61 protein-coding genes and 1 tRNA gene (1 of these 62 cut by a window edge) are annotated in these 56,410 nt (G+C 50.5%); 21 read left to right on the forward strand and 41 right to left on the reverse strand.

Going from position 1 to position 56,410, the window contains the following annotated elements:
- Positions 1–179: 179 nt before the first annotated feature.
- From ABJU74_RS12530 to ABJU74_RS12605, 16 genes are all read right to left on the reverse strand, one after another.
- On the reverse strand, positions 180–458 hold the full coding sequence (locus ABJU74_RS12530) for a hypothetical protein (protein ID WP_348384604.1): 279 nt from the start codon (positions 456–458) through the stop codon (positions 180–182).
- On the reverse strand, positions 451–618 hold the full coding sequence (locus tag ABJU74_RS12535) for a hypothetical protein (RefSeq protein WP_348384605.1): 168 nt from the start codon (positions 616–618) through the stop codon (positions 451–453). Before ABJU74_RS12535 ends, ABJU74_RS12530 begins: the two co-directional genes overlap by 8 nt.
- Positions 611–865 carry a hypothetical protein gene (locus tag ABJU74_RS12540; RefSeq protein ID WP_348384606.1) on the reverse strand — a complete coding sequence of 85 codons (255 nt, stop codon included), beginning with the start codon at positions 863–865 and terminating at the stop codon, positions 611–613. Before ABJU74_RS12540 ends, ABJU74_RS12535 begins: the two co-directional genes overlap by 8 nt.
- Positions 862–1,302, reverse strand: coding sequence for a DUF5681 domain-containing protein (locus ABJU74_RS12545; protein ID WP_348384607.1), 441 nt, complete (start codon positions 1,300–1,302; stop codon positions 862–864). Before ABJU74_RS12545 ends, ABJU74_RS12540 begins: the two co-directional genes overlap by 4 nt.
- A gap of 93 nt (positions 1,303–1,395) precedes the next feature.
- The gene (locus ABJU74_RS12550; RefSeq protein WP_348384608.1) at positions 1,396–2,010 is read right to left on the reverse strand and encodes a hypothetical protein; all 615 of its coding nucleotides are present in this window, start codon (positions 2,008–2,010) and stop codon (positions 1,396–1,398) included.
- A 55-nt stretch (positions 2,011–2,065) separates the two neighbouring features.
- Positions 2,066–2,548 carry a hypothetical protein gene (locus ABJU74_RS12555; RefSeq protein WP_348384609.1) on the reverse strand — a complete coding sequence of 161 codons (483 nt, stop codon included), beginning with the start codon at positions 2,546–2,548 and terminating at the stop codon, positions 2,066–2,068.
- 175 nt (positions 2,549–2,723) lie between these two features.
- The gene (locus tag ABJU74_RS12560) at positions 2,724–3,476 is read right to left on the reverse strand and encodes a hypothetical protein (protein ID WP_348384610.1); all 753 of its coding nucleotides are present in this window, start codon (positions 3,474–3,476) and stop codon (positions 2,724–2,726) included.
- 893 nt (positions 3,477–4,369) lie between these two features.
- Positions 4,370–5,119 carry a type I restriction enzyme HsdR N-terminal domain-containing protein gene (locus ABJU74_RS12565; RefSeq protein WP_348384611.1) on the reverse strand — a complete coding sequence of 250 codons (750 nt, stop codon included), beginning with the start codon at positions 5,117–5,119 and terminating at the stop codon, positions 4,370–4,372.
- 278 nt (positions 5,120–5,397) lie between these two features.
- Complete coding sequence (locus ABJU74_RS12570; protein ID WP_348384612.1) at positions 5,398–7,356, reverse strand: AAA family ATPase; 1,959 nt, start codon at positions 7,354–7,356, stop codon at positions 5,398–5,400.
- Entirely contained in the window at positions 7,356–7,751 is a 396-nt protein-coding gene (locus ABJU74_RS12575) for a hypothetical protein (protein ID WP_348384613.1), read from the reverse strand. Before ABJU74_RS12575 ends, ABJU74_RS12570 begins: the two co-directional genes overlap by 1 nt.
- Positions 7,748–7,933 carry a helix-turn-helix domain-containing protein gene (locus ABJU74_RS12580; RefSeq protein ID WP_348384614.1) on the reverse strand — a complete coding sequence of 62 codons (186 nt, stop codon included), beginning with the start codon at positions 7,931–7,933 and terminating at the stop codon, positions 7,748–7,750. The genes ABJU74_RS12575 and ABJU74_RS12580 overlap by 4 nt, the downstream gene beginning before the upstream one ends.
- A complete protein-coding gene (locus ABJU74_RS12585; RefSeq protein ID WP_348384615.1) occupies positions 7,930–8,121 on the reverse strand; it encodes a helix-turn-helix domain-containing protein in 192 nt (63 codons plus the stop codon). The genes ABJU74_RS12580 and ABJU74_RS12585 overlap by 4 nt, the downstream gene beginning before the upstream one ends.
- Positions 8,122–8,156: 35 nt before the next feature.
- Positions 8,157–8,816 carry a hypothetical protein gene (locus ABJU74_RS12590; RefSeq protein WP_348384616.1) on the reverse strand — a complete coding sequence of 220 codons (660 nt, stop codon included), beginning with the start codon at positions 8,814–8,816 and terminating at the stop codon, positions 8,157–8,159.
- 10 nt (positions 8,817–8,826) lie between these two features.
- Complete coding sequence (locus tag ABJU74_RS12595) at positions 8,827–9,108, reverse strand: hypothetical protein (protein WP_348384617.1); 282 nt, start codon at positions 9,106–9,108, stop codon at positions 8,827–8,829.
- A gap of 72 nt (positions 9,109–9,180) precedes the next feature.
- The gene (locus ABJU74_RS12600; protein WP_348384618.1) at positions 9,181–10,443 is read right to left on the reverse strand and encodes an integrase arm-type DNA-binding domain-containing protein; all 1,263 of its coding nucleotides are present in this window, start codon (positions 10,441–10,443) and stop codon (positions 9,181–9,183) included.
- 151 nt (positions 10,444–10,594) lie between these two features.
- Positions 10,595–10,684, reverse strand: a tRNA-Ser gene (locus ABJU74_RS12605).
- A gap of 157 nt (positions 10,685–10,841) precedes the next feature.
- On the opposite strand from ABJU74_RS12605, the gene hspQ reads away from it, so the two are divergent.
- Positions 10,842–11,222 (forward strand): heat shock protein HspQ, encoded by a 381-nt coding sequence (gene hspQ, locus ABJU74_RS12610; protein WP_348384619.1) that lies wholly within the window; start codon positions 10,842–10,844, stop codon positions 11,220–11,222.
- A 27-nt stretch (positions 11,223–11,249) separates the two neighbouring features.
- Here the strand turns inward: hspQ and ABJU74_RS12615 are convergent, their stop codons facing one another.
- Positions 11,250–12,107, reverse strand: coding sequence for an ABC transporter permease (locus ABJU74_RS12615; RefSeq protein WP_348384620.1), 858 nt, complete (start codon positions 12,105–12,107; stop codon positions 11,250–11,252).
- Between the two features lie 123 nt (positions 12,108–12,230).
- On the opposite strand from ABJU74_RS12615, the gene ABJU74_RS12620 reads away from it, so the two are divergent.
- From ABJU74_RS12620 to ABJU74_RS12630, 3 genes are all read left to right on the forward strand, one after another.
- Positions 12,231–12,905: a GcrA family cell cycle regulator gene (locus ABJU74_RS12620; protein WP_348384621.1), complete on the forward strand. Its 675-nt coding sequence runs from the start codon at positions 12,231–12,233 to the stop codon at positions 12,903–12,905.
- 92 nt (positions 12,906–12,997) lie between these two features.
- Positions 12,998–14,986 (forward strand): DNA topoisomerase IV subunit B, encoded by a 1,989-nt coding sequence (parE, locus tag ABJU74_RS12625; protein WP_348384622.1) that lies wholly within the window; start codon positions 12,998–13,000, stop codon positions 14,984–14,986.
- Positions 14,979–16,295, forward strand: coding sequence for a serine hydrolase (locus ABJU74_RS12630; protein ID WP_348384623.1), 1,317 nt, complete (start codon positions 14,979–14,981; stop codon positions 16,293–16,295). The genes parE and ABJU74_RS12630 overlap by 8 nt, the downstream gene beginning before the upstream one ends.
- Before the next feature lie 15 nt (positions 16,296–16,310).
- On the opposite strand, the gene ABJU74_RS12635 is transcribed toward ABJU74_RS12630, so the two are convergent.
- The 15 genes from ABJU74_RS12635 to ABJU74_RS12705 all read right to left on the reverse strand — a co-directional run bounded on the left by ABJU74_RS12635 (position 16,311) and on the right by ABJU74_RS12705 (position 29,500).
- On the reverse strand, positions 16,311–17,105 hold the full coding sequence (locus ABJU74_RS12635) for a LysR family transcriptional regulator (protein WP_348384624.1): 795 nt from the start codon (positions 17,103–17,105) through the stop codon (positions 16,311–16,313).
- Positions 17,102–17,500, reverse strand: coding sequence for a Co2+/Mg2+ efflux protein ApaG (apaG, locus tag ABJU74_RS12640; RefSeq protein WP_348384924.1), 399 nt, complete (start codon positions 17,498–17,500; stop codon positions 17,102–17,104). Before apaG ends, ABJU74_RS12635 begins: the two co-directional genes overlap by 4 nt.
- An 18-nt stretch (positions 17,501–17,518) precedes the next feature.
- Positions 17,519–18,727 (reverse strand): aminotransferase class I/II-fold pyridoxal phosphate-dependent enzyme, encoded by a 1,209-nt coding sequence (locus ABJU74_RS12645; protein ID WP_348384625.1) that lies wholly within the window; start codon positions 18,725–18,727, stop codon positions 17,519–17,521.
- Between the two features lie 24 nt (positions 18,728–18,751).
- Positions 18,752–19,801 carry a 3-isopropylmalate dehydrogenase gene (leuB, locus tag ABJU74_RS12650; protein WP_348384626.1) on the reverse strand — a complete coding sequence of 350 codons (1,050 nt, stop codon included), beginning with the start codon at positions 19,799–19,801 and terminating at the stop codon, positions 18,752–18,754.
- A gap of 58 nt (positions 19,802–19,859) precedes the next feature.
- A complete protein-coding gene (recO, locus tag ABJU74_RS12655) occupies positions 19,860–20,594 on the reverse strand; it encodes a DNA repair protein RecO (RefSeq protein WP_348384627.1) in 735 nt (244 codons plus the stop codon).
- An 84-nt stretch (positions 20,595–20,678) separates the two neighbouring features.
- Entirely contained in the window at positions 20,679–20,825 is a 147-nt protein-coding gene (locus tag ABJU74_RS12660) for a hypothetical protein (protein WP_348384628.1), read from the reverse strand.
- An 82-nt stretch (positions 20,826–20,907) separates the two neighbouring features.
- Complete coding sequence (gene uvrC / locus ABJU74_RS12665; protein ID WP_348384629.1) at positions 20,908–22,824, reverse strand: excinuclease ABC subunit UvrC; 1,917 nt, start codon at positions 22,822–22,824, stop codon at positions 20,908–20,910.
- Between the two features lie 64 nt (positions 22,825–22,888).
- Positions 22,889–23,467, reverse strand: coding sequence for a F0F1 ATP synthase subunit B (locus ABJU74_RS12670; RefSeq protein ID WP_348384630.1), 579 nt, complete (start codon positions 23,465–23,467; stop codon positions 22,889–22,891).
- Positions 23,460–23,954, reverse strand: coding sequence for an ATPase (locus ABJU74_RS12675; protein WP_348384631.1), 495 nt, complete (start codon positions 23,952–23,954; stop codon positions 23,460–23,462). The genes ABJU74_RS12670 and ABJU74_RS12675 overlap by 8 nt, the downstream gene beginning before the upstream one ends.
- 72 nt (positions 23,955–24,026) lie before the next feature.
- Positions 24,027–24,254: a F0F1 ATP synthase subunit C gene (locus ABJU74_RS12680; RefSeq protein ID WP_108809819.1), complete on the reverse strand. Its 228-nt coding sequence runs from the start codon at positions 24,252–24,254 to the stop codon at positions 24,027–24,029.
- 51 nt (positions 24,255–24,305) lie between these two features.
- Positions 24,306–25,088 (reverse strand): F0F1 ATP synthase subunit A, encoded by a 783-nt coding sequence (locus tag ABJU74_RS12685; protein ID WP_348384632.1) that lies wholly within the window; start codon positions 25,086–25,088, stop codon positions 24,306–24,308.
- 36 nt (positions 25,089–25,124) lie between these two features.
- Entirely contained in the window at positions 25,125–25,439 is a 315-nt protein-coding gene (locus ABJU74_RS12690; protein WP_348384633.1) for an AtpZ/AtpI family protein, read from the reverse strand.
- Positions 25,440–25,675: 236 nt separating this feature from the next.
- Positions 25,676–26,071: a YdbL family protein gene (locus tag ABJU74_RS12695; RefSeq protein WP_348384634.1), complete on the reverse strand. Its 396-nt coding sequence runs from the start codon at positions 26,069–26,071 to the stop codon at positions 25,676–25,678.
- Positions 26,071–26,268: a YnbE family lipoprotein gene (locus ABJU74_RS12700; protein WP_348384926.1), complete on the reverse strand. Its 198-nt coding sequence runs from the start codon at positions 26,266–26,268 to the stop codon at positions 26,071–26,073. The genes ABJU74_RS12695 and ABJU74_RS12700 overlap by 1 nt, the downstream gene beginning before the upstream one ends.
- A 46-nt stretch (positions 26,269–26,314) precedes the next feature.
- Positions 26,315–29,500: a YdbH domain-containing protein gene (locus tag ABJU74_RS12705; RefSeq protein WP_348384635.1), complete on the reverse strand. Its 3,186-nt coding sequence runs from the start codon at positions 29,498–29,500 to the stop codon at positions 26,315–26,317.
- A 42-nt stretch (positions 29,501–29,542) separates the two neighbouring features.
- Here ABJU74_RS12705 and radC point away from each other — a divergent pair, with 42 nt between their 5' ends.
- The gene (gene radC, locus ABJU74_RS12710) at positions 29,543–30,376 is read left to right on the forward strand and encodes a DNA repair protein RadC (RefSeq protein ID WP_348384636.1); all 834 of its coding nucleotides are present in this window, start codon (positions 29,543–29,545) and stop codon (positions 30,374–30,376) included.
- 8 nt (positions 30,377–30,384) lie between these two features.
- Here the strand turns inward: radC and ABJU74_RS12715 are convergent, their stop codons facing one another.
- On the reverse strand, positions 30,385–32,547 hold the full coding sequence (locus tag ABJU74_RS12715) for an FAD-dependent oxidoreductase (RefSeq protein WP_348384637.1): 2,163 nt from the start codon (positions 32,545–32,547) through the stop codon (positions 30,385–30,387).
- A 61-nt stretch (positions 32,548–32,608) separates the two neighbouring features.
- Entirely contained in the window at positions 32,609–33,709 is a 1,101-nt protein-coding gene (locus ABJU74_RS12720) for an ATP-dependent 6-phosphofructokinase (protein WP_348384638.1), read from the reverse strand.
- 138 nt (positions 33,710–33,847) lie between these two features.
- On the opposite strand from ABJU74_RS12720, the gene purB reads away from it, so the two are divergent.
- The 8 genes from purB (at position 33,848) to ABJU74_RS12760 (ending at position 41,450) form a co-directional block, all read left to right on the forward strand.
- The gene (gene purB, locus ABJU74_RS12725) at positions 33,848–35,149 is read left to right on the forward strand and encodes an adenylosuccinate lyase (RefSeq protein ID WP_348384639.1); all 1,302 of its coding nucleotides are present in this window, start codon (positions 33,848–33,850) and stop codon (positions 35,147–35,149) included.
- A gap of 90 nt (positions 35,150–35,239) precedes the next feature.
- Positions 35,240–35,641, forward strand: a complete 402-nt coding sequence (locus ABJU74_RS12730) for a hypothetical protein (protein WP_348384640.1) — start codon at positions 35,240–35,242, stop codon at positions 35,639–35,641.
- Entirely contained in the window at positions 35,638–36,312 is a 675-nt protein-coding gene (gene pyrF / locus ABJU74_RS12735) for an orotidine-5'-phosphate decarboxylase (protein WP_348384641.1), read from the forward strand. Before ABJU74_RS12730 ends, pyrF begins: the two co-directional genes overlap by 4 nt.
- 3 nt (positions 36,313–36,315) lie before the next feature.
- Positions 36,316–36,963 (forward strand): phosphoribosylanthranilate isomerase, encoded by a 648-nt coding sequence (locus ABJU74_RS12740; RefSeq protein ID WP_348384642.1) that lies wholly within the window; start codon positions 36,316–36,318, stop codon positions 36,961–36,963.
- Positions 36,947–38,188 (forward strand): tryptophan synthase subunit beta, encoded by a 1,242-nt coding sequence (gene trpB / locus ABJU74_RS12745; protein ID WP_348384643.1) that lies wholly within the window; start codon positions 36,947–36,949, stop codon positions 38,186–38,188. The genes ABJU74_RS12740 and trpB overlap by 17 nt, the downstream gene beginning before the upstream one ends.
- A 259-nt stretch (positions 38,189–38,447) precedes the next feature.
- On the forward strand, positions 38,448–39,236 hold the full coding sequence (trpA, locus tag ABJU74_RS12750; protein ID WP_348384644.1) for a tryptophan synthase subunit alpha: 789 nt from the start codon (positions 38,448–38,450) through the stop codon (positions 39,234–39,236).
- Between the two features lie 20 nt (positions 39,237–39,256).
- The gene (gene accD, locus ABJU74_RS12755) at positions 39,257–40,111 is read left to right on the forward strand and encodes an acetyl-CoA carboxylase, carboxyltransferase subunit beta (protein WP_348384645.1); all 855 of its coding nucleotides are present in this window, start codon (positions 39,257–39,259) and stop codon (positions 40,109–40,111) included.
- Between the two features lie 16 nt (positions 40,112–40,127).
- Complete coding sequence (locus tag ABJU74_RS12760) at positions 40,128–41,450, forward strand: folylpolyglutamate synthase/dihydrofolate synthase family protein (protein WP_348384646.1); 1,323 nt, start codon at positions 40,128–40,130, stop codon at positions 41,448–41,450.
- Between the two features lie 106 nt (positions 41,451–41,556).
- On the opposite strand, the gene ABJU74_RS12765 is transcribed toward ABJU74_RS12760, so the two are convergent.
- The gene (locus tag ABJU74_RS12765) at positions 41,557–42,867 is read right to left on the reverse strand and encodes an MFS transporter (RefSeq protein ID WP_348384927.1); all 1,311 of its coding nucleotides are present in this window, start codon (positions 42,865–42,867) and stop codon (positions 41,557–41,559) included.
- 96 nt (positions 42,868–42,963) lie between these two features.
- Entirely contained in the window at positions 42,964–43,749 is a 786-nt protein-coding gene (locus ABJU74_RS12770; RefSeq protein ID WP_348384647.1) for a DUF1223 domain-containing protein, read from the reverse strand.
- 99 nt (positions 43,750–43,848) lie between these two features.
- On the opposite strand from ABJU74_RS12770, the gene ABJU74_RS12775 reads away from it, so the two are divergent.
- From ABJU74_RS12775 to ABJU74_RS12790, 4 genes are all read left to right on the forward strand, one after another.
- Positions 43,849–44,664, forward strand: coding sequence for a pseudouridine synthase (locus tag ABJU74_RS12775; RefSeq protein ID WP_348384648.1), 816 nt, complete (start codon positions 43,849–43,851; stop codon positions 44,662–44,664).
- Positions 44,664–45,203, forward strand: a complete 540-nt coding sequence (rsmD, locus tag ABJU74_RS12780; protein WP_348384649.1) for a 16S rRNA (guanine(966)-N(2))-methyltransferase RsmD — start codon at positions 44,664–44,666, stop codon at positions 45,201–45,203. Before ABJU74_RS12775 ends, rsmD begins: the two co-directional genes overlap by 1 nt.
- 273 nt (positions 45,204–45,476) lie before the next feature.
- Positions 45,477–47,780 (forward strand): UvrD-helicase domain-containing protein, encoded by a 2,304-nt coding sequence (locus tag ABJU74_RS12785; RefSeq protein ID WP_348384928.1) that lies wholly within the window; start codon positions 45,477–45,479, stop codon positions 47,778–47,780.
- A gap of 35 nt (positions 47,781–47,815) precedes the next feature.
- Positions 47,816–48,754, forward strand: coding sequence for an FAD-dependent oxidoreductase (locus ABJU74_RS12790; RefSeq protein WP_348384650.1), 939 nt, complete (start codon positions 47,816–47,818; stop codon positions 48,752–48,754).
- An 8-nt stretch (positions 48,755–48,762) separates the two neighbouring features.
- Here the strand turns inward: ABJU74_RS12790 and ABJU74_RS12795 are convergent, their stop codons facing one another.
- The 3 genes from ABJU74_RS12795 to ABJU74_RS12805 all read right to left on the reverse strand — a co-directional run bounded on the left by ABJU74_RS12795 (position 48,763) and on the right by ABJU74_RS12805 (position 50,790).
- Positions 48,763–49,311 carry a pseudouridine synthase gene (locus ABJU74_RS12795; protein WP_348384651.1) on the reverse strand — a complete coding sequence of 183 codons (549 nt, stop codon included), beginning with the start codon at positions 49,309–49,311 and terminating at the stop codon, positions 48,763–48,765.
- Between the two features lie 63 nt (positions 49,312–49,374).
- Positions 49,375–50,037, reverse strand: coding sequence for an MBL fold metallo-hydrolase (locus tag ABJU74_RS12800; RefSeq protein WP_348384652.1), 663 nt, complete (start codon positions 50,035–50,037; stop codon positions 49,375–49,377).
- 75 nt (positions 50,038–50,112) lie between these two features.
- Positions 50,113–50,790, reverse strand: coding sequence for a S24 family peptidase (locus ABJU74_RS12805; RefSeq protein WP_348384653.1), 678 nt, complete (start codon positions 50,788–50,790; stop codon positions 50,113–50,115).
- A gap of 164 nt (positions 50,791–50,954) precedes the next feature.
- Here ABJU74_RS12805 and ABJU74_RS12810 point away from each other — a divergent pair, with 164 nt between their 5' ends.
- Together ABJU74_RS12810 and ABJU74_RS12815 are read left to right on the forward strand one after the other, a co-directional pair.
- Complete coding sequence (locus tag ABJU74_RS12810) at positions 50,955–51,143, forward strand: hypothetical protein (RefSeq protein ID WP_348384654.1); 189 nt, start codon at positions 50,955–50,957, stop codon at positions 51,141–51,143.
- A complete protein-coding gene (locus ABJU74_RS12815) occupies positions 51,130–51,474 on the forward strand; it encodes a hypothetical protein (protein ID WP_348384655.1) in 345 nt (114 codons plus the stop codon). The genes ABJU74_RS12810 and ABJU74_RS12815 overlap by 14 nt, the downstream gene beginning before the upstream one ends.
- Before the next feature lie 36 nt (positions 51,475–51,510).
- Here the strand turns inward: ABJU74_RS12815 and ABJU74_RS12820 are convergent, their stop codons facing one another.
- Positions 51,511–52,581, reverse strand: coding sequence for a hypothetical protein (locus ABJU74_RS12820; protein WP_348422595.1), 1,071 nt, complete (start codon positions 52,579–52,581; stop codon positions 51,511–51,513).
- 1 nt (position 52,582) lies between these two features.
- Positions 52,583–53,815: a TIGR04063 family PEP-CTERM/XrtA system glycosyltransferase gene (locus tag ABJU74_RS12825; protein ID WP_348384657.1), complete on the reverse strand. Its 1,233-nt coding sequence runs from the start codon at positions 53,813–53,815 to the stop codon at positions 52,583–52,585.
- A 277-nt stretch (positions 53,816–54,092) separates the two neighbouring features.
- Between ABJU74_RS12825 and ABJU74_RS12830 the strand changes: the two genes are divergently transcribed.
- Together ABJU74_RS12830 and dgcA are read left to right on the forward strand one after the other, a co-directional pair.
- On the forward strand, positions 54,093–55,481 hold the full coding sequence (locus ABJU74_RS12830) for a putative O-glycosylation ligase, exosortase A system-associated (protein WP_348384658.1): 1,389 nt from the start codon (positions 54,093–54,095) through the stop codon (positions 55,479–55,481).
- Positions 55,482–55,543: 62 nt separating this feature from the next.
- A protein-coding gene (gene dgcA, locus ABJU74_RS12835; protein WP_348384659.1) for an N-acetyl-D-Glu racemase DgcA crosses the window boundary here: on the forward strand, positions 55,544–56,410 show its 5' portion. Its footprint extends 120 nt past the window's final position; the window shows 867 of its 987 coding nt (coding positions 1–867); the start codon lies at positions 55,544–55,546; its stop codon lies off the right edge, out of view.

The raw sequence follows: 56,410 nt of genomic DNA on the forward strand, positions 1-56,410 counted from the left end.
ATGAAAATCCAATATTGTTCTTTGATCACGACTTTGGGACAACCGAGACCATCTCTGCTTCGTTTTCTGAATGGTTGGCTGCCTATTGCAATTTGGTGGCTCAATAGATTGTCACTAAATTCATGTCCGCTTTTGCGCCCAAAGCGGACTCAATTCGTTTGACAGGCTTCATTGCGCTATTACGAATTGACCAAATTTGACCTAATTTTAAACAAAGACAACCTTTCCCGGCCAGCATCATGCACGGGATCTGGAGCGGGCCTCGCGTCTTTAGCGTCTATCACTTCATGGATAATCACACCGTCATCAAGCCCAATCCGTTCACGCCCATATTCATCCAGCATATCGTCAAAATCTTGGCCAACTTCCCAAACAAGTTGATGCCAAACATTGGGGTTATTGTCCGAAGATTTTAGGCCACGCTCCAGATTATCAAGCCGCTTTGACAAATTAGACATCAGCAGCCTCCAGAACGTCCGCATTCGCCCTAAGAAGCCCTGCAATGGCCTTTCCGGCATTAGGACCGTCAACGACTTGCGATAATTTCCACGCGGTAACAATCAGCGTTCCTGCGGTATCGGCGCGAAGCTCAAGGATAATAGGATCAATTTCAGGCATCGGCTAAACCCATTTTGAAAGGATAAAGCGCCGGGTTCTTATCGCAGGCAGCAATCAATTCGTATCGTGTGCGTTTGTCAATTTCTGCAATGGCTTCACTGCCGTGCTTTGCGATTTTCGGGAATATTTCTTCAATAAGACTAAGCTCACGATCAGTTAGAGCCGAGAGGTCAATCGGTTCACGCGTTTGCGACCTATCCAAATGTTGTTTAATCCTTCCAATTCGGCGGCCAAGATTGCTGCTCATCTCTTATCTCCGTTCACCATTTCTTCGATTTGATCCAAACGCTGTGCAAGCTCGCCAGTTTCAATGGTGCGTCGCTGTGTTTCCAACATGCCAGAAAGCGCGGAGCCCTCGGCTGGGGTTACTTCTCCCTCGCTAACCGCCTTTGTAATTGCACCAATAACAGCAGTTAGATCGCTGGCTTTTTTGACATCGGGCAAATCAATCTCAACCGGCCTATCTTTGCGGGGCGGCAATAGGCGTTCCATACAGAGCCGTAAGGCCACGGGATCGCCCGTTTTAGCAAGCTCAATTGTTTTCTTAATGATTTCGTCCGCATCATCATCAATCAGGCCCTGAGCCATTACGGTTGAACGATTGCGCGAACCCTTGGGCCGCCCGTTGGGATTAGCTGATTTTCCAGCCGCAAATTGTCCGTTTTCTGTTCTTGCAATGGTCATATTCTAACCTTTATTTTCTAGTGGGGCGGAATGCTGCCAAAACCATTTCCCGCCCCACTAACCAACGGTGACCGCGCTGGAATTTTTGAACGTTCAACGATACCCGGAAACACTCTGGGCAGGAGGCCATGCACACAAGCTGAGATAATCCCAATCTGGAATGCGCATCTTCTCAATATAATAGTAATTCCCGCCAGTTCGTTTGCCCTCTTGGCCCAAATCACGGGCAACCCATTCAGCGCTATCTAATGGAGGGCTTTCGCCGGGACGGTCTTTATTAACCCGGTAAATCGCTTCTGTGTTTTCTTTCATCCGTTGCAAAATATCTAGCAGCTTCGGCATTTCATTTGCCCAAAACTCTTTAAGGTCTTTCGCTACGGCTTCGCGGTCGTCCTTAGCTTTATTGTATCGCTCAAGCTGTTCTTGCGCCTTTTGGGAATTGATGCGCTCATCCCGCAATTCTTGGAGCTGTGAAAGGGCGTATTCAAGCCGTTTTACTCCTCTCGCCAACTTTGGCTCAAGCAAGATAGCATCCTCTTGATCAGCCTCTTGCAAGGCCATGTTGAGAGAGTCGCTTTCGGCCTGTTGTCGCCGTTGCTCTAACAGTTCAATTTCATTGGGGAGTTCATCAATCAACTCGGATATGGTGGCGACACGGCTGGTCGGCTTTAGAGCCGCTTCGATGCGGCCTTTGATTGGCTTTGCCATTATTCTAACCTTTCTGCGCCGGATTCAGGCGCTTGGCTGTGATTTAGGAATTGTACTAGAAGTTTGGAGCGGAGTTTTTCAGCGTTCGTGAAAGGCCAATTTTTGTTTCAAAATGCTTGTCAAAAATTTCGTTCACACGATTGAATAAGCCGTCAAAATGTCCGTCATTGATGACTTTCGAGACGCTTGCAGCGCCAACTTGAGCGGTTAAGATTTTAACGGCTGTCTGCCGAACCAACTCATCAACTTGCCGAGCATCCATTGTCAGCAATTGCGCTATGGCATTAAGTTGTTTGGGTTTTCCTAATACCTCTAAGTGAGTGCGGAAGGCATCTTCGATTGAAGTCTCGCTGATCTTATCCAATAGATAAACGTTGCTGTCTGAGGTTTTGATAGGTGTGGAGTCAATTAGCGCAACATCAAAGCTTAAGCTGTCGCCTTCATCCAGCATTTGCTTAAAACCTGCGCGGAGTTTTCCGTCGATGGTGGCAGTGTGAGCGCTAACAGGTGCGCCATCGGTATCCAGATAACTGGGCATTTTTTATTCTCCTGACTATTCGCGGGATCAGCGAAAGGATTGATGCAGGAGTTGTATGTTGACTTGGATTGCCGAGTTACCGCCGCTAGTGTCCGTTAAGGGCGCAAAAGCGGTCGTGTTGGTTCTGCCCATATCTTGAGAAGTGAACTGAACGTTGAGTAAACGAATTTTTCTTTTATTGGCTGGTGGATGATGGATCGTTATTCCAATCCCTTCGCATGATCAGATCTCCATCCCGCCTTTCTTTTACTAACGTGTCCGTCACATCCCAGTATCCTCCATTGGGTAATTCAGGGTGATCAGTAACTTTTGTAAATTCAAGGCGGGTTGCTGTAACAAATTTCCCATTTCTGCAGTTAATTTGCGCACTAAATTCCCATTCTTTTGCAGATGATGGAATTGAAACGATTCCAGGAATAGGGACTCCACCTTCAAATAACCTCGTATCTGGATCGTACGGATGCAACCGAGTGGCTGGTATAAGTCGGGTTCCCCTAGCAATTTCAAGTTCATCTATCTGTTGTTGGGAATAAGTAATTTGCCCCTGGGCGTTTGCCTTCCCATTCTTGTTGAAGCGCTCCAAAGCAGAGGTATATCGGGTGTGATTTTCCTCTCGTCCTCCAAGACAGTCTACCGGATTATCCCCATTCAAAAAAATATATGCTTGTAGTTGTATCGGCTCATCTGGGCCTGCAGTCCGGTTAATGTGAATATAGATAACAAATGGGTAGCTATCACCTCCTTGGATTGCGTCAAATACCTGCTTGCTCAGGGCCGCATTTTCTTTCGCCAATATAGCAATTTCATCATTCTTTCTATTCAGCTCTCGTTGTTGTTGGTCTTGTTGAGTTGCGGCCCAATATGCGCCGCAGACCGCAATAAAGCCTCCTATGAAAATTACTAAGGACGGACCTAAAAATGATTGCATATCTACCGCAAAGTTGTTCGTGACTAACCGAACAAATGGTTATCATTGCTCATACAATCAAGTGGCACGCTTCTGCCGTCATCTATCACAATAATCGATGGCATGATGATCAGTTCGTGTTCAGGTTGTGTTATGTAGCTAATAGTTTTCAACTGCGGTAAAGTGTTTTTGCAATGTCCACTTTCGGGATAAAGCAGCCACAGCTTAACCGGACGGCTCTCAACTTATTCGCTCCCTGCTGGTTGAACATTTTTGAAACAATCTCACTGATTTCCAAACAAGCCAACCACATTCAAATTGTGGACCAAAATGTGGCCTATAGTTACAATGATCACCGTAACTCTTTGAGGTAATGATACAAAAAGGCGGACATAGTATCCGCCCTACTTACTAAACCCATTCAGGATTTAAGGGCTCACAGTCCCAATATGCTGCCATCTGGGCCTTGAGCCTATGACGCTCCGGATTGCGCCTCATATTGACTCTCCGTGCCAATAAGGCGGGTTTGTCGGCCTCATTTACCCATCGGCTAACCAGCCGCGATGAGCATTTGAAATACCATGACGTTTCTCGCCAACCCAAAATAATGAAAGCCCGTTCAAAATGTTTAGGCTTGGCTCGGCGATTAATGCCGGGGCCGGGTTTTTGTTCTTGCCATCCTCTCAACAAGGTAGGGGTTACTTTGGCTGGGCGGTTAGGCGGCCATTTGCGTCCGTTCAAAGTAGAGGTGATATATTCAGGTGCTTTGGCTTGCTTTGTCTTTTTCATGCCCAAGCGGATAAACTGGGCTGGGTTTGAAACTACGGCCCCATGTGCGCGCGCGTATTGAGCGTGTTGTTAACAGGTGAACACAGTCCTTGCAAAGTAACAGCGAATCTCGTTTAAATTAAAAGTTATTCCTGTTTTCGTGCATATGAATTCATTGCTTTGCGGACGGCTGCTTTGGCCTTTTTTGGATCATCGCCTTCTTGCACGTCGCGTTTCAGCACTCCATCACAGATAACAATCCGAAGTTCTTCCTCAGAAACTTTGATGTTGTTGAATATCCGACGCATTGAACGCCTAACAGTTCGTAATACTTCATCTGATTGAATTAATTCCGCGACAACAAAGCGGTTCACAATCTGAGCCTGCTTGTGATACTCGGCCAATGCATCGGTAGTTATGCTTTCGCGGCAAAGAATATGGAGCTGACTTAAGTCATCTTGTGACTTTGGGTTTAAGTCGCAAAAACTGAAAGACATAACTTCAGTATATTCCACCGGCTTCACAAACCGCAATTTATAGATTTTCCATTCGATGCCATTGGTCAGGATAACCCATTCAATTCCTTCATGCATTCCATAGTTCACCGCCTGCTTGAGGTGCTTGCTGTTCAAGTTAACACCGGCAGCTTTAACTTCGATAAGATAATGGATCTTGCTTTCAACCTTGACTGCTAAATCACAGAACGTCCCTCTAATTTGCTGTTCACTGGTCAGTTCAGTGTATTTTTCGAAACCAAAAATATCAGCAAATATGTCCTTTATCACCGTAACTGTATCGGCCTCAGAAACGTCTCGTGAACGAAGCTTTTTAACGATAGGCTGATAAGTCTTTAGCCCTTTTACTAGCCGGTTTTGTATTCTTTTTGGAATTGCCATAATACCCCCCTTGTAAACCATAAACTTATCTCGTTGATTTATTATCAAAATCTAGTTTAGTTTTATAGAGAATGCAAACGACACATAAAATCGAATTAATGCTCTAATAGAAGCGAGGACAGACTGATATCCTAATTCTTTTTATAGAACTCTGATATTGGTTTGGGACAGCGGACAGTTGGACACGGTCCTTAGGACCGTTGTCCTGTCCTGTCCGGCAGTGGTCGATGTGAAGAAAAACTGTCCGAGTAGTTGTCCGCGACTTGTCCGTCCCAGTATTATAAAATCCACGCCCAATCCTCCCAAATCCCTATAATTTCGGATGTTTGCAACTTTTCTTTGTACCGACGAAAAGTTCGCTTAGCCGTATCCGGCTTTTTGTCCGCGCTGTCCGCATCAGCTGCAGTAACTGCAAAATAGCTGTCCGCCCAATCCTTGATTCTGACGACTTTTGTGATCATTTTTCTATTGATGCGGTCATCCGGAACCTCGTCTGGAATGGAGATGCCATGGTTCTCAATCGCCTTGCCAAGTTCCGATAGCGCTAGCTTTTGACCGTCGTTCAACTTGCGTCTGGCCATAGCGCCGACACTTACAGGTATCGTCAGATCATTTTTTGTCGGTTGGACGATGCAACTTGTAACTGGCTCGCCGTCATTATCGAAACCCAGTTGAACAGTTTTAAGGTTGAACAAATAGGACTGTCCGCCCTCACCGTCTTTCTGTTTAAAGACAGTAGCTTTCTTTGTTTGCCCATTTTCAACAAGCAGAATTGTGTCACACCCACCTCGCAAACTACTGTGACCTCTCGGATCTTTGCTCTCAGAATCTTTGGGACGATGGTGCACGGGCATTACACAGCAATCAAACTCAGCAGCGACGCGCCCACAATTTGCGACATAGCTCGCCATATCGTCGGTATTCTCTTTGCCGGCCCCAAAGGTTTTGCTGATGGTATCGATGATGATCAGGCGAGGTTCATGGCCACTATCTTCGCACGCTTGACGTATTGCTGCTATCAACTTGGGTGTATCCGCATTTGCGCCTTGCATATCAATCGGCGTTGGTATCAATGCAAAGGGCATTGGCTCGACCGGATTGTGATGCTGTCGAAATGCCACCATCCGATTTCTCAATCCTGCCAATCCTTCAGCACCAACATATACGACTAACCCTTTTTCTGTTTTCAGGTCATGCCATTGGCTTCCCATAGCAACATGGAAAGCTATATCGAGCGCAAGAAAAGACTTGCCGCTATCAGGATGACCATAAATCAAAGCTAGCCCGGTTTGCGGAAGGAGTCCCTTGATTAGCCACAAATTGTCTAGATTAGGCTCTACATCATCAAACCAAACCAAAGGGAGAGCATCATCTACATCAGTTGCTGTGTTTTCAAGGGCCTCCCTTGGGTTCTTCGACAATCGGTCTGACGCCGATCTCGGGTTCATGGCGCCAGCTTCCCAAGCGCTGTTCAGAGTCGCTTCAACCTCGTCCTCATCCAAGCCGATAGCATTAGCTGTACTGGCAATTAGAGCTTTTGTTTTTTCGGATTCAATTTCTCCGCCATGAGCCAGTTGAGAAGCGGCAAACGTAGTTCTGTTTAGTTGATCGTTTCGTTCACCCTCTGGAGCGCGCCTGAGAGCTGATAGCTCACTATCCAGTGCCGCCTCCCCGTAGGCAGAATTATCGTTTAAATGGAAATCACTTTGATTTTGTTTAGTGGGTTTCAACAAACCAGCTAGCCAAGCTGGAATTTCTGCCAATTCAAAACTTTCTGGCGAATTCAGCCACTGGTACGTAGCACCTGACGGATGTACGCTTCCTGGCGCTACAACATATCCGCCATCACCTCTTATATCCACGCCAGGCAGGAGATTGGCGCGGTTGGCGATAGTACCGCCAGGATGCTTAAAAAATACGTGCATGCCTTTCGCCGTCTTCGATTTAACAGTGGTCGGCAAGCCCCTCGCCTCTGCATCCATGACAGCACGATCGCTATCAAGGTCAAGTACGATGCAACCGGAAACCGCCCCAGTTGCTATTCCGACATTGCTTTCTTCCGCTGCCCAAGTTTCTATCCTAGATTGATCTGGACGCTCAGTTTGCCACCGCTTCCATGAACCAACAGGTTTCTTGTCATTGGATTTGACGGGAAAACATGAGAATTTTGAGGAAAGTGGAATGCGCCATTTATCAGGGATATTGTTCGGAGAAATTGAATTTGGAAGAGCAACCATTACGCATTTCCTCCATACAGTGAATTCAGTCTTTTGAAGCTATTGTCCCAAGTCAGAAACTTGTCGGTACCAAGTGTGAAATCCGCCTTAACGCCATCGGACATACAGGCAAAATGGACCACTCCTCCACATTCAGCCGCTTGTCTCGCGGAATGAAGCTTGATGTACGGGTAAAGCGGCATGCCTATTTCGCCAATTCGGAACTTTCCGATATAGCCAGGGATAACGGTAAATTCGCCATCTTGCGTTATATTGCAAACAATAACGGCGGTAGGAGTTTTCTTAATGCGCGGTAATTTCAAACCGTTATCTGCTTCGATAATTTTAAGATCATTGCAACCAAGCTGATCGGAGGCCCCGCCTCGTGCGGGGCTTTTTCGTTCTAGCCAACTCATGCCGCTTCTCCAGCCAGCAACTTAATGCTGGACATTTTCACCATACGCCGTCCACCGATGCGCACCGAGTCAAGATCGCCTCGGTCAAACATTCGGTAAATGGTCATGTGCGATAGGCCGCCAAGCAGGTTTCTTGCCTCTTTAACGGATACAACTAGTGGTTCGGTGCTTCTCATATTCATGCCGCCACCTCATTGGTTGAGTTGGTCAATCGGCTTTCAAGCCAAGCATCTAAGTCGCTTTTGCGATAGCGCACAGCACCACCTAATTTGCAGTAGTTAGGCCCTTTTCCTGTAACTCTAAATCGCTCCATAGTGGGCTTACTCAACAAAAGATATTGAGCCGCCCCACCGGTATCTAAAATAGTCATTGTTGCCTCCTCTTTTTTGTTAGGCAACAGCTCCTTTAATCAGAAATTATCGGATCTATGTATACGTTTTTTGCGACAATGGGCTTTTCGATGAGAAGCGGAATATATAACTTTTTTGGGGACTTAAACTGAACGCAATTTGCCATATGCAAGTGCCCCATAGACGCCTCAAAGGTTGGTTTGATCCAGCTGTAATCATCTCTCAACATTGTAAGAAAATCTTCCATTTGTTCATCGACGGGCTTCCCCATTCTGAAAAAAGTAAGCCCCTGTTGACGTTGGAACATTACCATTCTCAAACCAGCCGCGATATGGACAACTGATCTTCTGCTTGACCAGTTTCGTTCGGTTATTTCGGCGGAATTAAGTGGGCGCGCATATTCAACTTGAGGCATAGCCTTCTCCCTTACCCCCTTGGCCCAAAGTGCCCTCACGTAAACATCACCACATTTAATGGTTCTTTGTACTTGAAAAAGCACATCTTCCGCTGCTTCATTTATCTGTTTTTTGCTCCTTTTCGGCTCTCTTGGAACGTCTAACCCATTGAGAGAAAGCCAATTTTGTAACTTTCTTAAAGGAGCGCCAGGGTGTTGAGGTTTTGCGAGAAATGAAAAGAGCCGCGATGCACCCTCCGGAGAAGGATCAACGCAAATGGTATCAAAGTTTATTCTGGTTGTGAGGTTTTCGCGGCCCATTAGATTGATCCTAAGCCGCTAACCGTTCGGCATCGCTTTGTAACAAGGCGATATCGGCTGGCGTCACGCTGCCATCTGATGACATATCCATTAAGAGGGTTAGTTTTTGGGCCATAGCCGCCACGTTAGGGGCTTTAGCGGTCAAAAGGGCATCTCGCGCCTTACAATAGCTTTCAACAACAGCATCGCCATTTTCGGCATCATCAGGCAAATTATCCATCTGTTGTTTCAGGCTTCTCATATTGTCCAATTGCTGTTGCCATTGATTCTGGTTATTCGCTTCATTAGTCATTGTGGCGGTTCCTTTCATGGTTGCCATTGTGATTAGGCTTGGCAGGGCGTTCGAGCGCCCCGTCAGGCCGTTTTAACCAGCTTGTGACCTTGCCGCTCTGGCTTCGTCTAAGCTGGAAACTTCAAATTGCTTATTGTCGAGATAGTTTGCCCAAGCGTCCATCATGTGACGCCTCTTTTCGAGCAGATGTCCTCTCCGATATGCTGCCTCGCTCTTACTTCTAATCGCGTGTGCAAGGGCCATTTCGGCTAGGTTGCCGTCAAAATTCGTTTCCTCAGATACCCAATCTCTGAAAGTTGAGCGCCAACCATGCTGGGTAGTACCGGGGGCAAGTACCTTTTGGGCCTTCAAAAGTGTCATATCTGACAACTCTTTCCCGGTTTGCCCCTGAAAGATGATGCTATCACCACCCTTTGCTAGCGGCTTTACCTTTTCCAGCAATTCAATTGCCCGTTCAACCAGCGGGACATTATGCAGGCGCTTTGCTTTCATTCTCTCGGCTGGGATAGTCCAAACGCGGTTATCAAAATCAATCTCAGACCAAGTGGCTAGCCTTATCTCACCGGATCTTGCAGCCGCTAAAATGCCAAATTCCAATGCAATTCTAGCCATTGTTTCATCTGAGTTACGCAGCTTCGCTATAACGGCTGGAGCCTCGGGATATTCCACGCAGCTATGATGCTTTTGCGCTATACGCTTTCTGCCCAATGCGCTGATCATTTCCGTTGCATCTGGCGCAGGGTGGTCACGATAATCATGGATATTAGCAAAATTGAGCACTCGGATGATTCGCCTTAACACCCGTTGCATAGTTTCGCGCTTGTCACGCCAATGAGGCCGGACAACAGCCATTATCATAGCCGCTGTTATCTCATTTGGCGTTAAATCACCTAAAGAGGGATAGGCGTAAGTAGATAGAGTATTGCGCCATTGCTGCCGATGCTTCGCATTCACGAAGTCTTTTTCAAGATCAGAAATCATTTCATCAGCAACGTGGCGAAAAGTTCTGCCAATTCGTTGATCCAATATCTCTGCTTTATGCCGTTCCGAATCCTCAGCAGCCTTCGGATCAATGCCTTGTTTTGCTAATTTCCGCCAATCAACGACTTTCTCACGGGCTTGCGCTAAGGACAGCAGATTAGTGGAGCCTAACCCAAATTCCCTGGGCTTTCCCACGCCGCCATTGGGATTGGGCATTACAACGCGCAATAACCAGTGCTTTGAGCCGTTGGGCTTCACAATTAGATAAAGGCCGTTGCCGTCACTTAGCTTTAACGGAGTTTTTTCACCCTTCGGCTTTGCGCTTTTAACTTGAAGGGCATTTAACTTTGCCATGTGCAGCTCCACATTTTGGTCCACGATTTGGTCCACAATACTATGTGCATTGCATAGTTATTGCAATAGACAACTTAGTATGGGTGGATGGGATAAATCCCACAATCATGCGGGTTACATGGGGTAGTATGTTAAGCTGTGAGGGTATAGCTGGCGGAGAGACAGGGATTCGAACCCTGGGTACGATCGCTCGCACAACGGTTTTCGAGACCGCCCCATTCGACCACTCTGGCACCTCTCCGCACTTTGGCTATTGGCCTTAGAACCCTGGTCCATCGGACCGTAGTGGTAAACTAGCGGGGCGCTTAGACCATGATCTGCAATTTGCCAAGCGAGAAACCGTAACACCTGGCCACGCCAATGCTTGCATCTGTCTCACAACTGATTAGATTATAGCAATGGGTCCAGCTAAACATCTTTCGTCGAACAATCCTTTGCCCAAGGATACACCGACCGTTTTAGACGCGAGCTTCGCCATTGGCGATGTCGTGAAACATCGTCTGTTTGATTTTCGGGGTGTGATATATGATATCGACCCGGTCTTTGCGAATAGTGACGAATGGTATGATGCGATCCCTAAGGATTTGCAGCCGTCCAAGGATCAGCCTTTTTACCATCTTCTGGCGGAAAACGCGGACAGCAGCTATGTCGCTTATGTCAGCCAACAAAATTTGCTGGAAGATGATAGCGGTGAGCCAGTGATGCATCCAGATGTCGGGTTAATGTTCAAAAATGTCGGCGACGGCAAGTATCGCCTGCATCACATTCATCGCCACTAGGGAATTTCAGCGCGGCAAATTCAAGCGCTAAGATTTGATTTTCCAACCTTTTTGCAGCAGGAAATAGCATAAGGCGGTCAATGCAATATTGATCACCAACAAGATGATGGATCCCGCCATGATCGGAGAATCGGCAGCGCCGAGAAACCCGTAACGAAAACCCGAAATTGCATAGAAAAACGGATTAAAGTGGCTCACTGCTTGAAATGTTGGCGCCAAGCGATCAATAGAATAGAAAGTCCCCGACAATAAGGCCGCTGGCGCTACGACAAAATTGGTGACCGCTGCAGCGTGATCAAATTTTTCTGCCCAGATCGAAGTGAGAACACCCAATAGAGCGAGCATGGCCGATCCCATGAAGCCAAACCACAAAACCGCCCACCAGTGGCTGACGCTAACATTTACGCCGGGCCAGAGCGCCATGGCGAGCCAAACCGCAAAACCCACCAAGGCCGCCCGCGTAATGGCCGCGCCAACCAAGCCAGCCAGCAATTCCCCGACCGACAGCGGCGGCATCAGATAGTCTACAATCGTCCCTTGAATTTTTCCGACCAATAAGGAGAAGCTGCTATTGGCAAAGGCATTTTGAATCATCCCCATACAGATCAAACCCGGTGCGATAAAATCAGCAAAGGGCACACCCAATACCGTGCGATCGCCGCGTCCCAAGGCCACGGTAAAAATAATCAAGAAAAGCAGGGTTGTAATGGATGGCGCCCAAACCGTTTGCAATTGGACTTTGAAAAAACGGCGCACTTCCTTCCAATATAGAGCGAGAAAACCGCTCCAGTTCACGCCGCGAATAACCGCGACACCAGGCTCCCCATAAGATTGCGGGATAAAATCACTATTGTCGGAATTGCTATTTTGGGACTGGTCTAACATGATCTTTTCGACTATCGGCTTGCGACAGCAATCACAACCCATAAATGCCAACCACGAGTCCGATTGAAAATCTGGCGAAAGGGATTATATTGGCATCACTATAGTAATGAACTGGGATATTTAATGGCTTGGACCGACGAACGTATCGATCATCTAAAACAGATGTGGGAAAAAGGCCTGACCGCAAGCCAAATTGCGGAAGAATTAGGCGGCGTAAGCCGCAATGCTGTCATCGGTAAAGCGCATCGCTTGGGGCTGAAGTCCCGCCCCTCACCAGTCAAGGCGAAAGCCAAAACGACCAAAGGCGGCAAGCCAGCGGCAAAACCCAAAAAAGCGGCAACCAAGACAACTAAAAAGCCCAAACAAAAAGAAGAACATGTCGCCCGGCGCGCGATGCCGCCGCCCACACCTGCGGCGCGCACCCATGCGGCACAACAATCCAAAATGCCCAAGCCCGATGGCCCTAAAATTGTGTCTGTTGGGCCTGGTGGATTTTTGCGTCAGGGACCAGGAGATCAACAGGCGCCCATCCCACCGGCTCCACCGCGGCGCTTGGTTCCGGCTAAGCCCAGCGACGAGATCGCGGACAAAACCAGCCTACTTGATTTGAATGACAGAATTTGTCGTTGGCCAATGAACCATCCCGGTGAACCTGATTTCCACTTTTGCGGTGAACCGGTTAATCCCGGCTTCCCTTATTGTGTGGAACATTGCGGTCGGGCTTTCCAAGCGCAGCTTCCACGCGGCGCACGGCGTGCACCGCCACCCTTGCCTTTTGGTGGGCCAAGAGTTCGCTAATTCGACGGACAACACAATTTTTTACAGACCATATAGCAAGAGGCCTAATAAGCCTCTTGCCAGCGTGACTCTGACGCTCTTATAGGATCATTATGTCCGATGATCTTTTTGGCGCTAATCCGCCCGCTACTTCGAAGTCCGGTGAATATGATGCCTCAGCCATTGAGGTTCTGGAAGGACTGGAACCCGTCCGCAAACGCCCCGGCATGTATATTGGCGGTATCGATGAGCGCGCGCTCCACCATTTGGCTGCTGAAGTTATTGACAATAGCATGGATGAAGCCGTGGCGGGTCACGCCACGCGGATTGAAATTACTTTGGACCAGGACAATCGCCTGACCGTGACTGACAATGGCCGCGGCATTCCGGTCGACCCGCATCCTAAATTTCCCAACAAGTCGGCACTGGAAGTCATTATGACTACCTTGCATTCGGGCGGTAAATTTTCGGACAAAGCCTATGCCACATCAGGCGGCCTGCACGGTGTTGGTGTCTCTGTGGTCAACGCATTATCTTCCGATACCGTCGTTGAAGTTGCGCGCAACAAGACCATCTATCGCCAGTCCTTTTCACAAGGCAATGCACAATCCAAACTGGAAGAAATTGGTAGCACCCCAAACCGGCGTGGAACCAGTATCTCCTTCGTTCCTGACACGGAAATTTTTGGCGAAGGGAACATGTTTAAGCCCTCCCGTTTGTTCAAATTGGCGCGGTCCAAAGCCTATCTCTATGCCGGTGTAGAAATTCGTTGGAAATGCGATGATGCTCAAGCCAGCGATGATGTGCCGGCGGAAGCCATATTCCAATTTCCTGGTGGTCTATCTGATCACCTGCGCGAGCAACTCAGCGGACGCGAATGCGTGACCACCGATTTTTTTGCGGGCAATCAGGACTTCCCTGACGATGCAGGGCGCGTGGAATGGGCAATTACCTGGCCGATTTGGACGGACGGCAGCTATAGTTGGTATTGCAATACCATCCCAACACCCAATGGCGGCACCCATGAAACGGGCCTGCGCAATGCACTCGTCAAAGGTCTGCGGGCCTTCGGGGAATTGGTTCAATTGAAAAAAGCATCTCAGTTGACAGCGGATGATATTATTTCCGGCAGCGAAATGATGCTGTCAGTCTTTATCCGCGATCCCCAATTTCAAAGCCAGACCAAGGACCGACTGACCTCTCCGGAAGCCGCCAAATTTGTCGAAAATGCCATCCGAGATCATTTTGATCATTTTTTGACTGATAATATGGATCGCGGCAAGGCTTTGCTGGGTTTTGTAATTGAGCGGATGGATGAACGGCTGCGGCGCAAGGCCGAACGGGAAGTCAAACGTAAAACCGCGACAAGCGGGCGCAAAGTCCGGTTGCCCGGCAAACTGACCGATTGTTCTGGCAACGACCCGGAAGGCACGGAATTGTTTATCGTCGAAGGCGACAGTGCTGGTGGATCCGCCAAACAAGCGCGCAATCGCAAAACACAAGCCATATTGCCGATACGCGGGAAAATCTTAAATGTGGCTTCGGCCAATAGCGCGAAAATCTTCGCCAATGCCGAAATAGCGGATCTGACCCTTGCGCTGGGATGTGGGACGCGGAAAGACTGTGATCCAGACAATTTGCGTTATGAGCGCGTGATCATCATGACCGATGCTGATGTTGATGGTGCACATATTGCGACTTTGCTGATGACCTATTTCTTTCAAGAAATGCCGGAACTTGTGCGGCAGGGACATCTATATCTGGCGCGCCCACCATTATACCGGCTGACCGCGGGGGGCAAAAGTCTGTACGCGCAGGACGATCAAGCGCGTGCAACCATAGAAAACGGCCCCTTCAAAGGCAAGAAGGTGGAAGTAAGCCGGTTCAAGGGTCTCGGCGAGATGAACCCCAACCAGCTTAAAGAAACCACCATGGATCCAGACACCCGTTCGCTTTACCGGGTCACGCTCCCGCAGGAATATGAAAACCGGGCAGTGGTCAAAGAATTGGTTGATCGGCTGATGGGAAAAAATCCCGAACATCGTTTCAATTTCATCCAGCAAAATGCATCAAGCCTCGATGAAGAGGCGATTGATGCCTAATCGGTTCATCCGAACCTTTTTCTTTTGCGCCTTGGCCGTGACAATGGCCCTATCCCAGCCGGTTTTTGGGCAATCTCCATCGCAAATTGCACCCTCACCGGTCTATCAGCAGCGCTCCGCAGACCTGATGGAAATTTTAGATGGCGCAAAGACGGAAGTCAGTTTTTTCGCCAGTTCCTTTCGCGATGTCATCTCTCCAGCGCAATTCCGGCTTTTGGTGACACAGCTTAAAACCCAATATGGAGAACCAATAAAAATTAGCCGCATCATCCCTGCCAGTGCGAATGACGGTACGGTTGAAATCATGTTCGCCAAAGCCACCCTCGCCTTTCGAATGGTTCTGGACAGCGCCTCTCCTCACCCGGTTGTTGGCCTGCAAGTCACGGGCGCCAATACCAACGACGATAGCATTGCAAAGATCAAACAAGAATTCATGGCCCTGCCCGGCAAGGCCGGTTTTGAAATCGCCCAACTGGATAGTGATCAGCCACAAATTCTAGCCGCACACGCGGCCGATCAGCAATTTGCCATTGGATCAACATTTAAACTTTACGTTTTGGCAGCGCTCTCTTCCAAAATAGATGAGGGTGAAAAAAACTGGGATGACGTTGTTCGTCTCTATCGCAAATCACTGCCCTCCGGAATGATACAGAATTGGCCGGAAAAAAGCCCGTTGACCCTCCAAGCCCTAGCGACTTTGATGGTCTCGATTAGCGACAATAGCGCCACCGATATTTTAATGACCGAGCTTGGCAATGCTGCACTGGAAGAAACGGTTTTGGAAACCGGACATGGTAATCCTGACAAAATATTACCATTGCTAAAAACCGTTGAGTTTTTTGATCTCAAAATGCCGCGAAATGCGGGTGCACGGGGACTGTATAGCAAAGCCAATAAACGCGAACGGCTTGAAATTCTCAAGCAATATCAGATTGGCCTGTTTCCCGATAAAATTGATATTGCCAATCTCGCGAATAAACCCGTGCATATTGACATTGTGGAATGGTTCGCCTCCCCGACTGACATAACCGGTTTGCTCCAGAAAATCAGCCAGATTAAAGATCCGGTTGTGCAAAATATACTCAAGGTCAACCCGATTATTCCCCCAGGAGATGCGTTGCGCTGGGCCTATATTGGCGGCAAAGGCGGATCCGAGCCCGGCGTTATTTCTTACGCATTTTTGGCAAAGTCAAAATCCGGAAAAACCTATGCCATTTCCGGAAGCTGGAACAATCCCGACGCACCGGTAGATTCCGGTAAATTTACAACGATGATGAACCGGTTGCTTAATCTTACCGCCGCACGGTGATGATAAAAAGCCCGGCTAAGCGGTCAAGGCAGCAACCAACGCCTTTACTTTTTTCTGTCGCCACTGCGGAAGCGGAGCGACGAGCCAATATCCGCGTGAGGATTTGCTATCCTCGCCAATAACTTCAACGCGTCCTGCCGCAATATCTTGCTGGACCAGCATTTTCGGTACCCACGCATGACCAAAACCATTTGCAGCTGCTTCGATCGCCAAACCGCCATCAGCAACCCGCATCAGCGTTTCCTCGCCTTCTGAAATCGGGCAGCCTGGCCAGTCGATTTTCTGGCCCGCTTCCGCTGATGGGGCTGTGATTTTTACAAATATCGTGTCACCGATGATGACGCCTTCATTTTCTCCCGGTCCATCTGTGAGACCAATGGCCACATCCAGATTGGCCTCAGTAAAATCAGCCCCTCCTTCCGAAGCCACGAGGGCAAAGCTGACATCGGCATTGTCCTGCGAAAATCGAGCCAACCGTTCGTTAAGCCATTTGGCAGTCAGATCTCGAGGCGCGGCGATGGTCAGCTTGTGCGATGACTGACCGGCTTGCATGGCCCGAACCGCATCTTCAAATTCTAGAAAGCCTGAACGCAGGGCATCGAGACCGGCGGCCGCTTCATCTGTTAACTCCAACCCTTTGGGTGTGCGTCGGAACATCACGACGCCCAGCATATCTTCCAGTGCCCGAATTTGCTGGCCAACCGCAGCGGGTGTAACCGCTAGCTCGTCCGCTGCACGTGTAAAACTGAGATGACGCGCTGCGGCATCGAGTACTCTTAATCCGTTTAACGGCAGATGGGTGCGCTTCATTGTTCGACAGTGGGCGCTGATAGTGGAAAATGAGGAATACGCACTTCAAACGGTTCCGGGCCCTCTCCGACAAACATAAAATGGCCAGCCATGGCTCCACTCGCGGTGTTTAACGGGCATCCAGAAACATAGTCGTGGGATTTTCCGGGTTGAATAATCGGTTGCTCGCCGATCACCCCATCGCCATCCACTTTGTGCAATGCTCCGCGTGCATCGGAAATACGCCAATGGCGCGTGAGCAATTGTACCGCCTGATCCCGGTCATTTTCGATGCGAATATGATAAGCCCAAAACCAACGCAAACCGTCAATATCGGATTGCTCTGGCAAGAATGTTACCGATACGCGAACGGTTATGTCATCTGTCGTTTCTGAAAACGGGAAAAAGGATTGCATCATGGCTTCTTAATAGCGTCAAAGTCCGACAGACGAAAGAGCCTGATCCAAATCTTCGATCAAATCCTGCGGGTCTTCCAGCCCGATATTAATCCGGAGCATATCCTCGCTAATCCCAATCGCCAACCTGGCCTCTTCGCCCAATCCATGATGGGTGGTCGATGAAGGATGGCACATGAGCGATCGGCTATCTCCAATATTGTTAGAAATATCAATTAAGTTCAAAGCGTTAAGCAAGGAGTGCGCCTGTTTGCGGCCGCCACCCACATAGAGAGAAAATATTGGACCCGCAGCCTCCATCTGGCTCATCGCAAGATTATGCTGAGGGTGGCTGGACAAGCCAGGGTGCAATATTTTTTCAACCCGCTGTTCCAAAAATCTTCCGACTTGGATGGCATTTTCGCTCTGCCTGCGAATCCGCAGATCCAATGTCTCGAGTCCCTTCAAAACCACCCATGCGTTAAAAGCGCTTAAGGTCGGTCCAGTATTGCGAATGAAACCAAGCAGGGTTTCTTCAATAAATTCTTCATTGCCGCACACAGCGCCAGCCAATACGCGTCCTTGACCATCCATCATTTTCGTCGCGCTGTAGGCCACAACATCCGCGCCATATTCCATTGGTCGCTGGAGAACATTGGTAGCGAAGGCGTTGTCCACCATCGTGGTGATGTTTTTCGCACGCGCCAAATCGCACACCGCACGCAGGTCGATAACATCCATGGTCGGATTGGCGGGCGTTTCGAAAAAGAAAACCTTGGTCTTGGGAGAAATAGCCTGCTCCCAATTTTCTAGATCACGGCCATCAATGACGGTCGTGGCAATGCCAAATTTGGGGAGCAGCGTATCGGTCAACCAGCGGCATGATCCAAAAAGCGCCCGGCTGGCAACCACATGATCGCCGGCTTCTAGTTGGCAAAGCAAGGCGGCGGTCATCGCGGCCATGCCAGAGGCAGTTGCGCGACAGGCTTCGGCCCCTTCCATTACCGCGATTCGCTCTTCAAGCATTTGAACTGTCGGGTTTTGCAGCCGGCTGTAGGTCATTCCCGCTTGTTCACCATTAAATCGTGCGGCCGCATCTTCGGCACAATCATAAGTATAACCAGAGGTTAGAAACAGCGCTTCGGAAGTTTCTCCAAATTCACTGCGCATGGTTCCACTGCGAATGGCTTTGGTCGCCGGACGCCACGTTTCCGTGATGCTTCGATTTCTTCCGGTATCTCTTTTCATATCTTTTCTTCAATCCTTCAGTACTCAACCGGCAAGTTGAGCAACCACTGCATCGCCAATTTCCCGGGTCGAGGCATTGCCCCCGAGATCATGACCCAATAAGCCCTTTTCCAATACAGCTGCAACCGCTTGTTCAATCTGAGCGGCTTCTGTCTCCATAGCAAAGCTATGCCTTAGCATCATCGCAGCAGACAATATCATGGCTAATGGATTGGCAATGCCCTGCCCGGCAATATCGGGAGCACTTCCGTGAATAGGTTCATAAAGGCCGTGGGTTCCAGTGCCTAGTGATGCCGATGCCAATAAACCAATGGACCCAACGCACATGCTGGCTTGGTCAGACAAAATATCTCCAAAGATATTACCGGTCAGCATCACATCAAACTGCCCGGGATTGCGAACCAGCTGCATGGCGGCATTGTCCACATACATATGGCTCAATTCCACATCGGGATAGTCCGCAGCCACTTCATTAACGACCGTTCTCCACAAAACCGATGTTTGCAAAACATTTGCCTTATCAACCGAACATAATTTCTTCCGACGTCCCTGCGCTGCTTTAAAGGCGATATGCGCTATACGGCTAATCTCTTGCTCATCATAAGCCATGATATCATAGCCTTCGCGGAGACCTGCAGCGGATTGGCGCTGCCCTTTTTCGCCGAAATAAACATCACCGGTCAATTCTCGCAGGATCAAAAGATCAATTGCTCCGGCCACCTCTGGCTTTAACGCAGAAAGATTTTCCAATCCCGAGAATGCTTTAGCAGGCCGCAAATTGGCGAAGGTCTGCATCTCCTTGCGCAATCCCAACACCGCCTGTTCAGGACGCAAATGTCGTTCCAAATCATCACAATCCGGGTCTCCGACCGCGCCGAATAATACGGCATCGGAAGCCATGACCAGATCCAAAGTCGCTGGCGGTAAAGGATGACCATGGTTTTTATAGGCCGTTCCACCCACATCAGCGGGTTTCAACTGTAAATCAGGTAGGTCCAGCTTTTCTAGAACCCGAAGTGCTTCCACCATTATTTCCTGGCCAATGCCGTCCCCGGCGAGCACCGCAATCTGCATGTCAAATATCCCAAGCTTATTGGAAAGTTTCTGCCACTCCCTGCCGCGCCCGATGCAATTAGGCAACCACCCTTTTCAACCGATCCACCAAAACCGAGCGGGCTGCCATGACATCATTCCTATGGTCTGCGAAAAAATGACGTCGGAGAAAGAAGCCGGTCACCTTCAAGCCATCCAAAATATCATCCCATTGCGGTTGATCCGGACTGTTCAAAAATGCCGGGAGCGGTAAGAGTTTTTCTTTGTAGATTTGCCCCGCTTCCCTGCTCACAGCGGCGCCGCTTTTGGGACTGATATAGATTAAGTCCTCAGCGTTACCGGTGGCGGTGCAAATATCCAATGACAGACCGAATCCCAATTCCGACAAAAGGAGCAATTCATAACGCGCCAGAGCGACTGCCCAACCCTTAGCGGAAGGCGCCCCGCAAATGGCATCGAGCAACGCAGTCAAAGCAGAATGCAATTGCGGATAGCTTTGTTCTTCTGGTAAAATTGCCGCCGTTAAAGCGGTGACCCAGTCTAAGGCCGCGCTGGCCAATGGCTCTCCGAGATAAGGACCCCGGCTTTGTTGCAATTCAGCTGTCATCGATGCGAGCTGGTCTTCTGTACGGGCCCGATAATCGGCTTGCACAATATTGGACGGTATCAATATCGGACGCATTGTCCGCGAACGCGCTCCTCTGACATATCCAGCCATAAGCCCATTTTGCGGAGTCAACGCGCGCACAACCGCGCCATGCTCGCCATGTTGTCGGACAGAACAAATAATAGCAGATGTGCGCAGGCTGGCCATAGTGGACGTTAGTAGCTGCAAAGACCGACAAGGTGAAGTTTTCAATCGGACTTAACAAACTGCAGATAACAGCAGAAATATCCGTTAGCCGGCGCTCACCGTAAACATAGCAATCACAATTATCGTCAGCACAGCCAGCACAACAGCGCCGCCGATTGAAAGCAATAATTTACCGTCTTTCTTGATCGTCAGTTGCAATATATCCGCAAACATCTGGGCAAAAAGATCCATATTCCGCTCCTCTTGAACGTTTATGGCGAAATTGGCTTAAGATTAAGTTGCTTGGGATCCGTCGCGCCAATCCATGGTCTTATCATTGGTGAAAATAATCATAGACTTTCTGTGCAACGGTAGCCGAAACACCGGGCGCGGCTTGAAGGTCATCGAGAGAAGCATTTTTGACCGCCCGAGCGGTCCCAAAATGCAACAACATTGCTCGTTTTCGCGCGGGACCAATGCCCGGAACATCGTCCAATGAACTGTGACCGATAGATTTGGCGCGTTTCTGGCGATGAGCTCCGATTGCGAAACGATGCGCTTCATCCCGCAAACGCTGAAGATAAAATAGAACCGGGCTGTTGATTGGCAGATTTAACTCTCGTCCGTCCATGAAATGGAATGTTTCTCGTCCCGCGTTGCGATCAGGGCCTTTGGACACACCAATCATAGTGACGTCATCCACGCCAATTTCGGCTAAAGCATCTCGCGCCGCGCTCATCTGCCCTTTTCCGCCGTCGATAAGCACGAGATCAGGCCATTCCCCTTTCTCCCGATCAGGATCCTCTTTCTGCGCGCGCGCAAAGCGTCGTTCCAATACTTCTCGCATCATCGCAAAATCATCGCCAGGTTTGGTGTCGGGATTTTTGATATTAAACTTGCGATAGGCATTTTTGCGAAACCCTTCGGGCCCGGCTACAACCATACCGCCGACCATATTAGTGCCTTGAATATGGCTGTTATCGTATATTTCAATGCGATCCGGTATGGATTCCAGCTCCAAAACATCAACCATTTCCCGCATTATTTTGGCTTGGGTAGAAGATTCCGCGAGACGCCGATCTAGTGCTTCTTCAGCATTGCGGCTGGCCTGCTTCAACAATTTCAAGCGGTCGCCGCGTTGCGGCTTTGAAATGCTGACTTTATAGTCAGCCCGGGTTCCCAGCGCCTCCGACAACAGATTATCGTCCGGCAGTTCCCGGTCGAGCAATACCAGCTTGGGCGGAGGCATCCGATCGTAAAATTGCATCAAGAAACTGGAAAAGACCTCCTCGATTTCGACATTGCTCGTATGCGCAGGAAAAAAGCTGCGATGCCCCCAATTTTGGCCCCCTCGGATGAAAAAAGCTTGGATGCAAACCGTTGCTCCCTTCGCGGCCAAGGCAAAAATATCGGCATCGGGAAGTCCAGCGGCATTGACAGCTTGATTGCCTTGAATGAATGTCAGGGCTTTCAAGCGATCGCGATATAGCGCCGCCATCTCAAAATCGAGATCTTGAGAAGCCTTCTCCATCTGCGCGCCCAATTTTTGTTGGACATCAGTCGACTTGCCAGACAGGAAGTTTCGCGAGTCTTCCACCAGTTCGTTATAATCTTCCTTGTTAATGCGGTCGACACAAGGCGCTGAACAGCGCTTAATTTGATAGAGCAAGCAAGGCCGCGATCGATTGTTAAAGAAACTGTCGGTACAGGAACGAAGCAAAAAGAGCTTTTGCAAAGCGTTCAGCGTCTGATTGACCGATCCAGCGCTTGCAAAAGGTCCGAAATATTTGCCTTTGGCCTTTTGCGCTCCGCGATGCTTTTGAATACGCGGAAAATCATGGTCTTCGCGCAATAATATGAAGGGAAAACTCTTATCGTCGCGGAGTAACACATTATAGGCGGGACGAAATTTCTTGATAAGTTGGGCTTCCAGCAACAAAGCTTCGGCTTCACTGCCCGTCGTCACAATTGTCATCGAACGGGTCTGCGCCACCATCCGCATCAAACGATGCGGCAGGCGATTCATCTGGACATAAGATCCCACTCGGTTTTTGAGGGACCGGGCTTTCCCGACATATAAAACGTCACCGCGACTATCTTGCATACGATAAACGCCGGGGCGACTGGGTAAGGTATTTAAAGTCTCCCGAATGGCAGTCATACCGGTTTCGATATCAGGCGTTTCATTGCCGCGAACGGTTGAAGTCGCCTTATCTTCGTTGAAGCGATCAGGAGATTGCGGGCCGGACATAGGCTATATCTAAGCGGGAGCGCTGGTGTTTACCAGCGTCTAATCCACGCAAACGGCCGATAAATTAGTTGAGCTTGGCGCCCAGGTCTTTAATCGTCTTGTCGACAAGGCCTTTATCTGCGGCCGCATCATGTTTTGCAGCAATCAGGTTCTGTGCCGCTAATGTCGCAGCGCCGACCGCTTGTGCTCGGACTTCCGCAATGGCAGAGCGTTCCGCCGCAGCGATTTTATCTTCGGCCATTTTTTTGCGCCGAGCGATTAACTCCGTGGTGGCTTTCTTAGCATCAGCAACCACTTGTTCCGCTTCGCTTTCGGCCTGCGACAAAATCTCTGCTGCCTCATCATCTGCTGCGCGAAGACGCGATTCATATTTTGCGCGAAGTTCTTCAGATTCCGCCCGCAATTTTTTCGCTTCATCCAGTTGCTCGCGAATGTCGGCGATTTTTTTGTCCAAGGACGCGCCAATAGCCGCAGGTACTTTTTTCCACAGCACAATCCCGACAACGACCAGCATAGACAGGGAAACAAACACGGTAGCGTTAAAAATGCCAAACACAGATGGCGTGACATGCTCTTCACCGGCACCCGAAGCCAAAATTGCGACATCCGCTGCAACAGCTGTTAGATTCACATAATCAACCATGTTTCAATGCCGCCTTTGTTTCTTTCAATGCCGCAGCTTTGGTCACTTTGGCACCGGATATCTTCGCCACCATATCTTGTGCCACTTCCGCCGAGACGCCTTCAATCTCTTTCAAGGCTTCGCTGGTCCGCGCCCTAATATCCGCTTCTGCCGCGGTAATTTTCGCAGCAATATCAGCATTGGCTTTGGTTTTGCGTTTCTCCGCAGCGGCATTGGCTTTGTCCTTACCGGCTTCAACCAAGGCTTGAGCCGCGCTGCGATCATTTTCCATTTTGAGTCGGTAATTTTCTTCCAACTCATCGGCTTTGACATTTGCCGCACGCGCGGCTTCCAGATCGTCGGCAATCCGCTTGTCCCGGGCATCAACCGTGCCCTGGATTTTTGGAAACATGCCCAAACCGATAACAAAAAAGGTGAACCCGAACGTCAGCAATAGCCAAAATATCTGGGATCCATATGTTGCGGCAATTTGATCTATTTGTGGCATTGAACCAAAGGCTCCAATAGTTTGAAACAGCGGAGCGGCGTTTCTGCCACCCCGCCGGTTTCATATCATATTTTAGGCAACGAAAATCAGGATCATTGCGACAACAAATGCCAGCAGACCCAAAAGCTCAGCAGCCGCAAAGCCGATGAACAAACGGCCCTGTTGACCGTCAGCAGCGGATGGATTGCGCAGTGCGCTTTCCAAGAAGCTTCCGAATACGTTACCCACACCTACGGCGGCTACACCGGCACCAATTGCTGCCAGACCTGCGCCCAATAATTTTGCTGCTTCTGCGTCCATGTTAGTTACTCCTGTTCAAAAATATCGTTTAGAAAAAAGTCTTGTTTCAAATCAATGCAGGTTTTCTGCATCATTTATGTAAAGCGATGTCAGCAATGCAAAGACATAGGCCTGCACAACCGCCACCAGCAATTCGAGAGCGCTGATACCAATCATCAGCGCAAAACTTGGAATACCCACTAGTACGCCATAACTTGCACCAGCGTTGGTACTGTTGATCACAAAACCAGCTAGAACTTTTAGCAAGATATGACCCGCGGTCATTGCGACAAAAAGACGCAGTGCGAGGCTGAAAGGACGAACCAGAAAGGACAATAGCTCAACGATGAAAATGAAAGGTATCATCGGAAGCGGCGTCCCGTGCGGGATGAACAGCGAAAAGAAATGAAGCTTATGTTTGGCAAAACCAACAATCAGCACGATTGAGAAACTCATGATCGCCAATACGCCGGTCACGGTAAGATGGCTCGTAACGGTAAAGGGATGTAATCCCAAGACGCCTACCGGGAGCAGGCCGAAAATGTTCGAAAACAGGATAAACATGAATAGGGAAAACACGTAAGGCGCATATTTGCGGCCAGCGGGACCGATATTGGCCTCCATCATATTGTCGATAAAGCCTGTAAAGCCTTCAACCATCATCTGCCAGCGACCAGGAACCAATTCTCGCTTCATACCGCCCAGCATGAATACCCACAGGCCAGCGACTGCTACCAGCATCCAGACCGCGCTATTGGTAAACGCAATCTGCTGCCCGCCTAGTGAAAAGCCTTCCAAAATCGTCTGTACCTCAAATTGGTACATTGGATCGATTTTACCTTCTTCAGTCGCCACGCAAGGGACCCCTGTTTTCTAAACGATGCGCAAAAGTCATTTATGCTTCTTTGCGCTCTCGTTCGAGAGTTTAATAATATTCCTGAATGCCACGATGATCCCCAAAAACAGGAATATCAAAAAAAGCCAAGGCGCGGTTCCGATAAATTGATCAAGCACCCAGCCGACCAAAGCACCGCCACCAATGCCCGCAATCAAATCCGCCAAAACCCTGTTTCCAAGTCGATAATTATCATCGACCCCTTTTTGGGTTGTGCCCGATCGGACCGCTTCTTCTGATGTTGCCTGATCGATCCGCTTTTTTAGCGCCTCTATCTTAGCATCATCGTCCATCAGATTTACCGGATCCATTCTCTGTCGTGATTCTTTGAAAAACTAACAAAAATCAGCAGAAAAGCTGATTAAATTGGTTCTACTCACGACAGCGAGCAGTCCCGCTAACCGCGTCCGTTTAGAAAAGCGGGTGCGTCAAGTCAACAGCCATGCTGCACTGCAGAAAATTCGATCAAATATCAGTAATTTAAAAGAAAACGGGCGCGCTGTTTAGAGCAGCACGCCCGCCTTGGATTATGGGTGGTCACAAACTCTTATGGACACCGTGTGTCGCGAGCGGGCGCTGCTGACGATCTGGTTTGCCAGGAACCATCAGGAGACTGATATTTTTCACCAGCAACCGTTCGCATGATCAAATTGCATCCGGATGTGAATGCAAATTGTTCCACCGTTGAATTGGTTTCCTGTGCTTTTCGGGTGTAAGCAGCTTTGCGCTTAATGTTAAGATCCTCAACCAGCGCTTTAGTCGATGCGGAAGGTGAGGAAACATAACCCAAATAGCCATCTGGTTTCTCACCAATTGCACCAGAAGCGCGTGCGGCCGCGTAAGCGGGGTCACGCTGCGCCAACACAGGGGTTGCTAAAATTGCGGTCAAAGCCAGGCCGCCAACAACGGCAGTCGCCTTATTTTTCCGTATAAACTCAAACATCAGAAAATCTCCGCTTCACTGTTAATCAAATCTTTTGCGTCACTATCCAGCCGATAAACGACTTCTTGTTTAATATTGATATTCAAGTTGATCACGATGGGTTTGTCTGGCGCAGAAACCTGCACGCATGCTGCCAGAACGGCATTGAGCCCCAAGGTGACCCCCAATATGAGGCTGGTTGTCTTCCCTCTTTTCATGATTGGTCGAATCGCATTTCCAAATGCATCCGTCAATCGGCTTCTCTTATGGCTCATTATCGCTTTCCCGTGGCTGAACAGATGATTCAGAATTGTTTTGCAACATTTTGGCGGCTTCCGATGCCCGCTCTTCCTGCGCCCTTAACAGCGCCGGCAAATTTTGCCCGACCAATATTTCCGGTTCGTAAAAGGCCTTTGCACTGCTCATTAACTGCATGAAAGGCGCCTGTATGCGTACATTAAATTCTAAAGGGATTTTAGCCAATTGCTTGGTGATGAAGTTTGTGCTGGCATCATCGCCTTGTTGCAGGCCGGCAAACTTCACCTCGGTAATTATCTCACCGTCTATCGCCCCATCCATCCCGATTGTTAACTGCTCATATCTCAATGATTTCAACGCATTAAAGGCGAAGTTTGCGAAGGCTCCCATATCTTCATAAGATAATTCTCCAATATAGGCGAGCGACCCGCCGCCCTTGCGGGCAATGAGATATCCTCCGGCAATGCGCCCGCCATTTTGATCAAAAACCATCGGTAGTTTTCCATCGAATACGCCCGTGGCGCTCAAATTCTCAAAGTCAAATTGCGTCAGAAATTGGGCTGCGTCGACTCCGACAACGGTAAATTCCAATCGCCGTTCCGCTTCTTCTCCTAAATCGAGAATTGTAGGTTCCAAATAGAGCATACCGCCGGCAAAAGGCCATTGCCCGCCTTCCACTTGCATTTTATAATCTGGTAAAAGTCTGTAAAAAAGCTGCCCATTGAACGCAGCGACACCCGGATTGACCTCCGCCATGCGGACCAATTGCCCAGTTTCTGTCACCAGACCCAATAAATCTGAAAATTTAATCTCACCTGAAAGTCCAGTAACCGGACCGAATGCCGCCGCCAAATTGATTGATTCCGTTCGGAAAACCCCGGTGCTGCGAATGCCATCGCTATTGTCATCCCAATTGATTTTCCCAGAACCGGTCACAGTGCCGTCAACATTTGCGATCACCCCTAAAGTAAGCGGAGTGAGCAGTTCCGGTTGTAATTGGTCATCAAAGGTCAATGCCGAAACATCTAAAAGCGCCTCACCAGTGCTGTTGTCCAACGAATGCACAATATCGAGATTCGCGATTGATCGCAGTGTCGTGGGCTCTCGCAACTGGCCGTTAGCCGTGACCACCCCATTGGCGAAACGCAATTTGATATCATCGCTGATTAACGGCCGGAAACGCTCCACTTGCTGCTCATCGCGCACGCGTAATTTGCTATCGGCTGAAAATTCGCCATTTTGATAGCGCCAGTCTCCTTCAACATTTTCGAGCAACAACGGCACGCTTGCGATCTGACCATTGGCTCCGGATAATTTCCCGCTAATCACTGATCCAAAAACGGCATTGACCTGTGCAATATCAAATTGCGTGAGATTGTCTTCCGTACCCAATCTCAACGAGAGGTCTTTGCCGACAAACCCGTTGGCTAAAGACAGGGCCAATGCCCCGCTCGATAGCGAAAGAGGCGAATCCCCCAAGCGACCATCCAGACTGAAAGAGGGTAGTTTTGCTTCAATTCTCAGCTGGCTTCCGCTGTTGGAGACGATGGCATTATTGCCATCCGGACATAGTTGAGTGCGTGTCGGTCCGAATAGGAAAGTCGCAGCACGAAGGCTAGCAAATTCTACATCGACACATTTGCGGAACAGAGAAAATGATCCTCCGCTGCCGATACGTCCATCAAGCGGAATTTGCAGTCCCGTCAATTGGCCATCTGGCAAGGGACCAGACAAGAGAATCCGACCGTCCAGATCAGTACCGCCACCGGCCGAAGGTGAAAAATTCAACGAGGGGATGTTTATTTTTGCGGTCCCGGATTGATAAGCGGCAATTTCGATATTACCGGCAAATCCGCGGGCCAGGCTGCCATCATTCAAGTTGATGCGCGCATCGGGAAAGCCGCCACCATTGAGCAATAAATCCCCTTCCGCGAGCATTTTTACATCGCCGTCCACAAAATTGAGCAGAATGGCATCATCCAGCTCCATTCTGCCACCGGAGCGAGAAGAAACAATCAAATTATCTACCGCCAACTTGGTTCCCGATGCCGCCATATCAAACCGCAAGGCACTGACGAAATCGATGGAGGCACCCGCCTGTTTGACAGCCTTCGCAAGTTTTTGCGTAATCGGCCCAAGCGGTGTTTCTCGGGTGGACATTGCGAGGCCAGAGGCTTGGCTTAAAAGATCGGCGGAAAAACTGGCCGATCGGACTTCCGGTTGTCCTTCAAACCGGGCGGTGACCGGATCGTCACCATAGCCAAATTGAAACGGTCCATTGATTTTTGCTGATTTTGCAGCGCCAAAAGGTGTCTGGATACTATTGGCGACAAGATCCACATTGCCGCTGCTGCGTTCCAGGTCGCCGGTAAAGGCCAGGGTGGATTCCAATTTTTGAGAGCGATAGTCACCATAGCGCAGCGGACCTCCCGAAACGCCTGCATCTCCGGACCAGCTGGTAAAATCTTGTCCAAGAATGACGGCGAGTTGGACACCCACATCCTGCAGCGAAAATTGCAAGTCCGGGCATGCAAGCGATGGCAAACGAAGCGGACCTGATAATTCTGGCTTTCTGTCCTTTATTGCGATTGTTCCGAAATAGCTGGGCCGGGTAGCGGTGCATCCGGCCAATTCAAGCTGATCTCCAAGAGCCCCCATTTCACCGGAAAAGCCATCATGCAGATTGCCGCTGCCGTGCAGACTCAGACCAAAAGCGCCATAATCGCTGTCGATTCTCAGCTGCGTCTTTTCGAGCACCAACGCAATATCTGGCAATGCCAATGGACTGTCATCATTGGGGTCGGCAAATTTATCGAGCGCGCCAAAGGATAATTTCCCGTTTTCCAAACGGCCATAGGCTTTGACGCCTCGCGCCAAGACCCAATTAATCCCAGCGCCGTCGGTGCCAAGACTATTACCGATTTCGACGCGATCTGCGGTCAGATCGGGAGCATCGGGATCGCCAATAACGAGATTGCGGATAATCTGTTTGCGAAAACCAATATCTTCAATTTGATAACTGGCTTCAATTTCCAATTGATCCAGTTCCGAGCGAACAAAATTGTCCGCGATCGAAATGCGACTGAACCATATGATGATAAAGCCGATAAGGAGCAGAAACAGAATAACATAGACCAACAGCCATGGACTAAATCTGCGCCCGATCGGGCCTTGGTCGCGTTCTTCCTCCATTTCGCTGAAATGCAGAAGTCTAGCTTAAGTTGCAATGTACAAGTGCACCGATTGCATAGTTTTTACGCCAAATTATTTGAGATCGACATTTTCGGCCATATCAAAGGCTTTCATCCTGTTTCCTGTGCCCAACGCATAGCAAATTGGTATTTGCGGTTCATGGACAATAACAGAAACGCCCCAGCGGCACCGGCACATCCTTCCAATCCCGATCAAAATATCGATCAGACCATGATCACGGAACAGTTAATCACTGGAAACGGGCAATTGTTGCGAGATCATGATTTGCTCCAATATTTTCTCGCAATTGTCTCTCCCCATTCAGACACGAGATTGCTTGCCAGCAGGCTCATCGGGAAATTTGGTGGGCTGGCCGAACTGCTGTCCGCCGATGGTGAAGCAATCCAAGCGAATTCCGGAATGAGCCGAGCCAATACAGCATTGTTAAAAGCCATTCACACGGCCTGCTTGCACTTGATCGCGCAGCCCGTCCGCTGCCAGCCCATGCTCACCAGCTGGCCCGCTTTGTTGGACTATCTTCGTGCCGATATGGCCTATCTGGCGCATGAACGCGTTCGCATCTTGCATCTCAACAGCAAAAACTATTTGATCAAAGATGAAATCGTCAGCGAAGGATCAGTTGATCACGCCGCATTATATCCCCGGAAGATCATCAAACGTGCTCTGGATCTGGGCTCTGCCGCGCTCATTTTGGTTCATAATCACCCGCATGGCGAGAGCGCGCCCAGCCGCGAAGACATTGCCATCACCAAAAAAATTGGCGCCGCCGCCCGCAGCCTCGGCATCACATTGCACGACCATCTTATCATCGGGAATGATGGCTGCTTTTCTCTACGTTCAAAAGGATTGCTGTAACCTTCGGTTCAAGCCCCGCTATCCTTGCCGGTGATCAATCTTATGCCGAGTTGCAGGGTAAAATAAGACCAAATCCAATTGACCAACACCGATATCCGGTTGCGGACACCCGAGAGAAAACCGACATGAACAGCGCCCCACAGCCACCAGGCAATAGCGCCATGCAATTTCATAAAGCCAAAATCCGCGACCGCACTTTTGCGACCAATAGTGGCGAGGCTGCCTTGGTGTTTATAGGCAAAGGGCGCAATCTGTTCGCTCTCCATTAATTGCTTTTGAATATAGCTGGCTACGTAGACTCCCGCCTGTTTTGCTGCCGGCGCGAGCCCCGGAACCGGATTGCCATCCCACGCATTGCTGCCCGCCGTATCGCCTATTGCAAAAATATGGTCATAGCCGGCAACGCGCATATGCTCATCGACGCTGACCCGCCCTGCCCGGTCTGTTTCCGCTTCCAGCCATTTACCAGCGGGAGAGGCGATCACACCGGCCGCCCAAAGCACCGTTTCCGTTGCGATTTCCATATCTTCGCCAATTTGAACGCGGTCAGCCGCAATATCGGTAACCCGCGATTTTAGCCTTATATCAACGCCCAAATCGGCGAGCGATTGCGCGGCATGTGCGGAAAGCTCTTCAGGAAAGGCTGGCAATATCCGCTCCCCAGATTGTACCAGAATAATCTGAGCTTGCGCCGGATCAATGCGGCTAAACTCATCTTTCAGTCCTTGATGAGCAAGCTCGGCTATAGCGCCCGCCAATTCCACACCGGTCGGCCCTGCGCCAACAATAACAAAGGTCAGTAACCGTTTAACGCGTTTTGGGTCATTCGACGATTCTGCGCGTTCAAATGCGCGCAAGACATGGGCTCTCACCGAGACACCATCTTCTATGGTTTTAAGTCCTGGCGCAAACGGCGCCCATTCATCCTTGCCAAAATAGCTATGCGACGCGCCGGTGGCCAACACCAAATGATCGTAAGTCAATTGATTTTGACCATAGGTCAAAGCATTTTCCGCTGTGTCAATTGCGCTGACTTCACCCAATAAAACGCGAACATTTCCATCATTGCGAAACAATCCCCGGATCGGTGTTGCAACATCAGCTGGAGATAAGGCGGCGGTGGCAATTTGATATAATAAGGGTTGGAACAAATGATAATTGTGCCGATCAATCAGAGTTATCCGCACGGGCAGGTTTTTCAATTTATTGACACATGCCAATCCGCCAAACCCAGCACCAACGACGACAATATGCGGCCAATGATCCGGTACATCCTCATATTTTCGATCAAATAATATATTTGCCTCTAGCCATGCTGAAATGGCCCGATCGACCGATAAAAATCCGGCACCAAAAAAGACCAAAATACCGAGTAACAGCATAGGATAAGATGTGAGATCGGGATGCAGTCCCATCACCGCCAATGTGCTGAGAATAAGGATCATAGCCAATGCGGCCAATGGTATGAACAGGCCCAAGACAAGCAAAATAGCCAGTCCGATCGCAACGCCTGCATGCATTCCGGCAAATGTTTTTACCGGGAGGAAGTTTTCCGGGCCGGACATTCCAATCGCGCCCGCTACAGCCAATAGGGTTACCGCTAGCCAGAGACGAATGATCAGCAACCAAATTGGCGCGATGATGGTCGTAAGAAAATCGAGAAATTGCATGGCCGGCCGAGCAAATGGCAAGGCGCTGCCGCCCAGACCGCCCGCCAAGGCGCGATCCAGAGAAAATCCTCCAGCGCCGCGCAAAACATACCAGCCCAAAATCGCAATAAGCCAGAGATTGAGATCGGTCGCGACATATTCAATTTGGCTCACCGCCAATAAGGTCAAAATCGCAAAAGCCGCGCCGCGCGTAAACAGACCAAACAGCAACAAAATGGGAGCGATAATCTCGATCAAAACGCCAATCAAAGCCGCTGTTTCTGGCGCCATCCAAGACACGGGATATTCAAAGCGTGCAAGACTAAGGGCGGTATCCCAATCCGAGAGTTTAACAATGCCTGATCTGAAAATGGCTTGGGCTACAAATATCCGAACCAATATATCAAAAAAGGGACTGATCAATCCGATGATGGACCGATAGGTCTTGGTCCAGATACGCAATGTTATTCTCAAAAACGGGGACAGACGTTCTTCTTGCAATATCGCTTGATCAGCATTCATCTATGATCCCCTAAACCCGTTTTATTTCGATCTATATCCAATGTCATGTCGGCTGTGACAACTAATAAAGAAACATCGGCATATCTTCAATTTGAACCAAATTCGCGCGATATTCTCCCGCATCATATAAGCCAGAGACATTCACGCCTTTCGTGCCGTCTAGCAAGGTGCCAATTGGTACCACACCATATTTACCGTTGGTCAAGCAGACCATATTGGAACTGCGGCCCTCTTCGATAAGTTGCACGGCTAGCGCGCCAAAAGCAAAACCGACCATGCGATCCATAGCATCGGGTTCCCCGGCGCGCATCAAATAGGCCAGCTCTTGGACAATGGTTCGTTCGGATGATCGGGATTCAATTTCCCGCGCCAACTGCGTCCCAATATTCACACCAATGCGATGCGTATTGGATTTGCTGAGTTCCGCATCATCCTCACCGGCTCCGGATAGTTTTGCCCCTTCTGAAACCAAGCATATGGCATAGCTTTCCGGATTGTTCTGCTTGTCCGACAAGAGAAGCGGGAGCAAGACATCCATATCCGCTGGCACTTCCGCAATGACAGTGCGATCGGCTTGCGAAAGAAATCCGGATAATAATGCGGTTTCCCCAGATCGCCGACCAAAAAGCTCGATCACGGCGATCCGCTCATGGCTCGCCACGGTGGTCCGCAAAGCATTAATGGCGGCCACCGATCGCGTCACGGCGGTTGAAAATCCGATACAGTAATCCGTCCCAAAGACATCATTATCCATTGTTTTTGGTATCGAAATGACGGTGCGTCCAAGACTGGCAAGATGGGCAGAAAAGCGCAGTGTCCCATCGCCACCCATTGTAATCAACGCGTCGATTCTCAGTGCATCCAATATATCCAGTACTTTTTGGGTTTGATCCCCTTGCGCGGTATTCCTGGGATCACATCGCGAGCTATGCAAAATCGTACCGCCTTGGCGATCAATGCCGCGCACCGTATCTTTGTCCAGCACCATAGCCGCATTTTCCAGCGACCAGGGATCGGATGGGTCGGTTTCCAATACCCCTTCCCATCCCCGTTTTAACCCGATGACATCCCAGCCGCGCTGGCGTGCGGACATAGCGATAGATCGAATACAAGGATTGAGCCCTGGCACATCGCCGCCGCCGGTTAATACTGCCACACGCATCATCTTCTCCCTGTCGACCATGCTATAGATTGAACGACACATTGCCGACTCATTATCTAGCTGCTAGCGGGTCCGCAAATCACAGAATACACAAAGGCTGGAGTAAACCAGCTTTTTCAGTTTCAAGGAAAGAAAAAAATGATACCGCGCTATTCCCGCCCCGAAATGGTTGCCGTTTGGGAGCCTGAATCCAAATTTCAGATTTGGTTTGAAATTGAAGCTCATGCGACGGATGCTTTGGCCGAATTGGGTGTTGTTCCCAAGGAAGCGGCAGCGGCCATTTGGGCCAAAGGCAAATTTGATGTGGCGCGCATTGATGAAATTGAGCGCGAAGTCAAACATGATGTTATCGCCTTTCTAACCAATGTTGCAGAAAATGTCGGTGAGGAAGCCCGCTTCATGCACCAGGGCATGACATCCAGCGATGTTTTGGACACGTGTGTTGCCGTTCAATTGACCCGAGCAACCGATATCTTGCTCGCCGATATGGACAAGCTGCTTGCCGCCATCAAAAAACGGGCTTTCGAACATAAGCTCACTCCCACGATCGGCCGTAGCCATGGTATTCATGGAGAACCAGTGACCTTTGGCATGAAACTCGCACAAGCCTATGCCGAGTTTGAACGCAACCGAGAACGGTTGGTGCTGGCTCGAAAAGAAATTGCGACATGCGCCATTTCCGGTGCGGTCGGGACTTTCGCCAATATTGATCCCAAAGTGGAAGCGCATGTCGCAGAAAAAATGGGATTGGAAATTGAGCCAGTGTCGACCCAGGTGATCCCTCGCGATCGCCATGCTCAATATTTTGCAACGTTAGCAGTAATTGCATCGTCAGTGGAAAGGCTGGCTGTTGAAATAAGACATTTGCAGCGCACGGAAGTATTGGAAGCAGAGGAATATTTTTCGCCGGGTCAAAAAGGGTCCAGCGCCATGCCTCATAAACGCAATCCCATTCTAACCGAAAATCTGACGGGATTAGCGCGTATGGTCCGCAGTTACGCTCTGCCTGCAATGGAAAATGTTGCGCTATGGCACGAACGTGACATCTCGCACAGTTCGGTTGAACGGATGATCGGTCCTGATGCGACAATCACTCTCGACTTTGCTTTGGTGCGCCTCACCGGTGTTATCGAAAAATTGCTCATTTACCCGGAACGGATGCAAAAAAACCTCGATCGCATGGGCGGCCTGGTCCATTCGCAGCGGGTTTTGCTCGGCTTGACGCAAGCGGGGATTAGCCGGGAAGATAGCTACCGGATTGTCCAAAGAAACGCCATGAAAGTTTGGGAGTCTGATGGCGAGATTGCCTTACTTGACTTGCTTAAGGCGGATCCGGACGTCAGTGCGAAAATGACCGACGAACAGCTCGAAGACCGTTTCAATCTGGACTATCATTTCAAGCATATCGATACGATTTTCGCGCGCGTCTTTGGTGATTAAAGACACTGTTTAACCCTATTCGGTAACAAGTCTGGCCACTGATCGCTTTTAAGCGTAATATGAACGCAGTTTCGTTTTCGAAGGTACCATATGCAGTTTATAAAAACATTATTCTGGGTCATTTTGGCGATTATCTTGGTGGTTTTTGCAGTCAATAACTGGTCACCCACTTCAGTATTAATCTGGGAAGATGTTCGCATCGATACAAAATTACCAGTCTTGGTCATTGGAGCATTTTTGCTGGGCTTCTTCCCTTTGTGGCTCATTCATCGGACATCCAAATGGCGCTTGAATCGGCGGATTAAAACACTTGAAGCGGCAGCGCGCCCGGCCCCCGCACCAACCTCAGCGCAATCACCTGCCCCCTCAACGAACCCAACAGCAACACCAGAAAAGCCCGGGCCGCTTGATCTGGACAAGGAACAAATTGCGGAACCGGCGCCAGCCGTCACATCAATCACCGCCAAGGATGACAAGGCAACAGGCTTATGAGCAATCCCATATTTGTTGCCTTGGACACACCCATACTCGACAATGCCATTGCGCTTGCCCGTGCCGTCAAAGGGCATGTCGGCGGCCTCAAGCTGGGTCTCGAATTTTTTTGTGCCAATGGCCATCATGGAGTTCATGAAATTCAGAAAATCGGCCTGCCAATCTTCCTCGATTTGAAAATGCACGATATCCCCAATACTGTCGCCAAGGCAATGCAAGCCATTAATGTTCTTGAACCCGCTATTGTGACAATTCACGCCTCGGGCGGGCGGGCGATGATGGAAGATGCCAAGGCTGCAGCCGGAAGCCACACCAAAGTCGTTGGCGTCACGCTGCTGACTTCGCTGGACGAGCGGGATATGACCAAAATTGGTTATCAAGGCACACCGCATGAGCAAGTGGAACGTTTGGCAAATCTCTCAGCCGAAGCTGGACTGGATGGAATCGTCTGTTCGGGGAATGAAATTGCAGCGGCACATAAAAACTGGAAAGACGGCTATTTCGTGGTGCCAGGATTGCGTCCAGCCAATGGCAAAGCAGGGGACCAAAAACGCACCGTTACGCCGCGTGCGGCGCGGGATAATGGCGCCAGCATATTGGTCATCGGTCGCCCAATAACCGCGGCCGAAAATCCCAATGCAGCGGCCCGCGCAATCGAAGCCACTTTATAAAAAATGGACAAGACAGAGATAAAAATTTGTGGACTTTCCACGGAAGATAGCATTGCCGCTGCCGCTGCGGCGGGAGCCGACTATATTGGCTTGGTCCACTTCCCGAAAAGTCCGCGGCATGTATCCTTGGACCGTGCCGCTGAATTGCGCGCCTTTGCACCGGATTCGCTGAAAATTGTTTTGTTGCTGGTCAATGCAGATCCCAAACTAACCGGTCAGGCAATTAATGTGGTCAAGCCTGACATATTGCAATTTCACGGGAGCGAAACCCCGGATTGGATTGCATTGGTGCGCGATCAAGCCGACCTTCCGATCTGGAAAGCGCTCGGCTTGAGGGACAAAGATACGCTTCAGAAAAGCAGCCGTTTCGAAGGCGCTGCAAGCCGCCTTCTGTTTGATGCGCCCGCCAAATCATTGCCAGGTGGAACCGGTACACGATTTGATTGGTCGGTTCTCGAAGGTCATCAGCACCTTATCCCTTGGGGTCTCGCCGGCGGGTTGGATGCTGACAATATCGCTGAGGCCATGACGGCAACCCAGCCGCCGCTCGTCGACGTCTCATCCGGCGTTGAATCCGCGCCGGGTGTCAAAGATGTGGACAGAATCGCTGCCTTTTGCCAAGCGGTTCGCACCTATGACGAAACACGATAAACTTTCGAACAGCTTCCGCAATCAACCCGATGAACGCGGCCATTTTGGTCAGTTTGGTGGGCGCTATGTTGCCGAGACGCTGATGCCGCTCATCCTTGATCTGGAGAAGCATTATCGCGCAGCACAAGCCGACCCAGCTTTTGCGGAAGAATTTGACGATCTGCTTGAACATTATGTCGGCCGCCCTAGTCCGCTCTATTTTGCTGAACGCCTGACCGATCACATCCGAAAAGACGCGCCCGAAGGCAAAGGCGCGCAAATCTGGTTCAAGCGCGATGAACTAAACCATACCGGTGCGCACAAGATCAACAATTGCATCGGCCAGATATTGCTCGCCAAGCGCATGGGCAAGACCCGGATCATCGCTGAAACCGGGGCCGGTCAGCATGGCGTGGCCACCGCTACGGTTTGCGCCCGTTTTGGCCTACCCTGTGTCATCTATATGGGCGCTACTGATATTGAGCGGCAGAAGCCGAATATTTTCCGGATGCGGCTGCTTGGCGCAGAGGTTGTTCCAGTGACCAGCGGATCGGCTACGCTGAAAGACGCGATGAATGATGCTTTGCGCGATTGGGTCGCCAATGTGCACGATACATTCTACATTATCGGCACGGCCGCTGGCCCCCATCCCTATCCAGAGCTGGTGCGCGATTTCCAAAGCGTGATCGGCCGCGAAGCGCGCGAACAGCTACTCGAGCGCACCGGACGCCTACCCGATCTTTTGGTGGCGGCAATTGGCGGTGGTTCCAACGCCATTGGTCTATTCCATCCCTTCCTTGATGATCCTGACGTTGATATGCTCGGTGTAGAGGCGGCGGGCCATGGCTTGAACAAGCAACATGCCGCGTCACTAGCGGGCGGCAAGCCCGGTATTTTGCACGGTAACAAAACCTATTTGCTGCAGGACGAAGACGGACAGATTGACGAAGCCCATTCGATCAGCGCTGGCCTCGACTATCCTGGCATTGGGCCTGAACATAGCTGGCTGAAAGAATCCGGCAGGGTGCGTTATGACAGCGTGACCGACACAGAAGCGCTAGAGGCGTTCCAACTACTCTGCGGCACGGAGGGGATTATCCCGGCCTTGGAACCAAGCCATGCGATTGCAGCTGTGGCGCGCGAAGCCGTGAAGATGGATCAGGATCAGATCATTCTCGCCAATCTCTGCGGGCGCGGCGACAAGGATATTTTCACCGTCGCCGAGGCATTGGGAACAGAGATATGAAAATAGATTGGCGGGCACTGCTCGCAATGCCTCTGTTGATAGCGGGTATCATACTTCGGGAAGTGTATCACAACAGTTTGAATTGGTGGAAAGTGACAGAGGAGCTGGCAAGCGCGAGAGAAGAATCTGGAGCACCAGTTTATTGTTTTGCTGATTGTGGACCGATACCACAAGAAATAGCGATTTGGGGACATGCGAGCATTGTGTTTTTCATCCTCGGTTTTTCGTTACTTTTGTGGATAGCCTTGAAAGTTGTTAGATGACCCGCCTTTCCTCTGCCTTCCCAACCGACCGCGCGGCACTTGTCGCCTTCGTAACCGGTGGCGATCCAACCGCCGCAGACACTGGCGCAATACTCGACGCCCTGGTCGAAGGCGGAGCGGATATCATCGAACTCGGCATGCCGTTCACCGATCCCATGGCCGATGGTCCTGCCATTCAGGCCGCCAATATCCGTAGCCTTAGCGCTGGCACAAAGACAGCGGACATATTGAACATCGCGACAACCTTTCGCGAACGCCATCCGACCGTGCCGCTTGTCCTGATGGGCTATGCCAATCCGATGACCATCCGCGGGGCCGACTGGTTTGCCGATGCTTGTGTTGATGCGCGCGTTGATGGCGTGATCTGCGTTGATATTCCGGTAGAAGAAGATGACAGCTTGGGCGACGCGCTGCGCGCCAAGGATGTTGCCGTGATCCGTCTCGCCACGCCGACGACCGATGCTGAACGGCTACCGGAAATCCTGAGCAACGCCTCAGGCTTTCTCTATTATGTCTCCGTGGCCGGTATTACAGGACTACAGCAAGCGGCACAGGCCAGCATCGAAGAAGCGGTCGCACGGCTGAAAGCGGGTACCGACCTTCCCGTCGCTGTGGGCTTTGGTGTCCGCACGCCAGAACAAGCGGCTGATATCGCCCGCGTTGCCGATGGCGTTGTGGTTGGCTCTGCAATTGTCGAGATTATCGCTGAACACGGTTCCAGCGCCGCGCCGCATGTCAAAGACTATGTAAAATCACTTTCTGATGCTATCAGAAGCGCACGCTAAAAAACCTGAGGAATTGACGCATGTCTTGGCTTAGCAATGTCCGTAACAAGATCGCTTCGATCACCAAAAAAGAAACACCGGATAATCTCTGGCACAAATGCAAAAACTGCGAAGCCATGGTGTTCCTCAAGGAATTTGAGGACAATAAGCATATCTGTCCGAAATGCGAACATCACGGACGTATTGGCCCGATGGTCCGCTTTGCCCAAATCATGGACGAGAATAGCTGGAAAATTCTACCATCTGCGACGGTCAAAGAAGATCCGTTGAAATTCAAAGACCAGAAAAAATATACCGACCGATTGAAAGCGGCGCGGGCCAAGACTGAAGAACAGGATGCTTTGATCACCGTCACTGGAACGATTGAGACGATTCCCTGCGTTGTCGGCGTGCAAGATTTTGCTTTCATGGGTGGGTCGATGGGGCTTGCCGTGGGCCAAGCCTTTGTTGACGGCGCCAATCAGGCGTTGGAAGAACAATGCCCCTATATTATCTTCACCGCTGCTGGCGGCGCGCGCATGCAAGAAGGGATTTTATCCTTGATGCAAATGCCCAAAACCACCGTAGCAATATCCATGTTGCGCGAAGCGGGGCTGCCTTTCATTGTTGTGTTAACCGACCCAACCACCGGCGGGGTTACCGCCAGCTACGCCATGCTCGGTGATGTACAGATTTCTGAACCCGGCGCTTTAATCGGTTTTGCCGGTCAGCGGGTCATCGAAAACACCATCAGAGAGAAATTGCCCGAAGGCTTTCAGACCGCCGAATATCTATTGGATCACGGCATGATTGATATGGTGGTCCACCGCAAGGAACTGCGCGCAGAACTGGCACGCGTTATGGGCTATCTCATGGCTTGGAAAACAGCGGCTTAGTCCAGCTGTAGCGTTCATGGCAGACGGCGCACGTTCCGATCATCCGGCGGTTCAAAAACAACTGGATCGGCTCTCTCTTTTGTCCCCAGGACGCGATGTGCTGGGCCTAGAGCGGATCAGCGCCATCATGGAGCGCATTGGCAATCCCCATCTTCAGCTGCCGCCGGTTTTTCATGTTGCCGGGACTAATGGCAAAGGATCAACCTGCGCGTTTTTGCGTGCAGCCATAGAGGCAGAGGGCCTAATGGCGCATGTCTATTCCAGTCCGCATTTGGTCAGGTTTAACGAACGGATACGGCTCGCCGGAGAATTGATCGCAGATGATTATCTGGCAGCTTTGCTGGCGCGGATACTTGACGCCAGCGCAGATATTAATCCGAGCTTTTTTGAGGCCACAACCGCTGCGGCGATGCTCGCCTTTGCCGAAACGCCAGCGGATGCCTGTGTTTTGGAGGTGGGTCTGGGCGGCCGGTTGGATGCCACAAATATTGTGCCAGCTCCTACCGTCACCGGGATTACCGCGCTCGGTATCGACCATGAAGCCTTTCTACTTTCTCCCGAGGAGGGCGCCCCGGCCAATCCAATGGTACGCATTGCATGGGAAAAAGCGGGCATTGCAAAATCCGAAATTCCCTTGCTTACCCAAAAATATCGCGACAATATGGTGGCTGCGATTGCCGATCATGCGGCAAGTGTGAAGGCCCGTCACTATCCGCGCGGTAAAAAATGGGACGCGGCCATTTATGATGATCAGCTGCATTACCGCGATGACCAAGGTAAACTGGCATTGCCCCTGCCGGCTTTGCCGGGCGCGCATCAATTGGACAATGCGGCGCTGGCCATCGCAATGTTACGCCATCAAAATAAGATTGAAATTTCCGATGCCGCCTATCGAGCCGCCATGGGTTGGGTCAAATGGCCAGCGCGATTGCAAAGATTATCACCCGGACCGTTGCAGAACATCCTCTCCAAAGACACGCAGACTTGGCTGGATGGCGGGCATAATGAAAATGCCGGCGAAGCTTTGGCAAATCATTTTAAGGACAATATAGACGATTCCATCCATCTCGTCATCGGCATGCTCGCCAACAAAAATCCAGCCGCGATTATCAGGCCACTTGCACGGAAAATTGCCAGCATCACCGTGGTGCCGGTTGAGGGTCACGATGCCCATGATATGGCGAGTTTTACGAAGAGCAATGTGCCCGTTTGTCAGGCCCCTGACAGCGAACACGCATTAAAGGCCCTAGCCAAACGCCGCCCCCAAACGGTTCTGATCGCTGGGTCTTTATACCTGGCGGGTACGATTCTGGAGGCTAATCGGCAGTTGCCGGACTGAAAAACGATCGCGGGTTGCGCTTACGAATCATCCTCAATTCTAGGCGCAAAAGGCGAAACTGCCAACAATACGAAGCGCAAGAAGACCGGCTCGGTTCTTTCCGGAACTAGCTCTCTTCCGTTGCATGTTCGGTACCTGCCGTACCCAATGACCGATCGACCAATCCGGATTTGATCATCAACCAAAACATGATTACGCCCGGGAACGCTGCCAATGTAGTCAATAGATAGAAGTTCACATAACCCATCCATTCAATTAGCGAGCCAGCCGTGGTTCCGGTTAGAAAACGGCCAAGAATACTCGCTGCGGCTGACAACAAGGCAAATTGGGTTGCTGTAAAGCTGAGGTTACAAAGCGCGGACAGATAAGCAACGACTGCCACACCGCCAATACCGCTGGCGAAATTCTCAAAACCAATGGCCGCGGCCATAGCCCAATTATTGTGACCGCTTGCCGCTAAGCCTGCAAATGAGAGGTTACTGACCGCCATAAGAACGAGACTGAGCATCACGGCTTTTTTCATGCCCAATCGAGAATAGACGATACCGCCTACAAATATCCCCACCAAAAAAGCAACAAATCCGAGACTGACATCATAAAAAGCAATCTCGTCATTGGTGAAACCCAAATCCTCGAACAAGAGACGAAAGGTCAAATTAGCCAATGTGTCACCAATTTTGTGAACCAGCACAAAAAGCAGCACGACCGGTGCACCCGAACGTTTGAAAAATTCCACCAATGGGCTCACATAAGCGAGTGCAGCTTGTATCGGCCCTTTTAAAGGCTGCGGCTCCTGACGCCGCGCGGGCTCCCGCATAATCAATCCGACAATCACGGCAAACAAGGCAAAAAGCGAGCAAACATAATAGGCGATCGCCCAATTGCTGCGGGCGGCGATGACCAATGCAACTGCCCCGGCCGATGCCGCGCCAATACGCCAGCCATATTGCGACATACCAGAGCCGACACCCAATTGTTCGGGTTCGAGCAATTCGATGCGATAAGCATCAATCACGACATCAAATGTTGCCCCCGCAACACCCACCATGATCGCCGCCACCGCAACGGCGACAATATCAGCCTTGGGATCAAGTGACCCCAAATAGATAATGGCGCCCATGGCCAATGCGGCAGTAAGTATCAGCCAAGATAAGCGTTGCCCCATACGGCCAATCAACGGCAGTTTCACAACATCAATGATAGGTGCCCATAACCATTTGAAATTATAAGCTAAAAAGGTCAAAGCGAAGGCTGTAACCGTTGATTTTTCAATGCCAGCTTGAGCCAATCGCGTCGTTAGCGTGGCGGCTATCATCGTCAATGGCAAAGCCGATGAAATTCCCAAGAAGAAGGCGGCCAAAGGCGCCGCTTCACTATAGGGCCTGACGCCCTTTGGTAAATTTTTGCGCCATCCCATATCGGCTGTCTGTCCACTCACGCCATACTCTCCCTCACACTGAGAGAAACACTAGCGGCAAATGGCTCGAAAGCCAGTTAGATTTTTCTGTTCCGCTTATATTTCGAGCAATTTGGCGCCCACAATCACTCCGGCACCCGGGCGTTGAACAATAATCGCGTATTTATCAGCGCCGGGAATGTTCAAGTCATTGTGCGAGAGTGTAAATTGCGTTGAACTGCCGTCCCAACTGCCTAAGTTACGTTCGGCTTTGACCACATTGGTATAATGTAATTTCCGGCCGCCATTTTCACCTCGGCCCACGCTGACAGTTTCCGATGAACTGAGCGCCAGCAGGGCTACACCAGCCATATAGCGCGATTGCCCGGATATGGTGACCGTCGTAAAGCCATTTTCATCAATATTGGTTTCGATAAGTGGTCCGCTGTTATTTTTGGCCAGTCGGACCAGCGAGCGTACGTCGCCTTCGCGAGAACCGACGGCTCCGCCTCCACCATTGACCACAATTTGTGGAGTGTAGACACCGGAACCGACTTTGCCTTTTCTGGCATATGTCCGTTGCAATCGCGTATTTTGCTCTCGCGCCAAAGTATCTTTCCAGCCCAAACGGTCCCAATAGGTAACAGGCCGCGAAATCACCAGCAGGGAGCTATCTTTTGCAAGCCGTGAGGCCAGCATATCTGCAGGGGGACAGGAAGAGCATCCCTGACTGGTGAAAAGTTCAACAACGGTCGGAGTAGGGGAAATCGTCGCATCGTCAAAATTATTCGCGGGTGTCGCTACTTGTGCGGAGGAGCCACTGGATGACTGGGCGATTTGGGCGCCCATAAAGCCTGCAAATGCAGTGGCTGCAATCATTGCTGGCAATATTATATAACGCATCGTGACACCTTCCGATTAAGTAACTATCTGGTCATTCGGAAACCCAGTCCATTCGGTTACAGATTGCGACAAAGTTTTTTTTGCGCCATGCGGACCATCATGACCGACAGAGAATCAAGAAAAATCTACAAGGCCAAACCGACCCGCGGAGTCAAACAGACTTCAGCCAAACCTGCACCGGCAGAGCCGGAGCGCCGTGAAGGGCAGCGCATTGCAAAATTACTCGCCCGAGCGGGTGTCGCCTCCCGCCGCGAAATCGAACGCATGATCGGTGAGCAACGCATTGCGCTCAATGGCGCAACTGTCGAACATCCCTCGTTATTGCTGAAGAACCTGACCGGTATAACGGTTGACGGAAATCCAGTGGCGGAACCCTCTCCGACCAAATTATTCCGGTTCCACAAGCCCAATGGCTATATCACGGCAGAACGCGACAAAGATGGCCGAAAAACCATCTATGATGTTCTCCCTGATGATTTGGAACGCGTGATGCCCATCGGCCGGCTCGATCTCAATACCGAAGGTTTGCTGCTCATGACCACAGATGGTGAGTTTAAGCGCGAGATGGAATTGCCGAAAACCGGCGTGGAACGAACCTATCGCGCGCGGACGTTCGGTGATGTTACTCAAAATCAGTTGGAAGAGCTATATCGCGGCGTCACCGTGGAAGGCATGCACTATGGTCCGATCGAGGCCAATTTGGAACGCCGCACCGGGCGTAATCAGTGGATTGAAATGACCCTGACTGAAGGTAAGAACCGCGAAGTCCGGCGCGTGCTTGAGCATCTGGGCCTCAAAGTATCGCGGCTCATCCGCACCCGCTATGGCCCGTTTAAATTGGGCGATCTGGCGAAGGGTGAAATTGAAGCCGTCCGGCGTCACGATTTGGTCAAGTTCAGAAAGACCTTAAAATAATGCGGATTATTGCGGGTGAATGGCGGGGACGAAAAATCGTCGCCCCGAAAGGTGATACGACCCGGCCGACTGCCGATCGTACCCGCGAACGGCTATTTTCCATGCTGACCAGCCGCATTGGCGATTTCGCCGATCTCAACATATTGGACTTATTTTCTGGATCGGGCGCTTTGGGTTTGGAAGCCCTGTCGCGCGGCGCGGCATCCTGCACTTTTGTCGAACAAGATTTGAACGCCTTGAAAGCGTTGGAGAAAAATGTCGAAACGCTAGGCGCAAAAGCCGATATCCGCATCGGCTCGGTATTGGGGCTAGGCCCGGCCAGACAGGCCTATGACGTCATCCTGATGGATCCGCCTTATGGAACGGGGGCTGGCGCCGTCGCCTTGTCGAAACTTGGCCGACTGGGTTGGTTTGCGCCCACGAGCTGGATTGTCATCGAAACCGCGCGGCAAGAAGAAGTGGCGGTCAAAGGTTTCGCGCTGGACACTGTGCGCGACAGTGGCAAAGCCCGGTTACACTTTATCCGCCCTGCCTCATAAATATTGGCGCTTTGCCAAGGTCTTGCAATCAGCTCTGACTGGTCTCAGAGACCAATAGCAGCCCTCGATCGGCCGTTTGGCTTTCGACATAAAATGTGGTTGTCGCCATCAATATAGTCGCGAAAATCGCGCTGAAAATTAGTCTTTTACTCATCTGGGTTTCTCACTCGAATAGGGGAAAATCTTATGATGGACATATGGTGCACCGCAACATGTTCTACAACCTGCACTTTAGGTCATCTTAAAATGATATTAGTCTTGCCGACCTCATGGATGTTCCCTAACTGTTCACTAGTGTCCAATGCTGTAAACATACCCTCTGAAGCTGATCCGCCCTATGTCCGCGGATTGAACATTCCCCAGCGCGAGGCTGTGCTCAGCAGTGAAGGCCCGGTCCTGGTTCTAGCGGGCGCTGGAACTGGCAAGACCGCTGCCCTCACCCGCCGGCTCGCTCATCTTGTTTACTCTCGCAAAGCGTGGCCTTCTGAAATTTTGGCGGTGACTTTTACCAACAAGGCCGCACGCGAGATGAAGGAACGCATCGGCGCCATGGTCGGTGATGCAGTAGAAGGGATGCCGTGGTTGGGTACCTTTCACAGTATTGGCGCAAAAATGCTGCGCCGCCATGCCGAACTGGTCGGCTTGCAAAGCAATTTCACGATACTCGACACAGATGATCAGTTGCGGTTGTTGAAACAATTGATTCAGGCCGAAGAATTGGACGAAAAACGCTGGCCTGCCCGGGCACTGGCAGGATTAATCGATCAATGGAAAAACCGCGGTCTCAATCCTGCTGATATCGATGCGAACGAAAATGAACGCTATGCCAATGGGCGTGGACAGGAATTTTATGCCGCCTATCAGGCGCGGCTCGTCGCGCTCAATGCCTGCGATTTTGGCGATCTCTTGTTGCACATTCTCAACTTGCTCAAAAACGATCGTGATATTTTGAAACTCTATCAAGAACGCTTCAAATATATATTGGTCGACGAATATCAGGATACAAATAGCAGCCAATATCTGTGGCTCAGATTGCTCGCCCAAGAGCGAAAAAATATATGCTGCGTGGGCGATGATGATCAATCCATCTACAGCTGGCGGGGCGCGGAAGTGGCTAATATCCTGAGATTTGAAAAAGATTTTCCGGATGCCAAGGTGATTAAACTGGAGCAAAATTATCGCTCCACGCCCCATATTCTCGCGGCCGCATCAGCCTTAATCGCAAATAATAGCGGCCGCCTCGGCAAAACCTTGTGGACCGAAGAAGAGGAAGGCGACAAAATTAAAGTCACCGGCGTCTGGGACGGACCGGAAGAAGCGCGGCGGACAGGCGAAGAGATGGAAAGTCTACAAAATAAGGGTGTCTCGCTTAACGATATGGCGATTTTGGTCCGCGCGCAGTTTCAAACGCGGGAATTTGAGGATCGGTTTATTTCCATCGGAATGCCGTATAAAATTATCGGCGGCTTTCGCTTTTATGAGCGCGCGGAAATTCGCGATGCGCTTGCCTATTTACGGGTCATTGCGCAACCTGCAGATGATTTAGCATTTGAACGTATCGTCAATATGCCCAAGCGAGGCCTTGGGGATAAGTCTGTGGAAAAAGTCCATAGGCTGGCCCGCGCGCAAAGTTTGCCGCTGGCCGCTGCGGCGATGTCCATTTGTGATACGGATGAATTGCCCACCCGCGCCCGCTCTGCCTTGCACGGACTAATGCGCAATTTTGCCCATTGGCGAAGTCAAGCCGATGAATTGCCTCACGCCGAATTGGCCCGGATTGTTTTGGATGAGTGCGGCTATACAACCATGTTGCAAGCGGACCGGACCCCCGAAGCCGCGGGTCGATTGGAAAACCTGACCGAGCTCACCCGCGCGATGGAAGAATATGAGACATTAGGTGATTTTCTCGAACATGTCTCTCTCGTCATGGACAATGATGCGGCAAGCGATGAAGCCAAGGTCACTATCATGACCATGCACGGTGCAAAGGGTTTGGAATTTGACCATGTGTTTTGTGCCGGCTGGGAAGAAGGCGTTTTTCCTTCTCAACGCAGTCTCGATGAAGGCGGCAATGCCTCATTGGAAGAGGAACGCCGATTGGCGTATGTCGCAATCACGCGCGCGAAAAAGAAATGTACCATATTTCATGCCGCCAACCGGCGTATTTATGGGCAATGGACCAGCTCCATTCCGTCGCGATTTATCGAAGAATTACCGCGGGAACATATTGAAGAAGAAACCAGCATGATGGGCGGAGAAAGCCTGTGGCGGGCCAATTGGTCCGAACGCGCTGATCCCTTTGCAGATGCCGCGCGAGCCACTTCACGGGGGCCAGGCTGGAAACGCGCGCGAAACAGCGGCAGTTTCGACAGCAATCCGCAGAATATCAAAGAAGCGCGGCGCAGTGCAGTCTCGCTCGGCAATGATGGGCGCGATGATATATCTATCGGCATGCGCGTGTTTCACACCAAATTTGGATATGGCGAAGTCATGGAAAAAGAAGGCAATAAGCTCGAGATCGAGTTTGAGAAAAGCGGCCAAAAGCGGGTGTTGGACAGCTTTGTCGAAATTGCCTGACGCTTGAATATCCCCTGATCGCGGAGAATAGGATCATGAAAATTGCCATTATCGGTGCGGGCTTGGCCGGTCTGGCCTGTGCTGGACCGCTGAAAAACGCCGGCCACAACATTCAGCTGTTCGACAAAGCCAGAGGTCCGGGTGGCCGTATGTCGACGCGGCGAGCACAAACGCCTGCAGGCGAAGCGCAATTTGATCATGGCGCGCAATATTTCACCGTCCGTGATCCCGCCTTTCAGCAGCTTGTCGATAGCTGGGCGCGCGATGGCGTTGCAGCGCGATGGCCCGCAGCGGGAGAGGATGCCTGGGTCGGTACTCCGGCCATGAACAGTCCAATCAAGGCAATGGCCGCAGGGCAAGATATTGCCTGGGCCACTCGGATTGATCAGCTCGAAAAATCGAGTAATTGTTGGAAATTGCTCGGTGAAAAGGCGAATATTGATACTCTGTTTGACAGCGTCATCCTCGCCATTCCTGCTGAACAGACCGCGGATTTGTTAAGCCCGGTGGACACAGGTTTTGCGGCTGTTGCGCAAGAAAGTCAGTCTGATCCTTGCTGGACAGTCATGCTGTCTTTCAGCGAAAAACTGCCCACGGATCAGAATATATTGCGCAACATAGGCGCTATTGGCTGGGCGGCGCGCAACAGCGACAAACCCGGACGCACAGGGTTGGAAAATTGGGTGGTGCAAGCCTCACCTGCCTGGTCGCGGGATCATTTGGAAGAAACCCAAGAGTGGATCTTGCCGACATTGATTGAAGCGCTCTCTCAAGCTCTCGGTTTGAACCTACCGGAGCCGCTTCATGCCACCGCGCATCGTTGGCGCTATGCGCGATCAGACAGCGCAGATCGAACGGCCTTGTTTAACCGAGAAAATGGTCTCGGCGTCTGCGGAGACTGGCTACTGGGCCCGCGGGTCGAAAATGCCTGGTTGTCAGGCACGGCTTTGTCGCAACATATCTTGGATCAATAGCCGCGCAACTATAGCGTTAGCGCGCGCCATTCTCCAGAGGCTAAATCATCCAATTGCCACTGTCCGATGGCTTTGCGAACCAGTCGAAGAGTGGGATAGCCAACTGCTGCTGTCATCCGCCGTACCTGTCTGTTTTTGCCTTCTCTTATGGTCATTTGCAGCCAGTTATCGGCAACTGTTTTGCGGAAACGAACCGGTGGGTTGCGCGGCCATAAGGAGGGCGGGCTGATCGTTTGGACATCCGCGGGTCGAGTGATCCCATCTTTCAATTTCACTCCGCGGCGCAATTGATCAAGTCGATCCTCTACGATATCTCCTTCCACCTGGACGAGATAGGTTTTGGCCATCTTATATTTGGGATTTGAAATTTCGGCTTGAAGTTTACCGTCATCGGTGAGCAGCAATAAGCCCTCGCTATCGCGATCCAGCCGACCGGCGGGATAGACATTCGGAACATCAATATAGGCCGACAAGGTTGGCCGTTCGGTTTGCGTGCCACGGTCGGTAAATTGCGACAACACGCCATAGGGTTTGTTGAACAAAATAAGCTGCGCCACAAGTTGTTCCGTCCCCTTTAATTCGACAGCCAGTCATAAGAGCATGCCGAATGTTATGACTGGCTACCGCGCTGCCAGCACGTCATCCGCAACAAAGGCATTGGTCTTGCGTTCATAACCAAATTGGCTGGTTGGACCATGGCCGGGAATAAACGTGACATCATCACCCAAAGGCCAAAGCTTTTGCGTAATTGCATCAATTAAGTCTTGATGATTACCGCGCGGAAAATCGGTTCGGCCGATCGAGCCTTGAAAAATCACATCCCCAACGACCGCCAATTTAGATGGCTGATGATAGAAGATAACATGCCCGGGTGTATGACCGGGGCAATGAATCACATCGAGCACCAAATCTCCAACCGTCACTTGGTCTCCATCAACCAGCCAGCGATCCGGTTCGAAGCTTTTTGCTTCCATACCATAGCGCGCACCGTCTCCATCCAATTGCTCAATCCAGAAGAGATCATCCTTATGCGGCCCTTCGATAGGCAAGCCGAGTTCTTCGGCCAACATGCCAGCTTGGCCGCAGTGATCGAGATGACCATGGGTAATGATAATCTTTTCCAGTTCGACACCATGTTCGGCCACCGCTGCTTTTAAGCGCGACAAATCACCGCCGGGATCACTGAGCGCGGCTTTGTTGGTTTTGGTACACCAAAGCAATGTGCAATTTTGTTGAAGGGGCGTCACCGGAATGATCACGGCTTTAAGAGGAGCATCTGTCATGACACGCTATTTGGCGGGGCAGCTACAAACTTGCAAGAGCTGAATAATTGAAAAAGCGGCTACGCCCCTCGTTTTTTACAGACGCCGCCCGGTCCAGATAACCCGGCCAATAATATTCACGTCTTGCAAATCAATATCATGCCAATCTGGATAACGGATATTATCGCTGCGAATGGAAAGCTTCCCGGATGGCTTCAAAGCCAATCGCTTGACCAGCAATACATCATCCATGCGCAAGACATAAATACCATCTAATAAGGGCCGTGCCGCAGCGCTGTGGTCAACCATGATATCATCCCCATCGCACAAGGTTGGGTCCATGGAGTCGCCATCGACAGAAATGAGCGACAATTGAGCAGGGTCTCGGCCTAATTTTTTCAGCCATTGATTTCCGAAAGCCATATTTTCCTGCTCACTACTATCCTCGGCCCACGTTCCAGGGCCAGCAGATGCGCCCAATTGCAACCGTTTGATCCGCACCATATCGGTGTCGGCTATCGGTCCACGGGAAGATTCAAACGCAGGCAGGCTGGGGCCTAAAAAACGCTCTTCTACCCCGTAAAATTCGGCAAGCTTACGCCGATCCTGTTCATCCAGTTTTCGCGGTGTACCGCGCTTGATAAACTGCTGAATATAAGCCGGGTTTTTGCCCAACATCCGCGAAACTGACGAAAAATCATCGCCATTATCCCGAATCAACCGCTCCAAATTGGTGCGCGGATCGCCTTCCAATGTCAGCTTCTCGTTGGCCATATCCGCACTTTATCCGCAATGTCCGCAACTGACAATAGGAAATATCCTAGACATGTAGGAAATTACATATCAAATAGGAAATTCCCTACCGTTATCGAGTCGGACATAGCGATTATCCGGCCGATAGGCTGACCTTTTAACCCTGATATGCATGGGAGAATATTATGTATTTGTTGCGCGACATTGAGAAGTTTATTCGTGATACAGACATGGCCTGGACCAAATTTGGTCGCCTTGCCGTTCGTGATCCCCGCTTTGTTGAAGACCTGCGCAACGGTCGCCAACCCGGTAAAAAAATTTCGAAACGCGCGGAACATTTCATGAACATGTGGCGCGAAAATGACGATCAATAAGGTATCAGAGGCCTGTTGGGCTAAACCGCGCGGCCATCGGAATGTCGCCGATGAACTCGCGCATCATATCTCCTTGGTGGTCGGCCGGCATTATGAAGTGATATTGTGCCGAGAACGCCCTTGGGCAAGTATCACTTTTATCGGCTCCCGGTGTCGGTTTGCCATCAGCCCCCGGCCGCCAAATCAAAAGCCGCTATCCGCGATATGCGCTGCAAAACTGCACAGCCATGACTATAAGCTTTCTTGCCATTTTGTCGCCGATCTAACGATAGAATGGCCCAAGACAATGCATCCCTTTGCCGTGGGAGAATTTCTGGTCATTAAAGACTAGCGGGCTGATCGCTCAACCCGATTTAACTGTCCAATTTTAACGCTGCGCCGTCATTTTTTCTAACGTGCCCAGCGCCGCTTTCAGAGCAGCATCCATATCCGCTTGGCGAACCGCTGCGATATCTTGGGGTGCTTTTTCCACTTCCCGCAATGGCGGTGTCGCCAATACAGGGGCTTCGCTAATCGGTGCGGATACAGGTTCCGGAGCTGCCGGAGCTGGAGCCGCGACCGGTTGTTGCACCGGTATTTCAGCCGCAGTCGCTGCACCTGTTTCCAGCTGCTTCAAGCGCCGCAATCCCGCTTCCAAGCGATCAGCAAGCTGCGCAATATTCAGCTGCGACAAATCTTCTTCCGGCATTTCACTAACCGCCGCCTGTGCAGCCGCGGGAGCCACTGGCGAGGAAATTGCGATTGTTTCTTGCACAGCTGCGACATTTTCATCAGCCGCTGGCGCGGCTACCGCGTTTACAGTTGTTAGTGTCTCCATTTGCTCCACAACCGGAGCTTCAACGGCAGCCTCTTCGACCGGCGCAGCGGGTTCAAAAGCCGGAATTTCCTCAACCAATTCTGGAGACGATGTTTCTGGTTCTGCGAAAATCGGAGCACGCGCAGGTTGCTCTGCAACCGCTTCATCAGCCTTGCGCAGTTGCGGCAGATCAGAAAGATCCATGACCCGGGCCTTGTCTTTCTTTGGCTTTTTCAAAAATTTGGTGAGCGACTTAGCGTCGAATTTTGGCAAGCTGAAACGGCTTTTCTTAGCATTGGCCTCTTCTTCCAAATCCAATTCAATCGGACTTGCCGCGTTAATTTGTTCTCTCAGTGCAACGCCCATATCAGAGCTCCCTTTGCGATTTAAAAAGAAATAAATGGCTGATGCGGAAACCAGTCCCGCCATCACCGCGATTAGACCGCGCGCTGTATTGCCCAATGGGGGCGCAGCTGCGGGTAGTAGTTCAGAAAGGCCTGTGGCTCCGATCGCGCTTTCCAGGTAAACATGCGGCAAAGTCGCGATAACGACAGCGGCAGTAATGCCAGTACCAATCGCCATGGCCGGTACTTTAAACCGTTTCATATTTTGGTTCGGATCTTCCACGATATTCTCCACCATGCTAAGCTGCCCGCTCATAAGATTTATGAGCAATCAACTGTTGGTAAACAGGCTTGTAACGCAAAATGTTTGACGACCAGTTACGATCGGCTTCAACAAATTTTCGGGCTGTTTCAATCGTTTGCGGCCAACTATCGCGGTTTTTCAGCAAATTTGCCAGTTTAGCAGCAATTTTTTGCGGCGATCCGGCGGGAAAGAGCGTCCCGGTTTTGCCATCTTCGATCAATTCGCGATGTCCGCCAATGTCGGAAGCGGCAACAAGTCTGCCTTGAGCCATTGCCTCCAACGGCTTTAATGGTGTGACTAATTCTGTCAGCCTCATGGATTTACGCGGATAAACCATGATATCCATCAGTCCATAATAGCGTTCAACATCAGCATGAGGCACACGTCCAGCGAAAGTGATAGCATCCGATGCAGGGGAAGTTTGGACTTGTTCTTTCAAAGCCTTTTCCATCGGACCGCCACCGACCAGCAACAAATGAGCTTCCGGACATTTTTCTTGCAAATAAGGCATCGCAGCGATCAGATCATCTAAACCCTCATAGTCATAGAAGCTGCCGATAAAGCCCAAGACCGACTTACCAGCCAAGGCCAGTTGCTTTCGCAGGACTTCATCCGGCGCTGTCGGCTGTCCGAATAGGCTCATATCCACGCCATTAGGTGAAACCGTAATTTTCTCTCGGGCAACGCCACGCAATACCAAATCAGATTTCAACCCTTCACAAATGACTGCGACGGCATCCGCTCCATTGACCACATGATTTTCCAGCTGGCGCGTGAGCCAGTAACGCGGACTACCCTCACGTCCGGTTCCATTGCCAACCGCTGCATCCTCCCAGAATGCTCTAATCTCATAGAGCAATGGCAAATCCAATTTTTGCGCAACCCGCAGCGCCGCAAGACCATTTAAAGCTGGTGAATGGGCATGCAAAATATCCGGTTGCCATTGCTGAACAACTTCAGCAATTCGATCAGAAAAAACCGCAATTTCACGCCATTCGCGAACTGGTGATGGGCCTGACACATCGGTCAGGGTTCGAAAAAAATCCAAACCCTCGACATTCTCGAGCAGAGCGCCGGATTCATAGCCATGCTGATCTTGCCTGACACCGGTAACTCCTGCGACAAGCATGCCACTGGCTATTTGGGCTTTCATGATTGCACGCGTGCGGAAGCAATATCCGCTGTGCAACGGGAGGCTATGATCCAAAATGTGCAATATCCGCGTCATGGATTAAACGCTTGCCAGAAAAGGATTAACGTCCCGTCAACCCAAAACCTGTATCGCACGCGCAGACAAAATGAATCCAATGCATGGGTGCACTAACAATCTGGGATTGCCGAAACCAAAATGATCGATAATTTTTCCATCGCTCTAACACATGGTTTGCTGCTGATTGCGGTATGGCGATTGATTCATCGGCCGGATCTTGATTTGGAAGAACCACCGGAGCCTGATCAAGAAATACCAGGCTTTCATTCGGCATCAAAATCAACGAGGTCAACCGATGCGTGATCTCGTTTTTGTCGCCTATTTGCTGGCGTTGTTGTTTCTCGCGTTCAAGCGTCCTTTTATATTCACGCTGATATACGCCTATATCGACATCGTAGCACCGCAACGCCTGAGCTATTTTCTGCTCAATTCCATTCCGCTGTCCTTGATCGTATTTGGCATGGCCTTTCTGGGGTTCATGATATCGGATGACAAAAAAGACAGCCGGTTTTCCGTACGCCAAGGGGCGATGATATTACTCCTTCTTTATTGTGGATATACCACTTTTCAAGGCGCCCTACCCGAAGACGCAATGGAAAAATGGGATTGGGTTTGGAAAGCTTTGGTGTTCGCCATTTTCTTGCCTTTAACGTTGCGCACCAAGTTACGAATTGAGTCTTTGACCTTGTTCATGGTGCTGTGCGCTGGAACCTTGATTATCACCGGCGGCATCAAAACATTGGGTTCTGGCGGCGGTTATGGTGCGCTGGTCTTGCTGATCGACGACAATGCGGGGCTTTATGAAGGGTCCATCATATCGATGGTTGCCATTGCGATCATCCCGCTGATGCTTTGGCTCTCCAAACATGGAACGATTTTTCCACCCGATTGGCGGGTAAAATATTTTACCATGGCGTTGATTTTTGCCGCCTTGCTTATCCCCATAGGTACGCAAGCAAGAACCGGTCTGGTTTGCATTGCCGTTTTGGCTGTCCTGCAGCTGCGCTTTGTGAAATATCGATTTCTTTACGCCGGGCTCGCCGTGACGCTCGGTCTGATGGCCATTCCATTTTTGCCGCAGAGTTTTTCCGAGCGAATGGGAACAATCCAAAATTACCAAGCAGATGAATCCGCTTCCACACGCATTGCCGTCTGGGAGTGGACCATAGAATATGCCAATGCCAATCCCATGGGTGGCGGTTTCAATGTCTACCGCTTGAACAAGTTACGCTACGAACTGGCTCCCGACAAAAAAGAAGATGAACCCGAGATTGAATATGAGCTTGAAGATGATGGTCCGATAGAAGTTATTGATGAAGCTCGCGCTTTTCACAGCAGTTATTTTGAGATGCTAGGCGAACAAGGATATCCTGGCCTCGCCCTGTGGCTATTCATTCATGTTGGTGGTATTTGGCGAATGGAGATATTGCGGCGGCGCTATCGCAATACGCAAAAAAAGAGCGAAACCTGGGTAGCCCCCCTCGCCACAGCTTTAGCCAATGCACATATTATCTATATGGTCGGCTCCTTATTCGTTGGCGTCGCATTTCAACCCTTTGTCTATATGCTCGTCGCCCTGCAAATTGGTCTCGACACCTATATGACCCGTCGCGCTCAAGAGGCAAAATGGAGCCCCATTGCCGGCCGGCTGCCCGCTGGCAAATGGTCCGGCGCCACATCCTGAAGACACGGCGCTCATTTCAACTAACCAGATGACAGTGTAGCCAGCAATGCTAGGATGACGGCATGCCATCACCCTATTCCCTTTCCGCCACAATTGAACGTTGGCCTGTCCGGGGCTCGTTTGTAATCAGTCGTGGTGCCAAGACGCATGTTGATGTCGTGATGTGCAAGATCAGCGATGGAAATTTTACCGGCTTAGGGGAAGCCACACCCATTTACTATAAAGGAGAGACAGCAGAAATAGCTGTGCAAGAAATTCAAATCTTTGCCGAACAGCATGCGCTATTCGATCGCCAAGCCGTGTTGCATCATATGCCATCCGGCGCTGCGCGCAATGCACTCGATTGCGCGTTGTGGGATTTGGAATGTCAACAAAGCGGAAAAGCGCTCTATGAATTGGCTGACTTACCGCGACCATCAGCTCTCGCCACGGCATTCACAATCTCACTAGCAGATCCGATGCAAATGGAGAGCGATGCCCGGGCGGCCGCAGCCAGCCACCGTTTACTGAAACTCAAATTGTCAGGAAAGGATGACCGCGAACGCGTCGCCGCCGTCCATCGCGGGGCTCCGCATGCGCGTTTGATCGTGGATGCCAATGAAAGTTGGAATCATCTTGATATCGCAGCAGAAGCAGCAATTATGGCCAAATGGGGTGTCGAGCTAGTCGAGCAACCCGTGAGCGCAGGTCAGGATCATCTCTTGGCAAATGTCCAATCCCCCATTCCGCTTTGCGCTGATGAAAGTTGCCACACCAGTGATGATATTCCAGATCTCGCTCGCTATTATCAAGCCGTGAATATCAAATTGGACAAAGCCGGCGGTTTAACGGAAGCCATCCGCGTAGCAGAAGCCGCTGAACAAGCAGGCTTGAAAATCATGGTCGGGTGTATGCTATCCACGTCGCAGGCAATCCGTCCGGCCTTTGCC

The sequence above is a fragment of the Parasphingorhabdus sp. genome, from assembly GCF_039982415.1.
Taxonomy (GTDB): domain Bacteria; phylum Pseudomonadota; class Alphaproteobacteria; order Sphingomonadales; family Sphingomonadaceae; genus Parasphingorhabdus.

Bases quoted from the DNA above. Each gene is read 5' to 3' on its own strand.
- ABJU74_RS12530 (WP_348384604.1), bottom strand. From the start codon at position 458: ATGTCTAATTTGTCAAAGCGGCTTGATAATCTGGAGCGTGGCCTAAAA.
- ABJU74_RS12535 (WP_348384605.1), bottom strand. From the start codon at position 618: ATGCCTGAAATTGATCCTATTATCCTTGAGCTTCGCGCCGATACCGCA.
- ABJU74_RS12540 (WP_348384606.1), bottom strand. From the start codon at position 865: ATGAGCAGCAATCTTGGCCGCCGAATTGGAAGGATTAAACAACATTTG.
- ABJU74_RS12545 (WP_348384607.1), bottom strand. From the start codon at position 1,302: ATGACCATTGCAAGAACAGAAAACGGACAATTTGCGGCTGGAAAATCA.
- ABJU74_RS12550 (WP_348384608.1), bottom strand. From the start codon at position 2,010: ATGGCAAAGCCAATCAAAGGCCGCATCGAAGCGGCTCTAAAGCCGACC.
- ABJU74_RS12555 (WP_348384609.1), bottom strand. From the start codon at position 2,548: ATGCCCAGTTATCTGGATACCGATGGCGCACCTGTTAGCGCTCACACT.
- ABJU74_RS12560 (WP_348384610.1), bottom strand. From the start codon at position 3,476: ATGCAATCATTTTTAGGTCCGTCCTTAGTAATTTTCATAGGAGGCTTT.
- ABJU74_RS12565 (WP_348384611.1), bottom strand. From the start codon at position 5,119: ATGGCAATTCCAAAAAGAATACAAAACCGGCTAGTAAAAGGGCTAAAG.
- ABJU74_RS12570 (WP_348384612.1), bottom strand. From the start codon at position 7,356: ATGGTTGCTCTTCCAAATTCAATTTCTCCGAACAATATCCCTGATAAA.
- ABJU74_RS12575 (WP_348384613.1), bottom strand. From the start codon at position 7,751: ATGAGTTGGCTAGAACGAAAAAGCCCCGCACGAGGCGGGGCCTCCGAT.
- ABJU74_RS12580 (WP_348384614.1), bottom strand. From the start codon at position 7,933: ATGAATATGAGAAGCACCGAACCACTAGTTGTATCCGTTAAAGAGGCA.
- ABJU74_RS12585 (WP_348384615.1), bottom strand. From the start codon at position 8,121: ATGACTATTTTAGATACCGGTGGGGCGGCTCAATATCTTTTGTTGAGT.
- ABJU74_RS12590 (WP_348384616.1), bottom strand. From the start codon at position 8,816: ATGGGCCGCGAAAACCTCACAACCAGAATAAACTTTGATACCATTTGC.
- ABJU74_RS12595 (WP_348384617.1), bottom strand. From the start codon at position 9,108: ATGACTAATGAAGCGAATAACCAGAATCAATGGCAACAGCAATTGGAC.
- ABJU74_RS12600 (WP_348384618.1), bottom strand. From the start codon at position 10,443: ATGGCAAAGTTAAATGCCCTTCAAGTTAAAAGCGCAAAGCCGAAGGGT.
- hspQ (WP_348384619.1), top strand. From the start codon at position 10,842: ATGGGTCCAGCTAAACATCTTTCGTCGAACAATCCTTTGCCCAAGGAT.
- ABJU74_RS12615 (WP_348384620.1), bottom strand. From the start codon at position 12,107: ATGTTAGACCAGTCCCAAAATAGCAATTCCGACAATAGTGATTTTATC.
- ABJU74_RS12620 (WP_348384621.1), top strand. From the start codon at position 12,231: ATGGCTTGGACCGACGAACGTATCGATCATCTAAAACAGATGTGGGAA.
- parE (WP_348384622.1), top strand. From the start codon at position 12,998: ATGTCCGATGATCTTTTTGGCGCTAATCCGCCCGCTACTTCGAAGTCC.
- ABJU74_RS12630 (WP_348384623.1), top strand. From the start codon at position 14,979: ATGCCTAATCGGTTCATCCGAACCTTTTTCTTTTGCGCCTTGGCCGTG.
- ABJU74_RS12635 (WP_348384624.1), bottom strand. From the start codon at position 17,105: ATGAAGCGCACCCATCTGCCGTTAAACGGATTAAGAGTACTCGATGCC.
- apaG (WP_348384924.1), bottom strand. From the start codon at position 17,500: ATGCAATCCTTTTTCCCGTTTTCAGAAACGACAGATGACATAACCGTT.
- ABJU74_RS12645 (WP_348384625.1), bottom strand. From the start codon at position 18,727: ATGAAAAGAGATACCGGAAGAAATCGAAGCATCACGGAAACGTGGCGT.
- leuB (WP_348384626.1), bottom strand. From the start codon at position 19,801: ATGCAGATTGCGGTGCTCGCCGGGGACGGCATTGGCCAGGAAATAATG.
- recO (WP_348384627.1), bottom strand. From the start codon at position 20,594: ATGGCCAGCCTGCGCACATCTGCTATTATTTGTTCTGTCCGACAACAT.
- ABJU74_RS12660 (WP_348384628.1), bottom strand. From the start codon at position 20,825: ATGGATCTTTTTGCCCAGATGTTTGCGGATATATTGCAACTGACGATC.
- uvrC (WP_348384629.1), bottom strand. From the start codon at position 22,824: ATGTCCGGCCCGCAATCTCCTGATCGCTTCAACGAAGATAAGGCGACT.
- ABJU74_RS12670 (WP_348384630.1), bottom strand. From the start codon at position 23,467: ATGGTTGATTATGTGAATCTAACAGCTGTTGCAGCGGATGTCGCAATT.
- ABJU74_RS12675 (WP_348384631.1), bottom strand. From the start codon at position 23,954: ATGCCACAAATAGATCAAATTGCCGCAACATATGGATCCCAGATATTT.
- ABJU74_RS12680 (WP_108809819.1), bottom strand. From the start codon at position 24,254: ATGGACGCAGAAGCAGCAAAATTATTGGGCGCAGGTCTGGCAGCAATT.
- ABJU74_RS12690 (WP_348384633.1), bottom strand. From the start codon at position 25,439: ATGGATCCGGTAAATCTGATGGACGATGATGCTAAGATAGAGGCGCTA.
- ABJU74_RS12695 (WP_348384634.1), bottom strand. From the start codon at position 26,071: ATGTTTGAGTTTATACGGAAAAATAAGGCGACTGCCGTTGTTGGCGGC.
- ABJU74_RS12700 (WP_348384926.1), bottom strand. From the start codon at position 26,268: ATGAAAAGAGGGAAGACAACCAGCCTCATATTGGGGGTCACCTTGGGG.
- ABJU74_RS12705 (WP_348384635.1), bottom strand. From the start codon at position 29,500: ATGGAGGAAGAACGCGACCAAGGCCCGATCGGGCGCAGATTTAGTCCA.
- ABJU74_RS12715 (WP_348384637.1), bottom strand. From the start codon at position 32,547: ATGAATGCTGATCAAGCGATATTGCAAGAAGAACGTCTGTCCCCGTTT.
- ABJU74_RS12720 (WP_348384638.1), bottom strand. From the start codon at position 33,709: ATGCGTGTGGCAGTATTAACCGGCGGCGGCGATGTGCCAGGGCTCAAT.
- purB (WP_348384639.1), top strand. From the start codon at position 33,848: ATGATACCGCGCTATTCCCGCCCCGAAATGGTTGCCGTTTGGGAGCCT.
- ABJU74_RS12730 (WP_348384640.1), top strand. From the start codon at position 35,240: ATGCAGTTTATAAAAACATTATTCTGGGTCATTTTGGCGATTATCTTG.
- pyrF (WP_348384641.1), top strand. From the start codon at position 35,638: ATGAGCAATCCCATATTTGTTGCCTTGGACACACCCATACTCGACAAT.
- ABJU74_RS12740 (WP_348384642.1), top strand. From the start codon at position 36,316: ATGGACAAGACAGAGATAAAAATTTGTGGACTTTCCACGGAAGATAGC.
- trpB (WP_348384643.1), top strand. From the start codon at position 36,947: ATGACGAAACACGATAAACTTTCGAACAGCTTCCGCAATCAACCCGAT.
- trpA (WP_348384644.1), top strand. From the start codon at position 38,448: ATGACCCGCCTTTCCTCTGCCTTCCCAACCGACCGCGCGGCACTTGTC.
- accD (WP_348384645.1), top strand. From the start codon at position 39,257: ATGTCTTGGCTTAGCAATGTCCGTAACAAGATCGCTTCGATCACCAAA.
- ABJU74_RS12760 (WP_348384646.1), top strand. From the start codon at position 40,128: ATGGCAGACGGCGCACGTTCCGATCATCCGGCGGTTCAAAAACAACTG.
- ABJU74_RS12765 (WP_348384927.1), bottom strand. From the start codon at position 42,867: ATGGGATGGCGCAAAAATTTACCAAAGGGCGTCAGGCCCTATAGTGAA.
- ABJU74_RS12770 (WP_348384647.1), bottom strand. From the start codon at position 43,749: ATGCGTTATATAATATTGCCAGCAATGATTGCAGCCACTGCATTTGCA.
- ABJU74_RS12775 (WP_348384648.1), top strand. From the start codon at position 43,849: ATGACCGACAGAGAATCAAGAAAAATCTACAAGGCCAAACCGACCCGC.
- rsmD (WP_348384649.1), top strand. From the start codon at position 44,664: ATGCGGATTATTGCGGGTGAATGGCGGGGACGAAAAATCGTCGCCCCG.
- ABJU74_RS12785 (WP_348384928.1), top strand. From the start codon at position 45,477: ATGTTCCCTAACTGTTCACTAGTGTCCAATGCTGTAAACATACCCTCT.
- ABJU74_RS12790 (WP_348384650.1), top strand. From the start codon at position 47,816: ATGAAAATTGCCATTATCGGTGCGGGCTTGGCCGGTCTGGCCTGTGCT.
- ABJU74_RS12800 (WP_348384652.1), bottom strand. From the start codon at position 50,037: ATGACAGATGCTCCTCTTAAAGCCGTGATCATTCCGGTGACGCCCCTT.
- ABJU74_RS12805 (WP_348384653.1), bottom strand. From the start codon at position 50,790: ATGGCCAACGAGAAGCTGACATTGGAAGGCGATCCGCGCACCAATTTG.
- ABJU74_RS12810 (WP_348384654.1), top strand. From the start codon at position 50,955: ATGTATTTGTTGCGCGACATTGAGAAGTTTATTCGTGATACAGACATG.
- ABJU74_RS12815 (WP_348384655.1), top strand. From the start codon at position 51,130: ATGACGATCAATAAGGTATCAGAGGCCTGTTGGGCTAAACCGCGCGGC.
- ABJU74_RS12820 (WP_348422595.1), bottom strand. From the start codon at position 52,581: ATGGTGGAGAATATCGTGGAAGATCCGAACCAAAATATGAAACGGTTT.
- ABJU74_RS12825 (WP_348384657.1), bottom strand. From the start codon at position 53,815: ATGACGCGGATATTGCACATTTTGGATCATAGCCTCCCGTTGCACAGC.
- ABJU74_RS12830 (WP_348384658.1), top strand. From the start codon at position 54,093: ATGCGTGATCTCGTTTTTGTCGCCTATTTGCTGGCGTTGTTGTTTCTC.